The following is a 54,765-nucleotide window of genomic DNA, read 5'->3' as shown; positions in this document are numbered from 1 at the left end:
CTTCCTGGCCGCGGCCGGGCAGTTCGCGGCGTTCTACTTCGCGTCCCTGTACATGCAGCAGGTCCTGGGCATGGGTGCCGCGGCGACGGGCGCCGCGTTCCTGCCGTTCTCCGTGAGCCTGGTCGTGGGCACCGTCGTCGCGACCCGCGTCACCGCGACACGCACGCCCCGAGCCGCCCTGGCTCCCGGCGCCCTGCTGGCCGCCGCGGGCTTGGCCTGGTTCGCCTTCATCAGTCCGCGAGGCGGCTTCCTCACCGACGTGCTCGGTCCCTGCGTCATCACCGGCATCGGCGTCGGGCTGGTTCTGGCCCCGGTCGTCGCCGCCGCCACCACCGGTGTCGCGTCCCACGAGGCCGGCATGGCCTCCGGCCTCTTCAACAGCTCCCGGCAACTCGGCGGCTGCGTCGGCCTGGCCGCCCTGGCCACCATCGCCGCACTCCGCACCGGTTCCGCCACCGGCCCCGTCGCCCTCAACGACGGCTACGCCCTGGGCCTTGGCGTCACCGCCGGGCTCTTCGTACTGGCGGCGGTCGTGGCGATCGGGGTGTTGCCCCACCGCCGGGCCGCCTCGCCCGACCCGCGACCTGCCGCCCCCGCGAACCACCGACTGGAAGGAACGCCATCATGACGACCACCCCCATCGACCTGTTCGCCTCCGCGCTGCGGTTCCGTCCCAACGGCGACGTCCGAGCCGCCGAACGGCAGATGGCGAGCGGCGACTCCGACGCCTGGCAGATCGCCACCTTCCACGTGGAGACCGACGCCGATGTCCACGCCGACCACTGGGAGATGCACCCGGAGGCCGACGAGGCGGTGTGTTGCCTGACCGGGGGCGCCCGCCTCTATTTCCGAGCCACCACGACCGGCGGCGCCGAGGACATGGTGCGGCTACAGCCGGGCACCGCGGTGATCGTCCCTCGCGGCCGCTGGCACCGCCTGGAGCTGAACGCCCCCAGCGACCTGATGTCGATCACCCTCCGCCACGGGACGCGCCTCGAAAGGCGAACCGACGCCCGCTGACGGAGAGGTGGCCCGACAGCGTCGCTGCCGGGCCACCACCACAAGCCTCCGCCCGTCTGTCAGAGGTCAGCGATATACAGGCGGCCTGATCAACTGCCCCGATCCCGAACGCAATTGCGGCGTTGGCCCTACCGGGATCGGTGGCTCCTGACAACATCGGCACGACCGTACAAGGGGGAGGTCCCATGCGTTTCCGATTCCGCATACCGACCATTGCCACCACCGCTGCCATCGCGGTATTGCTCGCCGGGTGCGGTTCGACCCCGGCGGAAGAATTGTCCGACTGGTGGTCTTCGGGAGGCCAGGGCCGCATCAAGGGGCTCGCCGATACCTCGGCCCGCGTGAACGAGGTGTCCGGGCGCCCGATGGACGTCTGGGGTCCCGCCTGCCAGGAGCTGCTGACCGAGGTGGCGAAGGCGAAGAAGCTCGACACCCTTCCGAGCGAAAACGCCCGCGGGTTCTGGACGGAAGCCCTGACCGCCTTCGAACACGGAGGCAACGAGTGCGTTGCCGGGGCGGCCCAGAAGAACGAGCCCCGGGCCGGCGAGGGCATTCGCGAGGTACAGACGGGCATCAGCCGACTGGCATCCACCACGTCCGTGATCAGGAGTGATCTGCAAGCGAAGTGACCTGCGGCCCGGCGGCGAGCGGCGCTTGAGGGACCGGCCGGGGCCGTCGGCGTCCCTCGTGTTCTCCGTCCTGTGCTCGTGCGATCCGCAGGGTGGCGGGCCGGGCCGAGTCGCGTAGCCCATGTCCTTGCCGGAACGGGCGAATTCGTCGACGATGCTCCAAGGTCCCGGCCGGCCGGATTCCACCGGGGCCGGTCAGGGCGTCGGAGAACTGGGGAGACAGTGACAAAGAACAGCAATCCAAGGAAGCGCTCCGTGGCGTCGGCGGCATTCATACCGCTGCTCGTGCTGGCCGGGCTGCTGCTGGGCCCTGCGGCGACCGCGACGGCGTCCGTCCCGGCTGCGTGGCAGGCTCCCGCCGCGGTGGCGCTCCCGCACAGCGGCCTCCCTGCCGGCGCCGGCGTGACAACAAGTCTCCACGCGCCGCTGTCGTCCCAAGCCAAGGCCGTCACAGGGAACAAGAAGAGCAAGAAGAAGAGCAAGAAGAAGAGCGGCGGCCTGTTCAAGAAGCTCCTGATCGTCCTGGTCGTCGTCATCGTGCTGCTCGTGGTTCTGTACGGGGTCCGCCGCGCTCTGCGCCGCAGGTCTGCCTAGCGCACCGGAGCGGGGCCGGCGGGCCGGACGCCTTCCTCGGCTGGCCCCGTGCTTTCCGAGGGCTTCGCCGCGCTCGGGCCGTACGTGGGCCGGCCCGCACCGGTCACCCCCAGCGCGTGCCTTCCCAAGGGCTCCTCGCCACTTCAAGGAACGGGACGATGGCGTCGAGGAAGTGCTCGTTGCGATCGCCTACCACCATGTGTCCCGCGCCGGCCACATCGACGCGCCGCGCACGAGGGACCCTGGCGCAGAACTGGGCGGCGACGTCTTCGCTCACCACGTCGCTGACCCCGCCGCGGACGAGCAGGATCGGTACGTCGGCGTGACGTGCGGCGTCGAGGAGCCGCTCCGCCATGCCCGGCGGGTCCATCCGCCCTTCGAAGCTGTCGAGCAGACGGGGGTCCCAGTGCCAGACCCAACGGCCCCCGTGGCGCCGCAGATTGTTCCGCATCCCCTCGGGACCGGACGGATGCGGGCGGTGCGACAGGTGGGCGGACACCGCCGCGGCCGCCTCGCCCACGTCGGCGAAACCGTCCGGATGGCCGCGCATGAACGCGACGATCCGGTCGGACCCGCGGGGATCCGGCCGATGCGCCACGTCGACGAGCAGCAGGGCGCGGACGGCCGCCTCGGGTGCCTCTCCGGCCGCCAGCAGCGAACTCAGGCCCCCGAGCGAGGCACCGACGAGCACCGGGTGCTCGCCCAGTTCCGCGACGATCGCCCGGACGTCCTCGGCGAACACACCGAGGTCGTAGTCGCCATCGGCCGACCACCCGCTCGCGCCGTGCCCCCGCAGGTCCGGGGCGATCACCCGCCACCCGAGCGCGGCCAGCCGGGGGCCGGTCCGGTCCCAGGCGTGCCGGGTCTGGCCGCCGCCGTGCAGCAGGACGAGCGGGGGAGAGGACGCCTCGCCCCACACGTCCGCCGCGAGCCGGATCCCGCCGTGGCCCGCGAAGTTCCGGAACCGGTGCGGGGCGCCGCCGCCACTCACAGCGTGTTCCGGGTCCGCAGCGGCGCCGACAGTTGCTCGCGGTAGGGATCGGCGGCCGCCGCGGCGAGGGCGACGTCCAGCGCGAACAGGGCCCGCGCGAGGAACCGGTCGTCGTCGACCAGGGCGGCGACCCATTGGTGCAGCGCACCCACGCACGCGGCGCTGACCACGGCTGCCAACGCCTCGGTGTCCACATCGGCACGCAGGACACCCTGCGCTCGGGCGTCCGCCATCGCGCGGCGGAGCCGGCCGAGCGGACTGCGGTCGAGTACGAGGCCGCTCTCCTCCCAGCCGCGCACCATGCGACGCGACACCACCGGGTCCCCCACGAACAGCCGGACGGTCGAGCGGACCACCTCCCGTGGGTCACCGGTGCTCAGGTCGGCCAAGCGGCACTCCAGTTCGTCCATGAACCCGTCGGCGAGCGCCTCCCAGATCTTCTCGCGGGGTCCGATCAGGTTGTACACGGTGGCCGGCGAGACCTCCGCCCGCGCGGCGATCCGCTCGGTACTGAGAACCGTCTCCGGGCACTCCCGCAGGAGTTCGCGCGTCGCGTCGAGGATCCGCGACCGTCTCCGCGCCTTGTGGTGCTCACGCAGTCCCCCTCCGGCTGTCCGCATCCGGCCACGCCCCTTTCCCGAAACTTGGAGAGCTTTCTAAAAATAGAGGTCCCTCCAGAAGGGTTCGGGTAAACCTCCGCGGAGCAAGGCCGGCTGTCTACGTACGCTCACCGCGGAGTTCAGTCGAGCTTCCACAAAATGTTGACGCACCTCTATCGGAAGGCTGCTTCAAGGCGGACCATCCAGGTATCCGCCGGGCCGCCTGACACACCGTCGGCCGGCGGCAAGTGACCTGCCTGTCCTGCGCTCGTCGGGAGGTATCACGACATGGACCCGCTCAGCGACTGTCCCGCCACCCCAGCAGCCCAGCCTCCGAATCCGGCTCAGCCCCCGACCCCGCCCCCACCCGGGACCCCGGCCCCGAGCCGCCGCGGAGTTCTGGCCGGCCTGGGGATGGCCGCGGCCACTCCCTTCGCCCTCGGCGCCGGGTGGGCTCCCCCGAGAGGCCGGACGCCCGTCGGGGAGGGCGCGCCCCTGACCCGGCCGACCCCGACCCTGCTCCGCAACGCCGCCCTGGCGCTCACCATGGACGGCACGCTCGGCGAGGGGCCGTTGGGGACCGTCGAGCACGCGGACGTCCTCATGCGCGACGGTGTCATCGCGGCCGTCGGCACCCGGCTCACCACACCGCCGGGCACCCAGGTGATCGACGCCTCCGGCAAGCTGCTCATGCCGGGGTTCGTGGACATCCACACCCACCTGTGGCAGGCCTCGATGCGCGGCGGCTGTGCGGACCGCGACCTGTTCGGATGGCTGGCCGACTGCAACCGGGCGACGTTCCCTCGGATTTCGGCGACCGACATGTACCGGTTCGTTCGCCTGGCCGCCCTCGACACCGTGCAGTCCGGCGTGACGACCGTCGTGGACTGGGTGGACGCCATCCCGTACGACACCACCGTCCAGTACGTACGGGCCCTGACCGACACCGGCGTGCGCTTCGTCTACGCCATGTTCCAAGCCGAGCCGCAGGCGGCCCTCCTGACCCGGGTGAAGAAGGAACTCATCGACCCGGTGCCCCTCGCCTCGGCGCAGATCGCCACCCACGCCGCGCGGGCCCTCGAAGGACTCAACCGGCTGCACTGGGACATCGCCCAGGACTTGGACGTCATGCTCAACAGCCACGTGCTCGAACGAGTCGAACAGCGGGCGGACGACCCGATCGGCGTCCTGGCCGACATCGGCGCGCTGGGCCCGCGACTGTTGATGAATCACGCGATCCATCTCAGCGATGACGAGATCGCCACCGTCGCCTCCCACGACGTACGCGCCGCGCACTGCCCCTTGAGCAACATGCGCCTCGCCTCGGGCGTCATGCGGCTGCCGGACCTCGGCCGGTCCGGCATGAAGGTCGGGCTCGGCCAGGACGGCGGCACCAACGACACTTCGGACTTCTTCGCCCTGATGAAGACCGCCATCGGCCTCCAACGGGCACGTGCCCTGAACGCCGACGTCTTCCCGCAGGTCCACGACGCGCTGCGGTCCGCCACCCTCGGCGGCGCCGAGGCGATCGGCATGGCCGACAGGATCGGCTCGCTGACCCCGGGCAAGCGGGCCGACGTCATCCTCATCGACCCCGCCGCACTCAACTTCGCACCGCGCTTCGACTGGGTCGGCCAAGTCGTCTTCAACGGACGCCCCGAGAACGTACACGCCGTCTTCGTCGACGGCCGCCCACTCAAGCTCGACGGCCGCCTGGTCGGCGTGGACACCGGGTACGTCGTACGAGAGGCCGAAACAGCCGCCGCCCATCTCCGGGACACCGCGTGACCCGCGACAACCGGTAGGTGTCCGCACCGCTCGCGGGGCCGGCCACCCGGCCGGCCCCGCGAGCGGCACTCCCGTACGCGGCCCGGTCAGTCCCCTGCGGCCCGGTCAGTCCCGGCGGTCGGGCAGGATCTCCTTGACCTTGGCCACGGCGAAGCCCCAGCCCTGCGCTACCGTCGGTTTGCCCGGCACGGCCACTTCCTCGGGGTTGGTGAGGACGTCCAGCAGGACGGGGCCCGGGGTCTCGAAGGCCCGGCGTACCGCGTCGTTCAGCTCGGCCGGGTCGGTGACCCGGATCCCCGTCAGGCCGAGGGCCGTGGCGACCGCCGCGAAGTCGGGGTTGTCGAGTTCCGTACCGAACTCCGGGAGGCCCATCTGCTCCTGTTCGAGCTTGACCATGCCCAGCCGGCGGTTGTCGAAGACGACGAGCTTCACCGGCAGCCGGTACGTCTTGATCGTCATCAGGTCGCCCAGCAGCATGCTCAGGCCACCGTCCCCGCAGAAGGCGACGACCTGCCGGTCGGGTGCCCAGAGCTGGGCTCCCAACGCCTGGGGCATGGCGTTGGCCATCGAACCGAGGTTGTACGAACCGATCAGACGCCGGTTGCCGCGCATCGTGACGAAGCGGGAGAGCCAGACGGTCGCCATACCGGTGTCGGAGGTGAAGACGGCGTCGTCGTCCGCGTACGCGTCCACCGCCGCGGCCAGCGCCTCGGGGCGAATCTCGTGGTCACGGTTGTCCAGTGCGGCCCGCAGCTTCCCGGTCAAGCGCCGCTCGTGCGTGGGGTCGGCCAGTCGCCGCTGGCCTTCCTGCCACGTGACGAACCGCTTGCGGGCGCGGTCCAGATGGGCCCGGTCGGGGACGGTCTCCAGCAGTGGCAGCAGAGCCCGGAGCGTGGCGCCCACATCGCCGGCCAGGCCCACGTCGACGGGGGTCCGGCGCCCCAGGTGGTCCTCACGAGCGTCGACCTGGACCACCTTGACACCCTCCGGATACCACTCCCGGTACGGGAAGTCGGTCCCCAGCATGAGGAGCGCGTCCCCGCTGTCGAGCGCGTGGGCGGCGGCCGGGTTGCCGATGAGGCCGGTCTGGCCCACCTGGAAGGGATTGTCGTCCTCGAACCCCTCCTTCGCCTTCAAGGTGAGCACCATGGGGGCGGCGAGCGACTCGGCCAGCTCCATGACCTCGGCGCGGGCCTCGCGGGCACCCTGCCCGACGAGCAGGGTCACCCGGGACGCCTCGTTCAGCACCGCGGCGGCCCGCACGAGCGCCGGGTCGTCGGGGCGGGTGACGGCGCGGTCGAGGGCGAACCGCGTGGGCCGCTCCTCGGCCGGTTCCTGGTCGCCGAGGTCGGCCGGAATCGTCAGCACCGCCACGCCGCCCCGTGTCACCGCGGCCCGTACCGCGGACTCGAGCAGGCGGGGCATCTGGTCCGGGGAGGTGACGGTGGCCCGGAAGACGGCCACGTCACGGAAGAGGAGGTCGTTGTCCACTTCCTGGAAGTAGTCGCTGCCCATCTCGGAGAGGGGGACCTGACCACAGATCGCGAGGACCGGAGCATGGCTCTTGGCGGCGTCGTAGAGACCGTTCAGCAGGTGGACGGAGCCGGGCCCCACCGTACCCATGCACACCCCGAGGGTCCCGGAGAGCTGGGACTGGGCGGCGGCGGCGAAGGCCGCGGCCTCTTCGTGCCGGCAGCCGACCCACTCCAGGCCGTCGGTGGTGCGGATGGCGTCGGTCAGCGGGTTCAAAGCGTCTCCGACGACACCGAAGACGTGCCGGACGCCCAGCTCCTCGAGTGCGTCGACGATCACATGGGCGACGGTACGTGCCACAGAAGTGCCCTTCGGTCCGGTTACGGCTCCTCGTTGCGGGTGCCGGGATCAGCAGGTGAAGCGGTCGGGATCAGCTGGTGAAGCGGTCGGGATCGGCCGCCGCCCAGTCCCCTGCCCAGCCTTCGGGCACAGATGCGAGCAGTTCCCCGGGGGCGAGCCAGGCATGGAGTTCGGCGTACGAGCGGACGGTGTGCGGGTCCACCCGGTGCAGCAGCATGTGGGGCCGTAGCCCGCGAGGGTCCTCGACGCCCATCGACGCCATGATCTGGAGGGCGCTCTTGACGGTCGCCTCCTGGTAGCGCCGTACGCGCTGCGACTTGTCACCGACATCCACGGCGCGGGCGCGCCTCTCGTCCTGGGTCGCGACGCCGACGGGGCAGGTGTTGGTGTGGCAGCGCTGCGCCTGGATGCAGCCGATCGCGAACATCATGGCGCGGGCGGCGTTGGTGTAGTCGGCCCCCTGGAGGAGGCGCTTGACGAGGTCGCCGCCGGTGGCGACCTTGCCCGAGGCGCCGATACGGATGCGGTCGCGCAGCCCGGTGCCCACGAGCGCGTTGTGCACGGTCATCAGCCCTTCGCCGAGCGGCAGCCCGACGTTGTCGGCGAACTCCAGGGGCGCGGCGCCCGTTCCGCCCTCCGCCCCGTCGACGACGATGAAGTCGGGCGCGGTGTCCTCCTCCAGCATCGCCTTGCACACGGCGAGGAACTGGCGTCGCGAACCCACGCAGAGCTTGAAGCCGACGGGCTTGCCGCCGGCGAGTTCCCGCATGCGGGCCAGGAAACGCACCAGCTCGCGCGGGGTGGAGTACACGCGGTGGTACGGCGGCGAGATCACGGTCCGGCCTTGCGGCACCCCGCGCACCTTCGCGATCTCCGCGTTCACCTTGGCTCCCGGGAGGACGCCGCCGATGCCGGGCTTGGCACCCTGGCTGATCTTCAACGACACGCATTTGACCTGCGGGTGCGCCGCCTTCTCGGCGAACTTCCGCTCGTCGAAGCCTCCCTCGTCCGTCCGACAGCCGAAGTATCCGGTCCCGATCTCCCACACGAGGTCCCCGCCCGGGCGCAGGTGATATTCGGACAGGCCGCCCTCACCGGTGTCGTGGGCGAAACCGCCGAACCGAGCCCCGGTGTTGAGCGCCAGGATCGCGTTGCCCGACAGGGAGCCGAAGCTCATCGCGGAGACGTTGAGCAGGGCCATGTCGTACGGCTGGGTGCAGTCGGGACCGCCGATCCGGACCCTGGGCGGGTCGGTTCGTACCGGGAGCGGGGCCATGGAGGGGGTGAGGTACTCGCTGCCCGGCCGGTAGAGGTCGAGCTCGGTGCCGAACGGCTCCTCGGCGTCGGTGCCCTTGGCGCGCTCGTAGACGATGCTGCGGGTGTCGCGGTCGAAGGGACGACCGTCGAAGTTGCGCTCGATGAAGTACTGCTGGAGCTCCGGCCGCAGTGCCTCCAGAGCGAACCGCAGATGCCCGAGGAGGGGGTAATTCCGTAGGACGGAGTGTCGCCGTTGCAGGAGGTCGTGCAGGGCGATCAGGACGAGCGACAGCAGGGGCACGGCCGCGGCCCACCACCAGGGCGAGGCGAGGACGGCGGCGGCCGAGGCGAGCGCCGCCGTCGAGCCGAGCAGGACGACCAGAAGTATCTTCAGCACGGTCCGCTTGTGTCCGAATGGCCCCGCGTCAACCCCGACAGCCGAACGCGGAGGTGTCTCGTCGGTCACCACCGGCGGCACCGGCCGCCGGCCCGCCCGGCGCGGTCTGGAGTCCGCCGTCAGGCTTTCGGGCCGGGTGGGCCCGATGACCGCCGGGCGACCTGAGGGCTCACCCGCTGTTTCGCTCCTGGGCGGCGAGGACCTCATCGCCGTGCTCGAAGGCCCAAGCACCGAAGGCGTCTATCGGGCCGAGCAAGGTCCGTCCCAGGGCGGTGAGGTCGTACTCGACACGCGGTGGCGCCTCGGCATAGGCGTGTCGTTCCACCAGGCCGTTGAACTCCAGCCGCCGCAGGGTCTCGGTCAAGACCTTGGGACTGATGCCGCCGATGCGCTCGCGGAGTTCGCCCGGTCTCATGGGACCGTCCCGCAGGACCCACAGCACTACGGCGTTCCAGGTGTTGGAGAGCAGGTCGAAGGCGAGGCGGGCGCGGCAGTCGGCGAGATAGGCGTCGGTCGTCACGTACCAAATGGTGCCTGACGGGTTTCCTAGTGTCGTCCCGCAAGCAGTCGGAACAAGGGCGCAGGGAGACGGATCGATGAAGATCGGTGTGCTGGGGACGGGGAACATGGCGGATGCGCTGGCCACGCACTGGGCGCGGGCCGGACATGAGGTGTTCGTCGGAGGCCGGGACGAGCGGAAGGCCCGACGGCTCGCGACAGCCATCGGGGGCGGTGCGCGGCACGGGAGTCTGTACGCGGCGGCGGATTTCGGCGAGGTGGTGCTGGCAGCGCTGCCTTACGGAGTGGGCGCGGTCGTCGTCACGGAGGTCCGGGCGGCGCTGAGCGGGAAGGTCCTGCTCGACTGTGCCAATCCGGTCGGTCCCGGCTTCCGGCTGCTGACGGAAGCCGGCCCCTCGGCGGCGCTCCGACTTGCCGCGGCGGCACCGGATGCGCGGGTCGTCAAGGCGTTCAACCTCTGTCACGAGGGCGTGTGGCGGTTGACCCCGCCGGTCTTCGACGGTCGACCCCTCGCCGTTCCGGTCTGCGGGGACGACGAGGCAGCCCTTGCCCGGGTGTACGAACTCGTGCGCGACGCGGGATGCGAGCCGGTGGCCGGAGGCGGCCTGGAGCGCGCCGGGCTGCTGGAGGCGACCGCCGCGCTGTTCATCGGACTGTGGGTGGCGGAGCAGGTGGACGTGCGGGCGATCGCGCCGCCGTTGGCGTATGCGACCGGCCCGACTGCCGAGAGCGTGTGAGGCGTGGAGCCGGGCGAGAATGTACCGAACGGAAGGTTCACTTGACTGGTCACGTGGTGACGCGGGGACGCGGACCGCTCACGCCGCTCCCACGCTGAACAGGGCGCCGCGGGCGGCTTCGACGTCGGCCCCGGGCCAGCCCGTCACGGTGATCCGGGTCTCCTCACCGGGGAGCAGGGTGATCAGCCCACGGTCCGCGACGGCTCCGGGCGCGAGCCGGTCGGCCTGCAGCAGGAGGTCCCGGACCAGGGTGCGGGCGGTGACGACCACCTCGATCGGGCCGTCCCCGGCGCCGGCCTCGATCCGCACGTCGTACTCGGGGATCGCGTAGCCGAACTCCTTGTCCACCACGGGGAAGTGGACCGCGCGCAGGCCGTCGGCGTCGGCGACGAGGAACTCATCGGTGGCACCCTCCGCGGGGAGTAGCCGCTCCGGGACCACCCGCCTCACCACCGTGCGCGGCTCGGCCTCCAGGGCGAACCCGGCCGCTCGCAGCACCGTGCCGTCGGCGTCGAGGCGGCGCAGGGTGACCGTGGTGCCCCAGGGTGAGCCGGATTGGTTGTCCATGACCAGCACGGGCCCGTCGTCCGTGGGGAGGAGGGCGAGCACGCGGTCGGCGTACAGCCGGCGCAGCTCGTGGTAGAGCGGCTTGCGGCGCCCGTCGCCGTCGATCGCGGCCCAAGAGGAGCCCGGCCAGCAGTCGTTGAGCTGCCACACCACCGTGCCCGCGCACTCGGGCCAGTTGGCCCGCCAGTGCTCGACGCCCGCGGCCACGGCCCGCGCCTGGACCACCTGGGCAAGATAGTGCCAACGGTCGAAGTCTCCCTCGGGGAGGGCGAAGTGGCGCTCGATGCCCCGGTTCAGTTTGCCGTTGCCGTCCTCGGCCTTCTGGTGGTGCAGCATGCCGGGCGAGTCGGGGGCGAGTTCCTCGCCCGGCAACGCCCGGCGCAGCGTCGCCAGGGCGGCCGGCGCCTGCCAGCCGAACTCGGCGCAGAAACGCGGGACGTTCGCCCGGTAGTCGGCGTAATCCCGGCGGTTCCACACCTCCCAGGAGTGGTGGGTTCCGTGGCGGGGGTCGTTCGGGTGGTGGTCCCAGGACCCGGACCAGGGGCTGCCGGCCGTGTACGGGCGGGTGGGGTCCAGCTCGGCCACCACCCTGGGCAGGAGACCGAGGTAGTAGCCCTCCCCCCAGGAATCACCCGCGAGCGGTTCCTCCCAGTCCCAGTCGCGGAAGCCCCACAGGGTCTCGTTGTTGCCGTTCCACAGGACCAGGGCCGGGTGCGACATGAGCCGGACGACGTTGTCGCGCGCTTCCGCCTCGATCTCCCGGCGCAGCGGTTGCTCTTCGGGGTACGCGGCGCAGGCGAAGAGGAAGTCCTGCCAGACCATGAGGCCGAGCTCGTCGCACACGTCGTAGAAGGCGTCGTCCTCGTAGATGCCGCCGCCCCACACGCGGATCAGGTCGGCATTGGCCTCGGCGGCCTGGGTGAGCCGGGTCCGGTAGCGGTCGGGGGTCACGCGCGAGGGGAGGACGTCGTCCGGGATCCAGTTGACGCCCCGGGCGAAGATCCGTATTCCGTTGACGACGAAGGTGAAGGGCGTGCCGTGCTCGTCGGGGGAGCGGTCGACGGTGACGGTGCGGAAGCCGATGCGGCGCTCCCAGGTGTCGAGCGGCCGGCCGTCCTCGTCCAGCAGGGTCACGGTCAGGCCGTACAGCGGTCGGTCGCCGTACCCGCGCGGCCACCACAGTCCGGGTTCCGCGACGGTCAGGCGGAGGACGGCCTCGTCGCCCTCGAAGGTGGTCCGCGCCACGGTTCCGGCGACGGCGGCGCTCAGGGTGAGGGGTCGGCCCGCGCCGCTCGGGGTGCGTTCGGTGCGGACCCTCAGCTCGACCCGCCCGGTGGTGCCGTCCACGGTGACGAGGGGGCGGACTTCGGCGAGGCGACCGGTCGACCAGTGCTCCAGTCGCACCGGACGCCACATGCCGGCGGTCACGACGGTCGGACCCCAGTCCCAGCCGAAGCCGCACGCCATCTTGCGGATGTACTGGAAGGGGCCCGGGTAGACGTTCGGGCGCTCGCCGGTCAGGGCGCGGACGCGGTCGGCCTCCTCGTACGCCGACGCGAACCGGACTTCGAGCGGGCCGGTTCGCCCGGTGACGTCGAAGCGGTGGGCGCGGTGCATGTTGCGGGTGCCGCCGAGGCTTTCGCCATCGAGGACGACCTCGGCGGCGGTGTCGAGTCCCTCGAAGACCAGGTGGGCGCGCTCGTGCCCGCTGTCGTGGCGCAACTCCGTGACGTAGCTCCACTCCTGGCGCCCTATCCAGGCGACCTCGGTCTCGTTGTGGCCGATGAAGGGGTCGGGTATGACCCCGGCGGCCAGCAGATCGGTGTGGACGCAGCCGGGGACGCGGGCGGGGAGGAGGGCGTCCCCGTGTCGCAGGATCCACCCCTGGTCGAGCTGGGTGACGTCCTTCATGGTGTGCGGCTCCAATCGCCTCGGGCATGAAGTGCGGGTGCCGACTGAACAACTTAGCCGTGCCGTCGACGCGCTGTTCAGCTCCTTCAAGGGACTGGACTTCGTCCTCTTCCTCGGCGCGATCCGGTCCTGGCGAGCGCGCTGCTGACCGACGGGCATGGGTCGACCTCGCCAAGACGGGCCGACCGTACTGGCCCGCCAACGACACCGGCGCCCGTTACGGGATGTCGTACGCCCATGACAACACCGCGGACACCAGATCGTGGAGGACCCGAGCAAGAGCGAGCAGGAGTGGTGGAACGGGCACCTTCCCGTGAACTAACTGTTAAGTGACGCACCTTGCCCGGACCTGCCCGGCCGCCCCAGGGCAACCGGCCGGCGCGCGTCCGCCCTCGGGCACGTCATCCGCCGGCGGCGTGGGAGAACACGGTTCCGCGTCGCACCATCGTCACCAGCCGCCATACGCACACCACAGCGACCTGGACCGCCACCATGCCCAGGATCGTGATCGCGCGCAGCGGGGTCAGCGGGAGCGAGCCGTCCTAAGGGTCGGTGGCCAGCGCCCACACCATCAACGCCTGTACGAACCCGGTGCCGCCCAGCTCCACCACGAGCACGGCGCGCAGCGCGAGTCTCGACAGGTGAGGCAAGCGGCTGGGGCCGAGGGCGGGCGGCAGTGGGCCTGAAGCGGCGTTCCGGCCGCCGATTCGACGTCCAATCGATTCCCATTCGAGGGGTTCTCGCTTGTGCGCTGTCATCGTCGTGGTGCCAGGTTCCACCGGGGACGAAAGGACAAAGGGAATGACCAAGTCAGGGCGCAGGTTCGGCATCGCTGCTGTGGTGGCCGCGTTGGTGGCTGTGATGATCGCCGTCGTGGGACCGCAGGGAGCCAGCGCGCAGGACCAGGCGCGCCGCGGCTGGGACCACTTCGGGTTCGGGGTGCCGTGGGAGGAGTCCTACGGGTACTCGCAGGCAATCAGAGCCGGGGACACGATCTACATCTCGGGTCAGCTGTCGCATGACGCGGCCGGGAACCTGGTCGGTGTCGGCGACTTCGAGACGCAGGTGCGCACGTCGTTCGCCAACCTGGACAAGGTGCTCGCGCACTACCGGATCCCGCGCAGCCAGATCGTCAGCATGAAGATCTACACCAAGGACCTGCGCAAGAACTTCGACACGGCCGCGAAGCTGCACAAGGAGTACGTCGGCAACCACCGCACGACCGACACCATCATCGGTGTCACCGACCTGGCGTTCCCCGATCAGCTGGTGGAGATCGAGGCCACCGCTCTGGTGTCGCCGCGCTCCTGACCGAGTGGCCGCGTGGCGAGCGCCGCGCGGCCACTCGGCCCGTTCTCTTGCCCGCGTGCCGGGATAAGAAACACATAAAAATCGCATGCATGCGCGGGGTTCCGAGGGGCAGAAGGCGCTTCGGAGGTTGATAACTATGGTTCCCCTGCTTCTCGTTCTTCTGCTCGCTCTGATTCTCTTCGGTGCCGGTTTCGCGGTGAAGATCCTCTGGTGGGTCGCCATCGCCGTGCTGGTGCTGTGGCTGATCGGTTTCGTCGCCCGTCCGAGGGGTGGTAGTGGCCGCTGGTATCGCTGGTAGCCGTATGGCGGCGGTGCGGTGGTGACATAGAGGGCGGTGGCCCGTCATCCCTTTCCGGGGTGGTGCGCCACCGCCCTTAACATATTCTCTGCGCTCCCGGCGGGCTGGAATCTGTGACCGCGAGGTGAGGGTTGAAGGTGCGGCGCGGGGAGGGTTTCGACGGTATTGAGCGGGTGGGGTATTCAACACAGGCGGGGCCGTAGCCGCGTGCTACTGTCGAGCTCAGTTGCAGTCGTGGTTCCCATGACTTCAAGCGCTCCGGCCGGTCTCGGTACCATTCGGGAGTGCTGTACATTCCGGTGATTTCCGGTCGGGGCATCATCGCGGCGACACGGCGTCCGTGCGGCAGTGCGGATGCCGCTGTACCGCCCCCAAGGAGATCTGACATGGCATCTGGCATCGTCAAGTGGTTCAACCCGGCCAAGGGTTTCGGCTTCATCGAGCAGGACGGTGGCGGCCCTGACGTGTTCGCCCACTTCTCGAACGTCGCGGCCCAAGGCTTCCGCGAGCTGCTCGAAGGCCAAAAGGTCACCTTCGACATCGCGCAGAGTCAAAAGGGGCCGATGGCCGAGAACATCGTCCCTGCCTGACGCTGACGCGCTTTGTGCGGCTGGGGCTCACATCCCTCGGGGTGCGGGCCCCAGCCGCGCGCATTTCACGCCCCTGTTCTTGTGAAACGGCCGCCCTCTTCGGCGACCTTCGAGAATATGAGTCGCTTCCGCTCCGCGGCGCGCTGATTTCCTGATTCGAAGTTCGCGTGACGTCAATTCATGCAACGCCTGCGCCAGGATATGTTTCCTGCGGTCAGGTTTTCGCTTTCGCATTTCTTCCGGCCCGAACGGCACGATCCACGCCTCGATAACCGGCGCCGGCGACGCAAGCACGGCCGACAACAGCTCGTCCTTCGACGTCCCGGGCGTCCAGAAAGCCGGCCAGCGCCGTTCGATCCGCTCGTGCTCCACGGTGCGGGGCGCGGGGAACCGCGGCCGGCCCTTTCACGTGTGCGGGCTTTCGATGGGTAGGAGAGCCGACATGCGTATCTCCGAGAATGCCGCTGATCACCCGAGCGTGCTCCTGCCGGTCCTGCGCGTTTCCGCCGACAACCTGCTACGCACGGCCAAGAACCTGACCGCTGAGCAGTTGCGTGGTCCTTCGCTGCTGCCCGAGTGGACCCGTGCGCACGTCCTGGTTCACCTCGCTCGGAGCGCCGATTCGCGTCTGCGCCTGCTGACGACTGCTCGGGGCCGTGCGGATCTGCCCCAATACCCCGACGAGGCGACGCGGGCACGGGAGATCCGACAGGGCGTGCGCCGGGACGCCGCAACCATCCGAGTCGACCTTGAGACCTCACTGGGCGGTCTCCTGCATGCCATCGCCGAACACCCCGCAGAGGCATGGGACGTCCCCGTGCGATGGCTCGGGGGAGGGCTGCGCCCCGTGCGCGGGGTTCTGTGGAGCCTGCTGCGAGAGCTGGAGGTGCACCACGTCGATCTGGCCTCCTCCTACACGCCGTCCGACTGGCCGGTCGCCCTCGTCATGCGGGAACTGCGGGAGACCGTGCGCCGTCTGAATGACGATCCGGGTATGCCGCCCGTACGGATCAACGTCGACGAAGTCGCGCCGCACCTCGGCATCGGCGACGGTCCCGGCCCACTCGTGCGGGGGCCTGCGGCCGACGTCTTGGCCTGGCTGATCGGCCGATCCGACGGCACCGCCCTGTCCGTCCACCCGCCCGGCGCGCTTCCCGGTGTCCCGGCCTGGAGGCAGTAGGCGAAGCGCCGCCGAACCGACCTCGCGTCTCGCGGTTGCGGGAAGGCATGCTGCCGGACTCGGGTCCCGCGGCAACATCCCGCGAACCGCAGGCGGGTGGTCTCGGCGGGGCCGGCCCCGGGTGCCGTACGGCGCGGCCCCGGGGCTGGTGGCGGGTTGCCCGGAGAAGGGGATGCCTTGGCCGGGTGGGCTGAGGTGGTTCTGCCATCCGGGGGAGAGGGGCTGGTCGGCGCCGAAGGCGGTGCCACATCCGAGGTGGGTGGCGAGGGTGTCGGGGGTGTTCAGCGAGTAGCGGCCTTGGCTTGGGCGGCAGCGACGTAGCGGACGGTGAAGAGCATGGGGACGACGAACCCCGCGGCCTGGACGAGCGTTGCGGTTGTCGAGTGACCGTGACCCGCGTGGGCGAGGGCCCCGAGCGCGCCGGCCGTGACGGTGAAGGCGACGGTCCACACACCGGTGATGACGACATTGATCCGGACGAAGCGCTCCTGGCCCCAGACCTCGCGGGGAGTGGTGCGCTTGGCGATGCCCAGGGTGAAGGGCTTGCGCACGAGAAGTGAGGCCCCGGCGATGAGGGCGAGGATGGCAGAGGACAGGGCCGCCGAGTAGGGGTGCACGGCCGAGTGCGGGTCGGCGAAGGCGATGACCGCCAGGGCGGCGAAGAAGGCCGCCGAGCCGATCTCCATGATCAGCGCGTCGAGGTGGACCGCGGTCCGGCGCTGCTGGACGGTCACCACGACAGCGACCAACAGCCCGGCGAGCGCGCCCCATTGCCATTGGGCGGACGGAAACACCGCGAAGACGATCCACGGAAGAAAAGTACGGACGTACGACATCAAGGCCCCCGGCGGTCATATTCCTGTTGTGACATGTCCAAGCTAGAATGTCACTCTCGACATGTCAAGAGTGGAAGGTAGGCTGACGGGCATGAGCCTTCGACACGCCCTCCTCGGACTCCTGTCAGAGCGTCCGGCCAGCGGATACGACCTGCTGAAGCGCTTCGAGACCGCGCTGGCCAATGTCTGGCCCGCCACGCAGAGCCAGATGTACACAGAGCTGACCAAGCTCGCCGACGCCGGGCTGATCAGCGTCTCGGCGCAGGGACCGCGCGGGCGCAAGGAGTACACCCTCACCGACGAGGGGCTGACGGAACTGCGCCACTGGCTGACGGAGATCAGACCGCAGCGCAACACCCGCAGCGACACCCTGCTGCGGGTCTTCTTCCTCAACGTGATCACCCCCGACCAGGCACGGGACTACCTCACCGGGCTCATGGAACTGTCGCGACAGGAGCACGAGGACCTGCGCCGGCTGGCCGACTCCATCGACTGGGGCGACGACCCGCTGTCGGTGAACGGGAAGATCGCCTTGGAATACGGCCTCCGCTTCAACGCGATGCGCCGCGAGTGGGCCGCCTGGGCGGCCGACCAGATCCGCTGAACCAGCCGGAGCCGGCAGGCGTTGCCGCCCGCTCGGGCGGTCGGCGGCGCGACCGTCCGTATCCGAACATGTGCGATCTCGTACGGGTGAAGGGATGAGCGTTTTCGGCGTGGCCCCTTGCGCCGCAGTCGACACTTCCGGCGTGGGGCTGCCGCCTGGTGGCGGAACCGCGGGCCGGACGCGCGGTGGGCGCGGACGGTCGAAGGACCCGGGCAGCGGGGGGAACGAGTTATGCGAGGAGACATCTCGTGGCACACGATGAGGGTCGTAAGGCGGACCTGGCCGAGGATGTCGTGGCTTTGGCGGCCGGCCTCGCCGACCTGGCATTGAGCGCACTGGGCGGCGCCGTGGGAGCCCTCGGCGGCCTGCTGCGCCGCGCCGATCTCGGGGAACTCCTCGCTGACGGCCAAGAGGAGACCAAGGCGCGCGGCCGTCTGTTCCTCGACCGGCATGCGGCGGCGCCGGCGCACTTGGAACTCTTGGCCCGCTCCGTCACCGCACGCCAAGCGGAGGGCGGCGGTGGGTGAACCTCAAGAACACGCCCTGCTGAAGAAGCGGATCGACGAGGTCCTCAGCGCGTTCGTCACCGCGGAAGCGGAGGCACTGACCGACATCGACAGCTGTCTGGCGCCGGTGGCAGAGCAACTCCATGCCGCGACCCGCCAGGGCAAGCGGCTGAGGGCGGCGTTCTGTTACTGGGGCTGGCGCGGGACCGGGCAGCCCGACAGCGAGGCGGTGGTACGAGCCGCCGGCGCGATCGAGCTGGTCCACGCCGCCGCCGTCGTGCACGACGACCTGATCGACCGCAGCCGCACCCGGCACAACCTCCCCACCGCGCACATGGCCCTCCGACAAGCCCTCACCGGCCACGCACGACCGAAGTCCGGCGCCCGGGCCCTGGCCATGCTGGTGGGGGATCTGTTGATGTCGATGGCAGGCCAGTTGTTCACCACATCCGGCCTGCCCGGTGCCTTCCTCGCCCGGGCCCGGCCGATGTGGGCAGTCCTCGCCCGCGAACTGGTGGCCGGTGAGTGCCTGGAGGTCATGCGCACCGGCTGTGAGCCCGACCCGGACGCCTCGGTGAAGGTGATCCGCTACAAGACCGCCAAATACACCGTCGAACACCCCCTGAGGATCGGCGGCCTCCTCGCGGGCGCCCCACCACGGCTGCTCCAGGAGTACAGCGACTACGGCCTGCCGCTGGGCGAGGCGTTCCAACTCCGCGACGACCTCCTGGGCCTGCTCGGCGACCCCCGGCAGACCGGCAAGTCCGCGACCGATGACCTGGCCGGCAACCGCCCGACCGTCCTGATGGCACACGTCCTCGCCCGCGCCACCGAGGCTGAACGGGACGAGCTGCACCTGCTGCTCGGTCGGGCGGACCTCACCGGGCAACAGGTGGATCGGATCCGTGACATCGCCCATCACACCGGGGCCGTCACCCGCGTCGAAGACATGATCGCCGCCCGGCTGCGCGAAGCGCACGACGTACTGACGGGCGCCGAACTGACCGGCGAAGCCCGCCGCGCACTGTCGGCCCTGGCGACGTCGGCGGCCACCCGCACGCACTGACCTCCCCCTCCACCGGAGCACTTCGATGACCTACAACCAGGCGTCCATGGACGCGCTGCGCGCCCGCGGGGACGAACTCGCCGACGCGACCGTGGCGACACTGTTCGAGCGCGGAGAAGTCGGCAAGTTCAACACGCTCATGCGCTATGTCTCCACCGTCGGCCAGGACCTTCCGGAGGGGCTGCCCGACGTCGCCCGCGAGTACCTGCACCAAACCGGCACACCGCCCGACTGGGTGGACTGGTCCGAGATGGAGAAAGCACGGCTGTTCTTCATCGACAACAACGTCCACGTCTCCACCGCCCTGTCGTTCGCCTCGATGCCCGCGTGCTACGTCGTCCCCCACGTCGCCAAGCTGCTCTCCGCCACCCACTCGCTGAACTACCCCGCCAAACGAATGGCGGAGACCGGCCAGTTCACCGTCTACCTCATGCGCCCCGACGCCTTCGAAGCCGGCAGCCGCTTCATCCCCGCCGTCCAAAAGGTGCGTCTGCTGCACGCCTCCATCCGCCACCACCTCAAGCGTGAGGGCCGTTGGGACACCGCCACCCTCGGCACACCGATCTGTCAAGAAGACCTGATCGGCGGACAGATGATGTTCTCGATCCAGGTCCTCGACGCCTTGCACCGCCTCGGCGTCCACATGAGCAACGAAGGCGCCGACGCGTACTACTACGCCTGGCGGGTGGTCGGCGCCATGCTCGGCGTCGACCAGGACCACGTCCCCGAGGACCTCCACCAAGCCCGCGCCTTCTCCGACTTGTACATGACCCGCCACATGGGCCCCAGTGAAGAGGGCGTCCGGCTCACCCGCCGGCTCATCGACCTCTACGAGGAAGTGGTGCCCGGCACCCTTTTCGACCCGGTCGTCTCCGGCCTGATCCGCTACCTCATCGGAGACACCTGCGCCGACTGGCTGGGAGTGCCCCGCAGCAACTGGGACACCGTCGTCAAAGCCGCCCCCGCCCTCCTTGGCGTCCTGGAAACCATCGAGGACGGATCACCGCTGGCAGCCTGGGCCCTGGACCGTGTCGGACACCTGACCAGCATGCTGGAACTGTCCTCCCTCACCCGCGGTCGGGTCATGCACTACGCCATCCCCGAACAGCTGAAGAAGGACTTCGGAGTCGGCACCGCCATCCCGCCCAAAAGCCGCTGGACCCCACCCCCGGCGACCATCGGGCTCGGGCAGTAGCCACCGCAGCCAACCGCCGCTGTCCCGCCGTCTTGTGTCAGGGCAGCGGCTCGCCGCGCGCGGCGAGCCAGAGGGCGTACCATTCCTCGTGGTCCAACTCCGGTGACCGCCCGACCGCTTGGCGGCAGGCCCGGATCCGTGCGGGATCGGAGGTTCCGATCACCGGTGCGATGCGGGCCGGGTGTCGCTGGAGCCACCACAGCAACACCGTCTCGGGGGTGACCTGCTTGCGTTCGGCCAGTGCGGCGAGCAATGCGGCGGCAGCCCGCTCCTGAGGGGTCTCCTGCCGCCCGGTGAACCGGCCCTGGGCCAACGCGCCCCATGCCTGCAGCCGGATGCCGTGGTCACGGCAGTGTTCGAGGGTGCCGAAGGGGAAACCGTTGGTTGCCGCGGCGGGTGTGTTGAGCAGGATCCCGGCCTCGACCCAGTCCCGTTTGTGCAGGCTCATCTCCAACTGGTTGACGACGATCGGCAGTCCGAGCCGGGCCTGGAGCGCCGTGATCTGCGCCGCGCCCATGTTGGACACACCGAACCGGCGCACCAAGCCCTGGGCGTGCAGGGAGGTCAGGGCCTCGGCGACATCGTCCGGATCCGCGAGCGGGTCCGGACGATGGAGCAACAGGACGTCGATCACATCGGTGCGCAGCCGGGTCAGGCTCTCCTCGACCCGGCGCAGGATGCTCTTGCCGCGAAGGTCGTAGATACCCGGGCGTTCACCGTCCTCCAGCCGGATCCCGCACTTCGTTTGGAGTGTGATCCGCTCGCGCAACGCGCGGTCGCGGGCGAGGAGTTCACCGAACACGGCTTCGGACTTCCCGTGGCGGTAGATGTCGGCGTGGTCGAAGGTGGTGATCCCGATCTCCAGGGCGGCGGTGACCGCCGCCTCCGCCGCCTCGATCTCCGTGGCACCGTACGGCTCGGGCCCCCAGGTCCCGCCCAGGCCCATGCACCCGTACAGTGGCCGGCTCGCACTCGCGTTCGTCGTCACACGCCGACCTTACCGGCCGCGTCCGACCCCACGCCGACGGTCGAACGGGACGCCCCGCGAACCGCAGTGATGGGGACCGCCGGCGCCACCTGCTGCCGCGAGAACCGGCAAGGGTCGGCAATGCCGCGGTGCTAACGGCGGGCGCACGTCCAGGCGTCCATGCCCTGCATCCGGGCCAGTCTCTTGGCAACGGCGATCTGCTGTGACTTCGTCGCCAGGTCTGCCCTCGCCGCGTACCTGAGGCCGCCGGCGGCCTTCCAGCTCGACCGGGTGAACTGCAGACCTCCGTAATGCCCGTTGCCGGTGTTGGCCCGCCAGTTGCCACCGGACTCGCACCGGGCGATCGCGTCCCAGTCGGCGTGAGGTTTCACCAAGACCGCGGCATCGGCGCCGAACAGTATCGCCTGACACAGGAGCGCTGCACTCAGAAGAGTCATGAGGGTGGCTCCGGTTCGCCGGCTGTCCTGGGAACGAGACATACGTCCTCCGTGTCCTGCGCGTCGTCCGTAAGGCCGGCCCGGAAATCCGTGCAGGTCTTACGGCGGCCTCCGTGGCCTTGTACGCAGCACAGCACGCCGCCCCGTCACTCCCGGTCCTTCTCGCCGAGGCGAACGGGGGACGCCACCCGTACAGCGGCTGCCTCGCCGCCCGCCCGGCCGTCCGTACGCGGCGCGAGGGCGGTCCACTCGGGTCGAAGATCTTGGCAGAGGCCCCGAGACGCTTTCGTGGCCCGCCGCCCGACCGGGCGAAGTGCGTTCCGGCGAGGCGATGAGTTTGCGGGAACCCGCGGGTCTATCTCTTGACGAGGACAATCGACTCATCGGGAGCAAGCCATGGGCCTCATCGACATCGAGATGTTCGCGACCCTCGACCTCGTCGGGCAGGCGCCCGGCGGCCCCGACGAGGACCCGGTGGGGTTCCCGTTCGGCGGCTGGCAGGCGCCGCTGCTGGACGAGGTCGCCGGGGCGCAGGTCGATGCGGCGTACGAGGGCACGGACGCCCTCCTGCTCGGCCGGCGGACGTACGACATCTTCGCCGCCTACTGGCCTCAGCAGCAGGGTGGCAAGGACAACCAGTTCGCCACGCTCTTCAACCGCGTCCCGAAGTACGTGGCCTCTCGCGGCACGCCCGACCTCTCGTGGGCCGGGTCCACCCAGCTCGGCCCGGACCTCGCCGCCGCGGTGGGTGAGATCCGTGAGCGGCACGAGCACGTGAAGGTCGTCGGGAGTCTCAACCTCGTGCAGACCCTCCTGCGCGAGAAGCTCTTCGACCGTCTCGATCTCTGGCTGCACCCGATCGTGCTCGGCGTCGGGAAGAAGGTGTTCGACGAGGGCGCGGTGCCCACCAACGTCACGCTCCTCGCACCCCCGGCAACCAGTCCGAAGGGCACCGTGTACCTGCGCTACGGGCTCGCCGGGGGCATTCCCGCGACGGGCGACATGAGCGCACCCGATCGCGGGCTCGGCAGCGATCACTGAGGGGCGGACCACGGCGGGGAGGAGCGGCGGGGACGGGCGCCGACCTGGTCCGTCGGAGTGCTGTGCCCCCGTTGCGCGGATATTCTGGGAAGTGTGATCGAGTCTGGACGGCTGCGGCTCCGTAGGCGCCCCGGCCCGGGAAGACTTGTGCGGCTGTCGCCGGTCATCCTGACCGTCGTGATCGCCAGCCTGGCATATGCCACTCCGCCGGAATTGGCCTTCAGCCGCCTCCTGCCCGCGGCGCCGGCACTCGCTGCCGCCATGTGGCCGGTGCTCCCCACCGTCCTGCTCGGGACGGTCTGTCTCTTTCTCATGATCGGCCTCAGCCTCGTCTTCCCCGATCTCGGGACGTGGTGGACGGCCGGGGGGATCATCGCGGTCACCGTGGCCGCCGCGTACGGCAGCCATGCCCGGCTCCAGCGGGAGCGCACGCTCTTCCAGGTACGGCTCGTCGCCGACGCGGCGCAGCAGGTGGTGCTGAGCCCGCTGCCGCACCGCATCGGCGGCATCGAGATCGAGTCGCTGTATCTCGCGGCCGCGGCGGAGGCCCGCATCGGCGGGGATTTCTACGAGGTGGTCGACACCCCCTACGGGGTCAGGCTGCTCATCGGTGACGTGCGGGGCAAGGGGCTGCCGGCCGTGGGGGCGGCCGCGGCGATCGTCAATGCCTTCCGGGAGGCGGCCTACGGCGAGCCCGACATGGTCGACGTCGCCCGCAGGCTGGACGCCAGCAGCACCCGCTACAACGCCGCCTTCCCGCCGGAGGGGCCGATGGAGCGCTTCGCCACCGCCCTGCTCGTCGAGATCCCGCACGCGGGCACCCGTATCGACATCCTCAACTGCGGACACCCACCGCCGCTGCTCCTGAGCCGGGGGAAACTCCGTGTCCTCGAGTCCGCCACCCCCTCACCCCTGCTCAGCCTCGCGGCGCTGATCGGCGATGACTACACCGTCGACAGCTTCGACTTCGCCCCCAACGACCTGCTGCTCCTCTATACCGACGGGATCGCCGAGGCCCGCGCCCGCGACGGCGAGTTCTTCCCGCTGGCGACTTGGATGCGTCGACAGCCCCCGACACCGCCCCGCGAACTGCTCACGGCTCTCCACCGCGACCTCCTCCACTACAGCAGAGGACGCCTCGACGACGACATCGCCGCCCTCGCCGTACGCCTGCGTGAGCTGTGAGGCACGGAGCCCGGCGAGCGGCCGAGGCCGCCACTCGACACCTGCTCCTGCCGGGGCGGCCCGCTGTGGGGCGGCCGCTCGGCGGGCGGCCGGGCTCGCTTCACTGGGGAACGCGGTCACCGTCGGCCGCGCCCAGGCCCGCGAGCAGGCGCAGCCCGTCCTCGGCGGCGCTGCCGGAGGCCGCGGAAAGTACCAGCAGCTCCATGCCGGAATCGTCGGGTAGCGCGAAATTCTCCTGGTGCAGTTCCAACAGCCCGACCAGCGGGTGCCGGTACACCTTGCGCCCGTGCGTGCGGGCACGCACGTCCGCGCGGGCCCAGAGGCGACGGAAGCGCTCGCTGCCCATCGCCAGCTCGCCGATGAGCGAGGCGAGGCGGGGGTCCTCGATGTACGTGCCGGCGGCCAGGCGCAGGTGCCCGACGACATCGCGGGTGCAATTCTGCCAGTCCGCGTACAGACCGCGCTCGGCCTCCTCGAGGAAGAGGTGCCGGGCGATGTTGAGGCCCGGCAGCGGGCGGCCGAAGAGGAGCCCGGCGAGGCGGTTCCCGGCGACCACGTCCAAGCGGTGATCCATGATCAGCGCGGGTGCGTCGGCGACCAGAGCGAGTACGCGCAGCAACTCCGGCCGGACCCGCCCGCCCGGCGCCTTCGCGCGGCGCCGGCGCTGCCGGGCGAGCCGGTCGAGGTGGCCGCGTTCGGTCTGGTCGAGGCCGAGGACGCGGGCGAGCGCGTCGAGGACCTGCTCGGAGGGCTGGGTCGCGCGGCCCTGCTCCAGACGTACGTAGTAGTCGACGCTGACTCCGGACAGGTGCGCGACCTCTTCGCGACGCAGTCCTTCGACCCGCCGACGGCTGTCCGTGGGGATGCCGACGGCTGCCGGGTCGACCCGGGAACGTCGAGTTCGCAGGAAGCCGGCGAGATCGTCCATGCCCCCAGTATGACGTCGGTGAAGCGCGCGAGGGTGGCCCTGTCGATACCAGGAAGTCCCGTCCTACGGACGAGGCGCCCCTGAATACCGGCCGTTGAGACACCCAGGATCGAAGGCGTCCGATCCGAATCCGATCGGAATCCGATCTCAATCCGATCCGAAGGAGTTCCCATGAAGACGCTGATCGTCTACGCCCACCCGGAGCCGAAGTCGCTCAACGGCTCGTTGAAGGACCTCGCCGTGTCCACACTGGAGAACGCCGGGCACGAGGTGCAGGTGAGCGATCTGTACGCGATGCGGTGGAAGACGGTCGTGGATGCCGCGGACTACGGCCCGGACGCGTCGAGTCCGCTGAAGGTCGCCCTGGACTCGGGACGGGCCTTCGACGCCGGGACGCTCACCTCGGATGTCCTCGCGGAGCAGGAGAAGCTGCTGTGGGCGGACACGATCGTCTTCCAGTTCCCGCTGTGGTGGTACACGATGCCCGCGATCCTCAAGGGCTGGGTGGACCGGGTGTTCACGTACCGCTTCGCCTACGGCGTCGGTGAACACAGCGACACCAAGTACGGCGAGCGCTTCGGCGAAGGAACCCTCGCGGGCAGAAAAGCGTTGCTGTCGGTGACCGCCGGCGGCCCGGAGTCCCATTACGCCGCTCGCGGGATCAACGGCCCCATTGACGACCTCCTGTTCCCGATCCACCACGGCATCCTCTACTACCCGGGCATCGAGGTGCTGCCGCCGTTCGTGCTGTACGGCACCGATCGGATGACCGGCGAGGACTACTCGGAGGTCGCCAAGGCATGGGAGCAGCGCCTGCTCACCCTGGAGACGACCGAGCCGATCGCGTTCCGGCGGCAGAACTTCGGGGACTACGAGATCCCCTCCCTGCACCTGAAGGAGGGGCTGGAGCCCGCGGGCCGCACGGGTTTCGGGCTGCACGTGCGCCGCTGACCGCCGGCGTCTCGCGGGCCGGTGGGACGGGCACCGGCCCGCAGACCGAGCGATGCGGTGTCCACGTGTGGAACTCCACCGGGACCGACGGCGGAGTCCGGGCGGGCACCGAGTCACCCCACGCCCTGGATCGGGGATTCTGCCGGGCGTGCGCGAACGGGCTTGTTACTGTGCCTGCGTGACGGCTTGCGCGGAATGCGGTTTCGAATACGACCTTGCGCCGGTTCCCTCGATGTCAGCGCTCGTCAGGACAGCCGCGGACGCATACGTGGACGTGCTGCGAGCCGAACCGCGGGTACTGCTGCGGCGCTCGGCCCCGGACGTGTGGACACCTCTCGAGTACGCCTGCCATATGCGCGATGTGCTGCTCGTCCAACGGGAACGAGTCATGGCCGCCCGACGGTGTGACACGCCGGTCGCCGAGCCCATGGGCCGCGACGAGCGGGTCGAGTACGACGGATACGCCGAGCAAGAGCCCGCCGATGTCGCCCGCCAACTGCGCGACGCGGCGCTGCTGTTCGGGAACGTTCTGGACCGGCTCTCGCCCCCCGATTGGGAACGAGCACTGATCTACACCTATCCCGAGCGGAAGGAGCGGTCTCTGCGCTGGCTCGCCTCACACACCCTGCACGAGCTGCGCCACCATCTGCTCGACATCCGTCGCCAGCTGGAACAGGGCTCCGCTTCGCGACCGCCCCTGTGACGGCCGTCCCGTCCCGCCCCGCCCGCCGTGGCGAACGCCCGCCGCCGCTGCGCAACCCTACGATCGGCACCATGAGCGACCCGGAGCAGAACAAGGCCACGGCCAAGGCGTTCTACGACCTGATGTTCAACCAGTGCCGTCCCGCCGAGGCCATCGAGCTCTACGCGGGCGACACCTACATCCAGCACAACCCGCATGTCGGCGACGGCAAACAGGCGTTCGTCGACTATTTCGACCGGATGGCCGCCGAGTACCCCGGCAAACGGGTGGAGGTCAAGCGCGCCTTCGCCGAAGGCGATCACGTGGTCCTGCACTGCCACCAGACCTGGCCCGAAGAGGAATACGCCGGAATCGACATCTTCCGTTTCGACGCGAACGGCAAGATCGTCGAGCACTGGGACGTCCTCCAGGTCATCCCGCCCACATCCGAGAACGACAACGCGATGTTCTGATCGGAGCCCTCGACCACCCGCCGACCCACCCGCGATCGTCCGGTCCGGGCACGCCCGGACCGGACGGGCGGGCCGCCGCGCGGTCAGGGCCGGGAGGGCCTGCCGCACGGGAGCACTCGACACCGCGAAGTCCTTCGAGCGCTCCCGTCCGGACGGATCAGGCGATTCAGACGAGCGATGCCATGGCCACGGCGGGCCCCCGGGCCGGGGCGTACCCGGCGTCGCACGGCGCGGACGGCGCGGACGTCACGGACGTCACCACGGCCGGTTCGGTGTCCGTCAGCAGCGCGACGAGGGCGGTGCGGGCGCGGGCCACGCGCGAGCGCACCGTGCCGATGGGACAGCCGACGGCGGCAGCCGCCTCGGCGTAAGGCAGGCCGAGGAGTTGGGTGAGGACGAAGGCCTCCCGGCGTTCGGCGGGAATCGCGGCCAGCAGTTCGGCGAGGGCTATGCCGTCCTCGAAGCCGGGTAGATCGTACGGCTGGTTCTGTTCGGCGGCGGTCTGCCAGTCGTACCGGTCCGACAGTCGGGGGCGCGCGGCGGCGTGCCGGATGCTGTCCACGACGGTGCGGCGGGCGATGGACAGCAGCCAGGTGCGGGCCGAGGAGCGGCCTTCGAAACGCGGCAGCGCGGCGAGGGCCCGGAGGAAGACGTCCTGGGTGAGGTCTTCGGCGGCCTGGGGATCGGCGCTGAGGAACGCGACGTACCGCCAGACGTCACGGTGCAGGGCGCGGACGAACCGGTCCGCTTTCGCGGGGTCGCCGTCACGGGCGGCGAGGGCCAGTCGGGTCACCACCGCGTCGGAGTCCGGGGTGTGCCGGGCGGGCCTTTCGCCGGCGGGACGGTGCTGGGTGGGCAGGGCAGGAGTCATCGCCACAGGTCCTTCGGGCAAGGTGTCCGGCGCCGCACGGGGCGGGGCCGGTGAACGGGGGTACGGCCGGCCGGAGGGCACGGCCGATGCCCGAGGCGCGCGGCGGCAGGGAATGCCGGGTCAGCGCGTGCTCGGGTAACCGGCTGTCACAGGACAGCGGTTCCCGTCGGGGGACCCCGCGAGGTGATGGCATGGACGAGGAAGAGCTGCGGAAGCGCCCGGCTTCGCCGCGCGCGGCGCACCCGGATCCGCGGCGCGAACGGTACCGGGGCCAGACCGAAGAGCAAACGCAGCGGAGTCCGGAGCCGGCCGGCGACGGCGCGCAGCACGCGGAAGGTGCCCTGTTCGCCGTAGGCCAGCCACAGGCCGCAGAACACCGCGGCCAAGAGGTGGGCGGCGAGCATGCCGACCGGCGACATCGGCGTCGGAGACATGCCGGTCGGTGACATGCCGGCCATGGCCATGCCGGCCATGTCGTGATCGCCCGCCGGCATGAGCGCGCCGCCCGCCTGCGACGCGGCCATCGCCATTCCGTGCATGGCGTGCATGGCGTGCATGGCGTGCATGGCGTCCATGGCGTGGTGGACGGACACCGGCGACGCGGCGCCCTCCGCGCACATCAGGTACGCGGCCCATTGGCGCGCGAACGACGTGCCGGACGGCAGGGAAGGGTGCAGGACCGACTGGGCCAGGGAGAAACCGGAGTGGAGCGCGGCCTGGACGGCCACCGTCGCCGCGATGACGGTGAGCGGACCGCGTTCCCGCCCCGCCAGGCACCAGGCCGCCGCGGCCGTACCCGCGAACGCGGCGGACATGGCCCACCAGGGCATGCTCATGCCCGACATGAGCACGTGGCCGATGGTCGCGAGCAGCACGCAGACGACCGCGAACATCGCGGCCCGTACGGCTCGTAAACAGTGACCTGGCGTCATGGCGGGTTCATCCTCGCACCAGCCCACCGCGATGCGCAGGGGGGTGCGCCGTTCCCGACAACTTCCTCGACCGAGGCTGTGGTGCTCCTCCGCATGTCTCGTCTCGTGTGGCGCACGGCACAGAGGGGCGGGGGAACCACGGTGCCGGGGCGTCCGACTGCCTTTCCGATCGGTCGAGTTGCACTCGACGTGTCCGGGGAGGGGACTTCTGTGGCGGCTGAGCGGACCGCGGCGGCGACGGTGTCGGCACCGGGTGGGCGGGAGGGGGAGCCACGGCACCTGTCCGCGCTGCTCACGTGCTCCATGGCGTTCTCGATGCTGCAGTTGTTCCTGATCGGCGCGTTGGGGCCGCGCCTGCTGGAGGAACTGGACGTGTCGCCGGCGGTGTTGGGGTTGACGACCACCGTCGGATTCGGGACGGCCGCCGTGTTGTCCCCGAGTAGCGGCCGGATGGTGGACCGCGTCGGGCCCCGGCGTTCGCTGGTGCTGTTGCTCGCCGTCTCCGCCGTGGCGCTCGCCCTGATCGGGGCCGCTCCCGGCCCCGGGCTGTTGCTCGGTGCGGTGGCGCTGGGCGGCATACCCCAGGCCCTCGCCAATCCCGCCACGAACAAGGCGATCCTGGCCGCCGTTGCTCCCGTCCGGCGGGGTGCGGTGACCGGCCTCAAGCAGTCGGGCGTCCAGTTGGGCGCGTTCGCCGCCGGACTGCCGCTCACCGCCCTCGCGGGCGGTCTCGGCTGGCGGGGCGCGGTATGGACGGCCTCCGGAGCGGCCCTCCTCGCCGGGGTGTGGGCGCTGCGCGCACTGCCGGCGGACCCGCCGGCGACCACGGCCGCGCCCGCTGTTGCCCGCACGTCGTTCGTCCCCCGGGGGATGGTCGCCTGGCTATCGGCCTTTTCGCTGTTCCTGGGTGCGGGTATCGCCTCCGTCAACACCTATCTCGCCCTGTACGGGGTGCGTGCCCTGGGGCTGAGCCCCACCGCCGCCGGTGGTTTGGTCGCCGCTCTCGGGGTCGCGGGCGTGCTCGGCCGGGTCGGGTGGTCGAAGGCGGCCCGCCCGGGCCGGGCGGAGTGGCTGCCGGGCCTGCTGGCCTGCGGCGCCGTGGGCGCGACGGCCCTCTTGGCCGGCGGGCTCGTCGCAGGCCCGCTGGTATGGGCCGGCGCCGTCGCCGTAGGGCTCTTCGCCGTATCCGGCAACGCGGTCTCCATGGTCCTGGTCATGCAGCGGGCCGCCGGCGGCCGGGCCGGCCAGGATTCGGCACTCGTCGCGGCCGGGTTCTTCGCCGGATTCGCGGTGGGGCCGCCCCTGTTCGGGCTGTTCGCGCAGAGCGGGCGGTACGGGCCGGGCTGGCTGTGCGTGGCGGTGGAGTTCGCGATGGCGGGAGCGATCGCGTTCCTCTGGGCCGTGCGGGACCGGCGCGCGGCAACAGGGAAGCCGGCATGACCGCCGGCGACTGGGCTGATCGGGCTCTGGCAGCCGTCCTCGACCGGGTGACGGTGACCGAGGCCGAGGTGGGCGCCCGCTTCCCGCTGTACGCCGAGCCCGCCGACGGGCGGTGGACGACGACCGGCCGCGGCTCGTGGACCGGTGGCTTCTGGGCGGGGCTGCTGTGGCTGCGCGCCCGCCACACCCGGAAGGAGGCGCACCGACTGGCCGCCGCGGCATGCACCGCCCGGCTGGCCCCTTGGGTGGACGCGGACACCGCCACCCGCGGACTGATCTTCTGGTACGGGACGGCCGCGTCCTTCGACACGCCGGAAACCGCCGTGCTTCGGGCGAAGGCGAGCCGGGCCTGCCTGGCTTCTTACGACGCGCGGACGGGCATCGTGCCGTGGGGTTCCGCGCTCGGCGGACCCCGGCTGCTGGCCCGCGCGGACGCCGTACCCGGACTGGTGCCCCTCCTGGCCGGAGCCGGACCGGAGGCGGCCACCGTGGCGGCGGCCCATCTGCACCACCATCTCGATCTCTGTCTCGGCCCGGAGGGAGCACGGCACCACGGGCGCCCGCGGCCCGCCTGGCGGTTCGACGCGGCGACGGGATGGCAGCCCTGCGACGACCCGGCACCGGGCTGGAGCCGAGGCGAGGCATGGCTGCTCCTCGCCGTGGCCGACGCCCTGCTGCGTCCGGAGGTGGCCTGCCACCGGCCGGAGCGGCTCGCCTTCGCCGCCGGGCAGTTGCTGGAGCTCGCACAGACCGGGCGGCTCGTCCCGCCCAACGAGGCGGCACGCCCGCACGGCCCCGTCGACACCTCGGCCGCGGCGATCACGGCCGTCGCGATGCTGAAGCTGGCACGGGTGCGGGCGCCCCAGGCGCAGGCGTATACGTCCCACGCGGTGGCGATCCTGAGCCGCCTCGTCGAGGACCACCTCACCGGACCGGGCGGGGGCCGCCCGGCAGGCATGTTGTCGGACGGCTGCTACGACGCCGCGAAAGGCCTGGCGGTGCGCCACGAAGTGATCTGGGGCGACTTCTTCCTGGCCCTCGGATTGGCCGCACTCGGCGACCTCCTCGACATCATCCGCGTGTAGCCGCGGAGCCCCGGCCGTACTCGCGCAGCACCCGCCGGGCCACCGAGGTGATGTGCAGCTCGTCCGGGCCGTCCAGGATCCGAGCCGCACGCCCGCCGCGGAACAGCGACGGCAGCGCGGTGTCGGGGCCGAGCCCGGCGGCGCCGTAGACCTGGATGGCGGAGTCGGTGACCTGCTGGAGCATGCGCGCGGCGGCCACCTTGGCGAGCCCCACCTCGGTGCGGGCGTCCCGTCCGGCCACGATCGACGCGACGGCCTCGTGGACCAGGGGGCGGGTGGTGCGCAGGGCGAGCAGGGCGTCGAAGACGTGCTGTTGCACCAGTTGGTGCTCGGCGAGCGGTCGGCCTGATCCGCCGCGGGTGGCGGCGCGTTCACACATGAGGTCGAAGGCGCGCCGCGCCTGGCCGAGCCAGCGCAGACAGCGCAGGGTGCGGCCGAGCGCGAGCCGTTCGCCCGCGATGGCAAGGGCGTCAGCGCCCGCGCCGAGGAGGTGGTCCGCGGGTACGTGGACCCGGTCGAGTTCGATCTCGTACTGGCCTCCCGCCCCCAGTACGGGAAGTTCGCGCACCACGCGGAACCCGGGCGAGCCGGTCGGCACCAGCAGCAGGGACAGCCCTTCCCGGTCGCCGGCGGTCCCCGCCGTACGTGCCATGACGGTGACGAGATCGGCGCCGGCCGCGCCGGAGGTGAACCACTTGCGGCCGCTGACGCACCAACCGCCGTCCGGCCGGCGTTCGGCGCGGGTTCCCGTCAGGAGCGGGTCGGTGCCCGGTACGTCCGGTTCCGTCATGGCGTAGCAGGTCCGTAGCTCGCCTGCGACCAGCTGCTTCAGGTACTCCTCGCGTACCAGGGCGCTGCCGTGACGGTCGAGCATGGTGACGTCCAGCAGCGCAGCGGAGCCCAGTGCCGCCGGTCCGTGGTCGCTGGCGCCCTCGGCCTCCGCGAGCTCCGCGTACGCGCCGAAGGGCAGACCGCCGCCGCCCAACGCCGCCGGTAGCGGAAGGGCCCACAGCCCGGCTTCACACGCCTCGGCCCGCAGGCGCGTCAGCGCGGCGGTCGCGGCTTCTCCGCCCGCGTCCAGCACCGTCTCGGACGGGATCACCCGGGTGCGGACGAAATCATCGATCTTCTCCTTCAACTCCTGTGTGTGCCAAGGGCGTTGATTCGCTCCATCGTGTGCGGTGCCTGAATCCGTCACTGCATTCCTCCTCGTTCGCCGGGAACCCGTGGGAACTGCCGTCCGACCCCCTGTCCGAGGAACTGGTCGGGTGCGCACCCTCCCCGGTTCCCGCGTTCCGTTCGACCTGGGCGTCGGTGACCGCCGCGCCGGGAGAGGAGAGGCATGGCGTTTCCCGCAACCACGCAGACGGTCCGGCCGCTCGACACACTGCGCTTCGACACATCGGGGCCCCCACAGATCACGGGCGTCGTCGCCGAACACCTGCGGCTGCTCGGCGCGCGCTCCGAGACCCGTGCCCACGAGGGGGCGTCCGGCACGGCCGGCCGCGTCCGCCTCACGGGCGGCGACTTCGGGACCGCCCACGCGACCGTCGCCTGGGGAACCCCCGGGAGCGGACTGGTCGACGAGGCGACCGTGCAGGCCGCGACGGGCATGATGGCGGTCCACGGCCGGCGCGACGGCGGCCCGCGCGGTCTCGCCGCCGACTACGCGGCGACGGCCACCGCCGTCCTCACCGTGCAAGGACTGCTCGCCGGCCTGGTCGGGCAGGCCCGCGGAGCCGAGCCCTGCCACGTCACCGCCGGTGCCGACCGCGCCGGACTCCTCGCCGTCTCCCAGTACCTCGCGGCGGCCGGGGCGGACGAAGAGGAAGCCGCCGAACTCGCGCCCGGGGGACCGCCCTTCGCCTCGGCCGAGGGCGTGCTGTTCGAGCTGGAAACCCTCGACCCCGGAGCCTGGGCCGCGTTCTGGCGCGCCTTGGAGGCCCCCGCCGACGCGATACGTTCCGGATGGCGGCCGTTCCAGTTCCGCTACGCCACCGCCTGCGCCCCCTTCCCCCCGGTCCTGCACACCCTGACCCGCGCCCACTCCCTCGCCCGCATCCGCCGGGCCGCGGTGGTCTCCGGCGCCGAGGTGTGCGTCCTGCGCACCCTGGCCGAGCGTGCGGAAGAGGCCGACGGCGCCGCGCCCTGGTCGCTGCGCCCCCTGATCGGGTGCGCGCCCTCACCGGGTACCCGTACCGAGGTGGCCCCGTCCATCGCCCGGCCGCTGGCCGGGCTGACCGTGCTGGAGGCCGGCCGCCGCATCCAGGCGCCCCTCGCCGCACACCTGCTCGGACTCCTGGGGGCGGAGGTCATCCGGATCGAGCCGCCGGGCGGTGACCCCCTGCGCGGCATGCCGCCCGCCTGCTCGGGGACCTCCGCCCGCTGGCTGGCCCTCAACCGGGGCAAGCAGGCCGTCGAGGTGGACATCAAGGCCGACGCGGGCCGCCGCCGACTGCGCGAGATGGCCGCGGCGGCCGACGTCTTCCTGCACAACTGGGCCCCGGGCAAGGCCGCCGAGCTGGGCCTGGACGCCGACGACCTCGCCCCCGTCAACCCCGCTCTGGTCTACGCCTACACGAGCGGCTGGGCCGAGCGGCTGCCGGGCGCCCCCATGGGCACGGACTTCATGGTGCAGGCCCGCACCGGCGTGGGCGAGGTCGTACGACCCGAAGGAGAAGCCCCGGCCCCCTCGCTCATGACCCTGCTCGACGTGCTCGGGGGCCTGCACGGCGCCGAGGCGATCCTCGCCGGCCTGCTCCTGCGCGAGCGCACGGGGCACGGCGTACGAGTGGACTCCTCGCTCCTCGGAGCCGCGGACACCCTGACCGCACCCGCCCTACGGCGGATGGCACGCGGCACGGCCCCCAGGCGGCCCGCCGGATTCCGGCACCCGCTGCCGACGGCCGACGGCTGGATCGCCCCAGCCGACGACAGCGCCCGGGCAGTCGCCGCCTACGACCTGCGCGACCTTCCGACCACCGACGCCCTGGCCCAGCTCGGTGCACACGGCCTCACCGCCACCGCCGTCACCACCGACCTGCGCGACCTGCACCACGACCCGCGCTTCGCCGGCTCGATCAGCCGCGACGCGCACGGTGCCCCCGCCGTTCCCGACCCCTGGAGCTTCGCGTGACCCTGAACCGGCCCTTGCTGCACGACCTGCTGCCCGCCGAACTCCGCCGCTCCTGGGTGGTCGACGGTACCTGCCCCGACCTCGACCTCTACAGTCTCTTCCGGGCCCGCCAGATCGCCGACCTGCACCGCGCGGCAGTCATCGACGCCAAGGGCACACTCTGCTACACCGCCCTGGACCGCAAGGTGCGATGTCTGGCCACCGGCCTCAGAACCCTCGGCATACGCGAGGGCGACGTGGTCGGCGTACAACTGCCCAACAACCGGAACGCCGTCATCGCCGACCTGGCCCTGGCCGCCCTCGGCGCCGTCGCCCTGCCCTTCCCCGTCGGCCGCGGCACGCTCGAAGCCGAGTGCCTGTTGCGGCGGGCCGAGGCGGTCGCCGTCATCGCCGCCACCCGGCACCGCGACTTCCGGCACGCGGCCGACCTGCACACGCTCTCGGGCGCGCTGCCCGCCCTGCGCCACGTCATCGCGGCGGGCCCCGGCACCCCACCCGAGGGGACGACCGCCTGGTCGGACCTCATGCGCTCGGATCCCAGCGGGTTCGTGCCCGCCCGTCCAGACCCCGACAGCGCGGCCCGGATCCTCGTCTCCTCGGGCTCGGAGGCCGAGCCGAAGATGATCGCCTACTCGCACAACGCCCTCGCGGGGGGCCGCGGCAACTTCCTCGCGTCCCTCATGCCCGACGGGACCCCGCCGCGCTGCCTGTTCCTCGTACCGTTGGCCTCGGCCTTCGGCTCCAACGGAACCGCGGTCACCCTCGCCCGGCACGGCGGCACCCTGGTCCTGCTCGACCACTTCTCGCCCGAAAGCGCCGTCGAGGCCGTCCGCGCGCACAAGCCCACCCACGTCCTCGGCGTGCCCACCATGGTCCGCATGATCCTCGAACGACTGGACGCCACGAGCGAGCGGCTGCCGGCCCCCACCGCGCTGGTGCTGGGCGGCGCGCCACTCGACGGGACCACCGCCGCCGACGCGGCGCGGGCGTTCGGCTGCGCCGTGGTCAACCTCTACGGGTCGGCGGACGGAGTCAACTGCCACACGGGACTGGGCAACACCGTTCCTCCGACCGACGCGTCGGGTGTCGTGGCGGGCCACCCGGACCCGCGGGTCGCCGAGATCCGCATCGCCGACCCCGAGACCCACCAGCCGCTCCCCGACGGCGACATAGGGGAGATCATCTCCAGGGGGCCCATGACGCCCCTGTGCTACGTGGGCGCCCCCGATCTGGACGCGCGCTACCGCACCCCCGACGGCTGGGTCCGCACCGGCGACCTCGGCTACCTGGACGCCGACAGCGTCCTGCACGTCGTCGGACGCCTGAAGGACATCGTGATCCGCGGCGGCGCCAACATCAGCCCGGCCGAGGTCGAACGCGAACTCCGCACGCACCCGCGGGTAAGGGACGTGGTGTGTGTCGGCGTCCCCGATCGGTTGATGGGGGAGCGGCTGGCTGCCTGCGTGGTGACGCGGGGCCCGCAGGCCCTCGGGCCGACCTCCCTCGGCGATCACCTCACCGCGCGGGGACTGGAGCGGTTCAAGCACCCCGAACGGCTCCTCGTGGTGGAGGAGATCCCGCTGACGGCGGCGGGCAAGCCGGACCGGGCGGCCCTGCGGGCCCGCCTGACGGAAAGTCCGGAACCGGGCCGGCGGACCATCCCCGAGACCGCGCCCCTGGCCCGGGTCGGATGACGGACCGAGCCCGGCAGCCGAGGGCTGCCGGGCTCGTCGGTGGGGAAGACCACCCGTCTTGGTCGCGCGCTCAGGAGGTGGCCAGTGCCTTCTTCAATTCGGCCGCCGCGGCGCGGTAGACGGGGAGCAGGTCGAGATCGTCCCCCGGATAGTTCACGATCTCGACCTGCTTGGCGCCCGCGTCGGGCAGCACCGTCCCGGTCGACATGTGGGCGTTGTCCAGTACCAGGGACGGCTTCTTGGCGGAGAGCCCGGCCAGTTGCGCCGGGGTCACCGCCTCCGGGCCGTACGTGCCCACCACGGTGGCGCCCGCGAGCTTCGCGGCCCAGCCGGTGAACACCTGGGTCACGACGGAGGGGCTCCGGCCGCCGGGCCACACCGCCTGGACCTCCTTGTTCAGCTTCGCGTACTCGGTGTCCAAGCCGGTCTTCCACCGCGCGGCGGCGTCCTGCGTGCCGAAGAGCGCGCCCAGCTTGTCGACCTCGGCCTTGACCTTGTCGGGATCGTTGTCGAGGTTGACTTCCACCAGCTTCGCCTTGGAGCCGGCGGCCTCCTTGATCTTCGCGGCGTACGGTTCGAACGGTGCGTACAGCACGAAGTCGGCCTTGGCGACGGCGGCGAGATCGGAGGGCTTGGGGTCGTAGTCCGGGGCGTGGTGCACGGACTGGGGCACGATGACCTTGACCTCCCCGGCCCCGGCGGCCTTGGCGAACGCGCCCTCCCAGCTGGTGGTCACGACCACCACGGGCTTGTCCTTCCCGGCAGCGGGGGCGCCGGCCGTCGCGGGAGCATCACCGGCGGGCTTGGGATCGGTGCTGTTGCCGCAGCCGGTGACGAGGGCCAGGGCGGCGCTCAGTGCGAGGAGGGAAGTGATGCGGCAGCGGGTGCGCGCCATGAGCTGATTCTCCGTTCGGGTATGAAGTGCACGGCGAGGACGACCGTCCCCGCCGTCAGGACGAGTACAGGACCCGGCGGCCAGTCCAGCCACAGGGCCAGCAGGAACCCCGTCGCGTTGACGCTCACGCCGATGCCGACCGCCCAGAGGGTGATCGACTTCAGCGAGCTGCCCAGGCGGCGCGCGGCGAGGGCGGGCAGCAGGGTCAGGGCGTCGACGAGGAGGGCGCCGGTGAGCTTGATCGCCCCGGCGACGGCGATCGCGACGAGTACGAGGAGGGCGGCGGTCAGAACGCGCACGGGCACGCCGGAGCACTGGGCGAGCTCGCGGTCGTAGAGGAGCAGGCCGACATCGCGCCGGCGCCACCAGAACAGGCCCGGCACGACGGCGGCCAGCACCCCGAGCACGGTGAGATCGGGCGTGCCGACCGAGAGGATCGACCCCCACAGCAGGGCGAACGCCCCGGACGCGTTGACCCCCGACACGGCGAGCAGCAGCAGGGCGGCGGCGATGGCGAGGCTCATCAGCAGGCCCATGGCGCCGGACAGCCCGTCGGGCGTACGGGCGAGCGGGGCGACCCCGGCTCCGGCCAGGGCGCAGGCGACCAGTGCGCACAGCATCGGGTCCAGGCCGGTCAGCAGCCCGATCGCGATGCCGAGCAGGGCCACGTGCATCATGGCGAAGCGGACCGGCATGATGTCGAGGCCGACGATGACCACGCCGATGACGGGCAGGCCGATCGCCGCGAGCAGCAGCGCGAGCCCGGCCCGCTGGACCGGAAGCAACCGGACCAGCGCACCGAGATCGGCGGTGGCGAGGTGCACCGAGGTCACCGGACCTCCCGCAGCCGGCCCGCGGCCATCTCCAGCACCCGGTCGCAGCGGTCTGCCAGGGCACGATCGTGCGTGACGACCAGCAGGGTGACCGGGAGGGCGGTGAGGACGTCCGCGGCCTCCGCCTGCCCGTCGAAGTCGAGGGCGGCGGTGGGCTCGTCGGCCAACAACACCTGGGCCCCGGCGGCGACACAGCCGATCGCCCGGGCCAGGTACATGCGCTGCAACTGGCCGCCGGAGAGGGTGTGCAGAGGGCGTTCGACCAGCGGCCCGACCCCCAGCCGGGCCGCGGCTTCGCCGGCGTCCTTCGGCGCCGAGCTGCCGGCGAGCAACTCGGCGCCCAGCAGGGGGAACCGGCCGACGGCCGGCTTCTGCGGAATCCAGGCGCAGGCTCGGCGCCGCCAGGCCCACTCGGCGGGAGAACCGGTGTCCCGGCCGCCGACCGAGATCGAACCCGTCACCTGGCGGTGCAGGCCCAAGACGGCACGCAACAGGGTGGACTTACCGGAGCCGTTGGTCCCGGTCAGTGCCACGCGCTCACCGACACCGATCTCCAGGTTCACCCCGGAAACGGCTTCCACCCGCCCGTGCCGGCAGGAGACCCCCCGCATGCGCACGTCCAGCCCGCCCATCCCACACCCCTCGTCGTTCCGAGCCGCGTGGAACGACGGGTGTCCGCCGCCCACGTGCCAGTAGTCGGACGGCGCACGAGGGGAGTTCCCGTGGGCGGAGGTTTTTGACGTGCGAGGTGTGGTGTGGTGCGCCCGATGGGTTCAGGCGGCCTGCCCGCCGCCAACGGCTACCACCGGGCTACAGCCACCGCTCTACGCCGAAGGGTGGTCGGGGGTTTGCTCGGGAAGGACGGCACCCCCTTTGCCGCGGCCCCTGTTGCCCTTGTCCGTTCCGTGCGGGCGTCCCTTCTGTGCCTGCGCTTCGCCGGCCTTCAGTTCCCTGCTTTCCTGCGGGGTGGCCGCTCCCCGGCCGCTGCGTCGGGCCTCCGGCTGCTGCGGATTGGACATGAGGAATCCTCCAGTCGTGGGATGTGGGGTCGGCGCGATGGCCGGCAGCCCGGCAGCCCCCTTCCTGCGGGCGCTGTCGCAGGAAGGGGGCGGGCACGGTCAAGAGCCGCTGCCGAAGACCGCCTTCTGTACGTCGTCGGGGCCGTCGTACCGCTTGGAGCCGGAGCCTTGGAGCTTCTCGACAACGGTGTTGTCGGCTCCGTTGCTCTTGGCCAGCGAGGCGAGGTCGTCAGCGCTGGCAGGGTAATGGGCACCCTTGAGGGCCTTCTGCACGTCGATGGGGCTGACCTCGGCCATGGTGGTCTCCTTCTTTGCTCGGTGCGGCGTTCATACCTTTTATTGCCGTTTCCGCTCTTTGTCGCTTCCCGGAATCAGACGTGCGATTCAGGGGCAGGGGTCATTTCTCAGACCGGGCCACCGAAGAGCGGCGGCCCACAGGAGGGGCCATGTCCGACACGGGATCGACGACCCGCGCAGCCGCCGACCGGCTCCGGCGCACGGCCTCCGACGTGTTCGGCTGGGACGTCCTGCGGCCGGGGCAACTGGCGGCGATGGAAGCGGTGGTGGAGGGACGGGACACCCTCGTGGTGATGCCGACGGGTGCGGGCAAGTCCGCCGTCTACCAGGTGGCCGCCCTCTGTCTTCCCGGCCCGACCGCCGTGGTGTCGCCCCTGCTGGCCCTCCAGCGCGACCAGATCGCCGGGCTCCTGCGGCACGACGGGCCCGAGGGCGTCGCCGTGAACTCCGACCAGGGCGCACGACAGACGGCCGCCGCGTGGGAAGCGGTGAGCGGCGGCGACATCGAGTACCTGTTCCTGTCGCCGGAGCAGCTGGCGAAGGACGACGTGGTCGAGCGGCTGGCCGAAGCGGCCCCCTCGCTCTTCGTGGTCGACGAAGCGCAGTGCGTGTCCACCTGGGGTCATGATTTCCGGCCCGCCTACCTGCGCCTGGCCCAGGTGGTCGAGCGGGTGGGACGCCCCACGGTCCTCGCCCTGACCGCGACCGCCGCGCCGCCGGTGCGGGACGAGATCGTGGAACGTCTCGGCATGCGCGACCCGGCCCTGGTCGTCGCCGGCTTCGACCGGCCCAACATCCGGCTGGAGGTGCACCGCTTCCTGGAGGACGGGGACAAGCGCCGCGCGGTGGTGGAGAGGGCGGCGGCCGAGCCCAAACCGGGCATCCTGTACGCCGGCACCCGCAAGGACACCGAAGGCTACGCGGCCGAGCTCGCCGACCTGGGCCTCCGGGCGGCCGCCTACCATGCCGGTCTCCGCGTGGCGGAGCGCTCGCAGGTGCACGACGCCTTCCTCGCCGGCGACCTCGACGTGGTCGCCGCCACCTCGGCGTTCGGCATGGGCATCGACAAGGAGGACGTGCGCTTCGTCCTGCACGCGGCCGTCCCCGGTTCCCTCGACGCCTACTACCAGGAGGTCGGTCGGGCGGGGCGGGAGGGGGAACCGGCCGTCGCCGTGCTGCACTACCGGCCGCAGGACACCGGCCTGCAGAACTTCTTCGCCGCCCGGGGCCCCGCCGAGGACACGGTGGCCGAGGTGACGGCCCGCCTGCACGAGCACGACGAGCCGGTCGGGCTGGAAGACCTCCGGGAGGAGACCGGCCTCTCCCGCAACCGCGTCACCGCGGCCGCCAACCTGCTGGAGGAGACGGGGGCGGCCATCACGGACGAGGAGGGCGCGGTCGCCGCCGTCGAGGGAATGACGGCCGAGGACGCCGTGGAACGAGCCGCCGAGGCCGCCCGGGCCCGGCGCATGCTGGAACGCTCGCGGGTGGAGATGGTCCGGGCGTACGCGGAGACCACCGGCTGTCGGCGGCGTCTCCTCCTCGGGTACTTCGGCGAGACCTACGAGGGCCCGTGCGGAAACTGCGACACGTGCGACCCGGCGGCGCCCTCGGACTCGCTCGGCGCGGACTCTCCGCAAGGACTGCCCCGAGGCGGCGGCGCCCCCGCCGCGCATCCGACGGCCGCCGCGTTCCCGCCCGGGACGCGCGTACGGCACACGACATGGGGCGACGGCTTGGTCCTCAGCGAGGACGGCGACCGCATCACCGTCCTCTTCGACACCGTGGGATACCGCACGCTCTCGCTTCCGGCCGTCACCGAACAGGACCTGCTCACCGCCGTCACCACCGCATCACCCGCGGACACCGATTGACGCGCACGCCGCGCCGGACAAGCCGGCGCCCGCCCCAGGCCGGTCTAGGCGCGGTTTTCCGCCGGTCAGAGCACTAAGCGGGGTTCGCGTCGCGCCGGCTGCGGTCCAGGGGGCCCCACCCTCCGTGCTGCCGGCTGATCTCCTCCGTGGATTCTTCGATCACCGCAGGGTCGATCCACCCGATCGGTCGGACGTCGGTGACGAGCGGCTCGTTGTCGGGGCCCCGCCCGTTCACCTTGCCGTGGAGCAACCAGGGACGCACGCGGGGGTCCTTCACCCGTGGCAGGTGGGCGTAGTCGTAGAGACGGCGGGCGGCCCACACCCGCAGCGGTCGCTCACCCCACCACGGCTCGACATCGAGGGGGTTCGCGGACAACCCGGGCAGCGGGATCCCCGTCAGCTCGTCCCGGCTGCCGGGGGCGCGGAGATCGATTTCCGGCCCCATCGACCAGCGAACGTACAACCCGGGGCGCCGGGCGATGAGATCGGCCAGCTCGTCCAACGATCCGATCGCCGGCATGTGCGTGGGATGGCGTTCGCGATGCACGTTCGGCGGCTACCCGGACATGGGGCCGGCATGCGGCCGACATTCCCGGGTGGGGGGTCGCCGCGGCGGGGCCGGGGCTGCCTCACACCTGCCGTCCGGTGGACGCCTCATCCGTTCGGGTGTCCGCGGACGCGACCTCGCATAGGGGCCCTGCCCGGGGGCACCGGCGGGCCGTGTCCGACCTGTCGCAGGTTCCTCCACACCACGGGCAGGACCGCGAAACACCCCTGACCTGCCCGGGCGGATTCCCCCGGCGGCGGCCCGGGAGGGGCCTTCCGGCCACGGGGCGGGCCGGTGATGCCGAAGGAGGGCGGGAGTGCGGGAACGAACCGGGTGCGACGAGGCCGAGGCTGCCGCGCGATTGCGGGTGTCGAGGGCGGCGTTGCGGTGGGCCGTTCACATCGGTGCCGTGCCGGAACCGGAAGGGCGACCCCCGGCGTCGTCGTGGTCGTCCACGGCAGTGGAGGCGATGGACGCCGATGCGATCCGTGCCCGCCTTCCGTACGCGGTGTCGGGGGCGGAGACGGCCGACCGGTTGGCCCGGGACCTGGGCACACCGAATCCGCCGGACGGGCCGGCGAGGGTGAGTGTGGCGACCGTGCGGGAGATGGCGACAGCCGGGCTCCTGGCAGCTCTGTCCGACGACCCGAACCGGCCGATGTTCCACCCCGACCAGGTGACGGACCTGGCCGGGCGCCCGGACCTGGACCGGCTGATCGCCGACGCCACCCCGCTCGGCCCGGACCGGTGTGCGGCCCGACTCCGAGTGCGCCGAACGGACTTCGACCACCTGGTACGGCTGGGCTGGATCACCCGCGCCCAAGAGGTGCGGGCGAACTTCGGTGCGGCTCGCGGCGGCACCGTACGGATTCCCCTCCACCGGAGCGCGGACGTCGACCGGATTCCGGCCGATCACCCGGAGGTGGACTGGGTCGCCCTCCGCGCCCTCGGCAAGGGCAAGCGTTCCCCCCTGGCAAGACTGGCCCCGGGCAGGTCGGCGCAGTGACCGCTCCGCAGCGTCCGACCGGCCCCCACCGCGCCCGGGGCGCGCGTTCCCCCGGGTACGGCAGCCGGCGCCGGCGGCCCTGCCGTCGACGTCAGTCCGAGGCAGCGGTGTCGGCCCTGGGAGCGAAGCCCGACGACACCGGCGGCGTGCCCACATGTCCCTGCTGGCTTCGGCTGCTACACAGTCCCCACCCCGCAGTGCCCTCCGCCCGCCGGGGTCTTTTCGCAGGGAGGCGTGCGGTGACCAGTCAGGATTCCGTCCGGCCGCAGCCGACGCCGGCGGCGCGACCCGCGGTCGCGCGCACCGTCGAGGCGCCGGCGGTGGGGCGTGCTCTCGGCGTCCTGATGGCGTCGGTTCCGTGTGACAGTCGTACGGCCCGCCGCATCCTGACCGACGCGGCCACGACGGCGGGCAGCACCGTGGAGGAGGCGGCCGGCGGTGCGACGGCGGCGTTGCACGGCGACGGGCCGCGTCCGCCCGCCGCGATCGAGTCGGCGGTCCGGGCCGCGATCGACCGCTCCCTGAGCGTGGATCGCCCGACGTCCTCGTCGCTGCTGCCGAACCCGCACGTACTTCGCCGCCACCTCGCGCGATTCAGGGACCTGCGGCGGCGTACCTTCACCGCGCCGGACGATCCGGCCTTGCGGGCCGGCTATGACGACGCCGCGTACACGCTGTGCGTCCTGCTCGGCCGGCGTCACGTCCACCACGCGTTGACGGCCGCCGAGCAGCTGATCGCAGCCCACCGACTCGCCGGTCCGGAGCCGGCGGACCTCCCGCATTCCTGAGGCACCGCCGCACCGGTGCATGACGGGCGGCGAAGCAGGGCAGGTGCCGGTGGTCCGCGCCGCCCCGGCGGACCCGCTTGGGGGCCCGTGAGAGCGGTCGGTCGAAGGACGACGACGCATGAGGCGAACAGCGAGAACCCGGGACCGTCGATCGACCGAGTCGGCATACACCGTCCGTGCCGCCGCGACGACGCGGCCTGTCCGCCCGCTGCCGGTGCTGCGGGCGTGCTGGACGCACCAGGCGTTCGTGCATTGGCCTTACCCACCCGGCGAGGTCCAGTCGTTGCTGCCCTCGGGTCTCCTCGTCGACACCTTCCAGGGTCGGGCATGGGTGAGTCTCACACCGTTCGTGATGGAGTCGGTGAGTGTCCTGGGCGTTCCCCTTCCGCACCGCACGTTCCCCGAGACCAACCTGCGGACCTACGTCCGGTTGGCCGACCGGGACGGTCCGCGCGGAGTGTGGTTCTTCACGCTTGAAGTGACCAACCCCCTGATGCTGACCGGCCGGAGCTTCGGCGTTCCGTACCAGTGGGCCGACCTCCGCGTGCGGAGCGCCGGCCCGGAGCACCACTACACCGGGCGGCGTCGCCGCGCGGGCGGCCCGTCGTACCGGCTGACCGTCCGTACGGGCCCCGCGGTCGCGGCCACAGATCTCGACGCCTGGCTCACCGACCGTTCCCGCGCCTACTCCCACCGGGCCGGGATCTTGTGGAAGACGCCCGTACAGCACGAACCATGGCCCCTGCGACGCGCGACTCTCACGGACATCGAGGAGGACCTCACCCGCTCCGCGGGTTTGACGCCTCCCAACGCCGAACCCCTCACGCACACCTCGCCGGGAGTATGCCCGGTCCTGTTCGGTCCGCCCCGCCCCGCCGCGACCCTGCGCCCTCGGACATCGCGTGGTCGTGCTTAAGACCGCCGAGGTGGGAAAGGCGCAGAGCGCACCGTAAGGGAGAAAGCAGCCGAACAGGCCGACTCGACAGGGAAGTGTCATGAGTGACGATCAGATGGCGGATGACGTGTACCAGCCCACCGGGACGAACGAGGAACAGGAGGACGCCGCCCCGCTGGATCTCCAGAACGCCATGGACGAGCGTTCGTACGACGACATGCTCGACGAGGGCTACTCACCTCCCGAAAAGCCGCTCGGCGTGACGAAGTACGGTACGACCGCCGCGGAACAGCACGAAGGCGAGTCCCTGGACGACCGGCTTGCGCAAGAGGTCCCCGAGATCGGCCCGGAGGTCGGCCAGGATCCGGGCGACCCGTCCGGGGACCGGGCGGAACTGCCTGACCCCGAGACGGGTACCGCCCGCGCGGGCCGTCTGACGGCCCCGGACGAGGGCGCGCACCCTGATACGACGAAGGAGCTCATCGCCCGCGACCACGGGATCGACTCGGGTGCCGCGAGCGCCGAGGAAGCCGCCGTCCACGTCGTCGAGGACGACCCGGACGAGGCCCCCTAGGCACGGGCGGAGCGAAGCGACACCCCTCCGAGACGGGCGGTGACGGGCCGGTCTGCCGTTGTCGGTGACGACCCGCGGACGGGATTGAATCCGGCGCCGGCCCGTCAGCCGATCTTCGTGAGCTGGGTGTCGACGAGGTCGCCCGGGTACGTGGCCTCGACGCCGAAGGTGTAGAAGGTGGCCAGGGTGTTGCCCTTGCGTACGGCCACCAGGTGGCCGGGGGACTTCTCGCCGTCCCCGAGGTCCATGATCACGGTGTAGTGCACCGCCTCGTCGCGGGCGCTGATGGGCCCCGGGGTCACGCTGTCGAGCTTGGTCTTGTCACCCTCGGCGGTCAGCGTGTACCCGGCGGCGCACGCGGCGCCCGCGGCCTTGACGGAGGCGAAGGCTTCTTCCGCGCCCTTGCCGTCGTAAGAGCCGATGCTGATCAGGGTCTGGTCCGCGCCGAGCGCCAGCAGGCCGGCCTTGAGCTTGTCCTCGGGTGAGGCGTTCGCGGCCGACTCCTTGGGCTTGGCCTTGAGGGCGGTTCGGGCGACACCGACGGGCGCGCCGACCTTCTGGGCTGCCTGGATCCGGGCGAGCGGCTCACAGGCGGCCTTGTCGGTGGCGACCGGAGTCGCGGCGGCCTTGGTGGCGGCCTCGGGGGAAACCAAGTAGTCCTTCAGGTCCGCCTGGGTGACGACGACGGCCGCCAACTCGGCGTCGGTCTTGCCCTTGGCGGCCGAGGGCGCGGAGGGGGCGGGTACGGACGGTTTGCCCTCCGCCTTGCTGTCGGCCTTGTCGGAGCCGCAGGCGGTGCCGAGCAGGGCCAGGGACACCGCGGAAGCGGTCAAGACGGTACGACGGACCAGGGTGTTGCGCATGAAGGATTCCCCCAACGACGAAAGCAGTGGATACGGCGCGCCGCGCCGCCCGGCGCTTGCCGGGCGGCGCCAGGCAAGCGCCGGGCGAGCCAAACCTAACGCGGAAACGATCACTCATCGGCGCTTTTCCGGGCGCCGCGGCCGATCGTGACCGGCACGAGACCCCTCGGTGACCTGCCGCGATGCCGGTATGCGGACGGACACGGCGGGAGTGGCAGGGAGATCGGCCTCGGGGTGCGGAGTTCCGGCTGCCGCTGCCGATCGGGGTGTTCGGGTTCGCCGCGTTGTCAGCGGTGATCTTGAACAAGGCGATGAGCCTGGTCATGGCGATCACTGCCCTGCCCGCGCGTCTGGCAGCGGTGTCCTCCGGCGAGTTGGGGTCGCACTGGGCGATCGCGGTCAACCTGCTGGTCTCGGCGGTCAAGGTCGCCCGCCACGATTGACCCGACGCGCCGACTGGGCGCCTCTCACGACGGGATGACGGGCCGTCGGCGGGTCGTGCTCCCTTGCCAGATCCTCCGTTCGTGCCGGAGAGTCCCGGTAGGGCCGGCCCCGCCTTATCGGTCACGGCGGGGGCCGGCGCGGGGATCGACCAGTCGAGGGAGCAGCCATGCAGGGCGGTACGGTCGCGGTGGTCGGCGGAAGCATCGCCGGATGTGCGTTCGCCTCGGCGGCGGCACGCGCCGGGGCGGACGAGGTGGTGGTGCTGGAGCGCACTCGCGGGCGGCTCGCCGACCGGGGACTGGGGCTCTGCGTCCACGACGAGCGGGCCGCCGAACTCGCGGCGACCGGCGCGCTGCCCCCGGGTATCGCCGCCCACCGGCTGACCCGGCGCCGGTGGGTGGTCCGCGACGATGCCGCCGGGCCGGCCGGGCGGATGTTCTGGGAGCAGCCGTTCCCCTTCCACTCGTACCACTGGGGACTGCTGTGGAGCGGGTTACGGGAGGCGATGCCCGCGTCGGTGGATTACCGCCAGGGCGTGGCGGTGACCGGTGTGGCCGCGACCGGCGACCGGGCGGAGGTGCGGCTCGCGGGCGGGGCCGCCGAGGAGTACGACCTGGCCGTCGGGGCCGACGGATACCGGTCGGTGGTACGGGAGACGGTCTGTCGTACCTCGCGCCCCGAGTACGCCGGGTACGTCTGCCGGCGCGGGAACTTCGACGCCCGGCGGCTGGCGGAGACCGGAGAGGCGGACTGGCCCCGTGACGCCGTGACCACCGTGTGCTTCGAGGGCGGCAGCTGTGTCGTCTACCGCATCCCCGGCCCGGCCGGCCCGCGGGTGAACTGGGTCCTGTACGCGCGGCCCCCGCGGTCCGGGCGGCTGACGCTGGACGATCCCACCAGCTTCCCGCCCGGCAAGGTCACAGCCGAACTCGGCACCGAGCCGGCCGAGTTGCTGGAGCGCGGGTTTCCGCCGTACTGGGCCCGCGTCCTCTCGCTGACGGACGCGGAGCACACCTTCGTACAGCCCATCTACGACCTGGCGAGCGCGCACACCACCGCGGGCCGCTTCCTGCTGGCGGGCGACGCGGCGGTCGTGGCGCGGCCGCACACCACCAGTGGGGCGGCGAAGGCACTCCAGGACGCCGGCGCCTTCGAGACCGCCTGGCGCCGGTCGGCCTCCTGGGACGAGCTGCTGGACGCCTACCGGGCCGCGCGGGGGCCCGCGGGCCGGGACTTGGTCGCCTTGGCCCGCAGGCTCGGCCGGGCCCAGGTGGAGCGGACACCCGCCTGGGCCCGGATGGACGCCCGCGAGGCGCAGGCGTGGTGGCGGGACCAGCTCGCGGACGCGGCGGACATCGGCGGCCAGGCCATGACCACAGGCCGGTGACAAGGGTCCGGGGTCGTCAGGCGGACGCGTACCACTTGTAGCCGCTCGGGCCGAAATGGTCGGGGGCGGGGCCCAGCCACTCGTCGAGGTACCCGCCGGGTTCGCTCCGCATGCCGTCCGCCCGGCGCGGGACACCTGCCGTGATCTCCCGCGCCAGGCGCTCGGCCTGCGCCCGTGACCCTAGAACGGCCCGACGGGAACAGGCCCTATGCGAGCGGTGAGCAGGGCGATGTCGTCGTCGGCGGAGGCCGGGACCAAGCGGGTGATCAACGAGTCGCACAAGTGGTCCAGCGACTGCTGCGGCTCGGTGAGCAGTCGGGTGAGATCGTCGAGGCGTTGGTCCAGGTCGCTGCCGCGGGCCTCGACCAGGCCGTCGGTGTAGAGGACGAGCACGCTGCCGCGGGGCAGCGTGAGGTGCGTCGTGGTGAAGTCGATTCCGCCGACGCCCAGCGGCGCACCGGGCGGGGTGTCGACCAGGTAGGCGGTGCCGTCGGGTTCCACCACCGCCGGTGGCGGATGGCCCGCGCGGGTGACGTCGCAGCGGCCGGTCGCCGGGTCGCACAGGACGTAGAGGAAGGTGGCCAGCATGGGCTCGGCCAGATCGGCCAGTGTCGCTTCGAGCTGTTGCAGCATCGCGATGGGGGGCATGTCGAGGCGGCCGAGGGTTCGGACACTGGCGGACAACCGCCCCATGACGGCGGCGGCGCCGATCCCGTGACCCATGACGTCCCCGATGAGCAGCGCCGCCTTGCCGCCGGGGAGGGAGAGCACGTCGTACCAGTCCCCGCCGACCTCGTTCACGTCACTGGCCGGCAGATACCGGTGCGCCACCTCGATTCCCGCCGGAGGGGTGATGTGCTGCGGCAGCATGCTGCGCTGCAGGACGACGGCAGTCTCGTGTTCGTGCTGGTAGAGACGGGCGTTGTCGATGCCGACGGCGGCCCGGGTGGCGAGTTCGACGGCGAGGGCGGCGTCCTCCGATGTGAACGGGTCCCCGGGTCGGGTACGGCAGAGCGTGGCGATCCCGAGCACCAGGTCCCGGGCGGTGAGGGGGACCATGAGGAACGAGTGCACACCGGCCCCGAGCAGTTGGGCGGGCACGGAGGAGTAGCGGGCCGCGCCGGCGACGGACGACTCGTCGAGGTGGGCGATCACGAACGGCCGGCGTGTTGCGAGGACCTGGGTGTAGGGGGCGGCGGCCGGGAAACCGAGGGTTCTGCCGAGGGGTGCCAGGATGCGGGTCACGGCCGACCCGGTCAGCGGCGCTTTGCCCAGGCGCCGCAGTTCGACGCCCCCCGACAGGCCCGCGCCCGGTTCGTCACCCCGGGCGAGAGTCTCCAGTATGTCGACGGTGACGGCGTCGGCCAGGTACGGGACCGCGAGGTCGGCGAGAGCCTGCGCGGTGCGCTCCAAGTCGAGGCTCGCCCCGATGCGGGCGCTCGCCTCGTTGAGCAGGCCCAGTCGGCGCCGGCCCGCTTCGGCTTCGAGGTGGTCCCGTCGCTGGACGGTGATGTCGACGAGCGTGGCGATCACGCCGATCGGCCGGCCGCCGGGGTCCTGCACGTGGGTGTAGGAGCACGACCACATCCGGTCGTGTCCCGGATCGGCGGGCGTCCGGCCGATCCGGTACCGGTCCAGCGCCGGCTCGCCGGTGCGCAGGACCTCCCGCATGGCCGTCTCCATCTCCTCGGCGTTCACCTCGGGAAGCACCTCGGCCAGGTGCCGTCCCAGGTGGGAGGACTCCGGCAGCCCGTTCATCGCTTCGAGTGCCGCGTTGACCTGGAGGAACCGTAGCTGCGTGTCGAAGACGGCGATGCCGACGGGGGAGCGGGAGAACAGCCCGTCCCACACCGCCGACGATCCCCGTATACGGCGGGCCACGTGGGCGTCCGCGGCGAAGACGAGCACCGCGGAGGCTCCCTGGCGGCGATCGGGAACGGGGCAAGCCCAGATTTCGAGTTCGAGGGGATGCCCGTCACGGTGCCAGGCCGTGACCGTACCCATCACCCCGTGGCCGGCGGCAGCGGTCTCCCACAGGGCACGGCCCAAAACGCGGTCCGCGCCGGGGTGCAGCAGGTCGGCGATGTGGCGTCCCACCACCTCCGGCGGTGTGTAACCGAGCAGCTCCTGCGCGGAGTGACTCCACCGCACGACGGCGCCGTCCCAGCCGGTTGCCAGCTGCGCCACTGCCAGCGCGCCCACCCAGCCCCCGGCGTCCTGGGCAGCGCCGCTGAGCAGTTCCTCGATCGGCGTCTGCTCACCCATCCGACGACACCTCTTCCACGTGCCCATCGTCTCCCGCCTCGCTCCGTACCGCGTCCTGACCGGCAGGGGGCCCGTTCGGCCTTTTAGACGGCGCTGGGAAGCCTGTCAAGTCCCGACTTTCCGGAACGTGACCGGGGTGTGCCGGCCGGGGCTTACTTGTGTTGCGGGCCTCACCAAGAAGGAACCGAGGCAAGACGAAGAAAAGCGAAATACCTCGCAGAGGAATTTATCCCTCGCCGATGTCACCGCGTTCGTCCCGGAATTCCGAGACGGTCAATCACCCCTCACGACATGTAGGAGAACGTCATGAACCGCAAGATTCGCACCAACAATGTCGCCCGTCCCACCCGCCGAGGTTTCCGCCTCGCGACACTGATCGCCTCGGCTGCCGTGGTCACAGGGGGGATCGCACTTCCGGCCTCCGCGGCGGTGGCCGCTCCGGTACCCAGCCACGTGGTGACGGCCTTCCACACCGGTGGGGGCGCCGGCGGTGCCGGCGGTGACGGCGGGGGCGGCCTCATCGGCGGCGGTGGCGGCTCCGGCGGCTCCGGGGGCGGCAGCGTCCTGGGCACCGGCGGCACCGGCGGCAACGGTGGCAAGGGCGGGGACGGCATCCTCTCCGGCGGTGGCGGCGGTGGCGGCGGTGGTGGCGGCGACGGCGTGATCGGTGGCGGCGGCGGCAAGGGCGGGGACGGCGGCGGTGGCCTGTTCGGCGGCAACGCCGGTGGCGGCGGTGGCGGCGGCGACGGCGTCCTGGTCGGCGGCAACGGCGGCAAGGGCGGCAAGGGCGGCGACGGCGTCTTCCAGGGCGGCAACGGCGGCAAGGGCGGCAAGGGCGGCGGCGGGATCTTCGGTGGCCTCGGTGGCGGCGGTGGCGCCGGAGGACGCAGCATCTTCTGAGCCGGCCCGTGTTCCCGGGGTGGAGGCTCACGAGCCTCCACCCCCCCGACCCCACCTCAACCCTTCCTCGTCCCCTTGATCGGTCCCGACCGCCAATCCGGCGACATCCGGGACGCAGCGCGCGCAAGCCGAAACCCGCGCGTACGGAAACGGAGAATCCGATGTTCAGAAGTACCTGGCAGCGTCCGCTCATCCTGGCGGCGGCCTCCCTGACTCTCTTCACCGGCACGGCCTGCGCCGCGCAAGCGTCCCAGCCCCACGTCCCGGCCGGCATCAGCTCCCCGGTAGTCGCCGACCACCCGAAGCCCTGCGCCGGCATCGGCAAGGGCGGGGAAGGCGGGGAAGGCGGCAAGGGTGGCAAGGGCGGGCAGCCCGGTCAGCCCGGTCAGCCCGGCAAGCCCGGCCGCTCCGGATGCCTCCACTTCGACGACCTGCCCGACAAGCCGAAGTCGCAGCTGACGGCGGTCGACAAGGTGTACATCGTCATGGTGCTCATCGCCGACGACTCGGACGCGACGAAGGAGAAGATCGCCAAGAAGTACGACGTCTCGCACGACCAGCTCGACACCTGGAAGAAGGACTACCTCGACGGCGACTGGTTCGCCCTGATGGGCGGGGATTTCGCTTCCTGAACCCGTACGAGGCGAGGGTATGAATCAGGGGCGGAAAGTATCGGGGACGAAACGAGGCCGGCGGATCCAACCGTCGGCCTCCGTTTACGAAAAGTCGCGGGCGGCGAACGAGCGGAACCGCGTAACGGAAAAGCGATCTCAACGACAAGGGTGAATGTCATGCGTGTACGTTCTTGGAAGTTCCGTCTCGGTCTCGTCATCTCCTCGACCCTGGTCGGCGCCGGTGCGATGGCCCCGGCGGCCATGGCGGCGCCGACGTACGAGCCGGCCGCGGCGTCCGTGGGCCACTCGCTCGGCTCGCCGTTCGGCAACGGTGACAGTCGCCCCGGCGCGGCCCGGTTCGGAGCCGGCGGCTCGGTGCTCGGCAACGTCAAACTGGGCAACGGCAGCGTCAAGGTGGGCAATGGCAGTGTCCGCGTCGGTGATCGGATATGCGCCGGCAACTGCACGGGATCGGTCAACGGCACCAAGGGCGGCAACGGCGGGATCTGCGCCGGGCTGTGCAACGGCAGCGCCAACGGCGGCAACGGCACCGACGGCGGGCCGAGCGGCAACGGCACGAACGGCGGCAAGGGCGGGATCTGCGCCGGGGTCTGCAATGGCAGCGCCAACGGTGGCAACGGCGGCAACGGCGGGGCCGCGCCCCCCGGTGGTGACGGTGGCGACGGCGGCCGCGGCGGCGACGGCGGCATCTGCGTCGGCACCGGCTGCGAGACCAGCGGTCAAGGCGGCCGCGGCGGCAACGGCGGCGCCGGCTGACGACCGCCGGGGACCCCGGGGGCCCGGGGGCCCCTCCGTGCCCGTGGAGGCGACGGCTCGACGCCCGCTGTCACCCGGCACACATGTGGATCACTGGATAGACTTCGGGTAGGCAGCGTCGTCCGCTGGGCGACGCTCGTGTCCGGCGCCGCGATACGGGTCGTGCGTGCGCAGGCCGGTCACGGACCAACGAGGACGGGGTCGGCATGATCGACACCTTCACCCACGGGAGCCGCGGCGGCACTGGGCCTCGTCGGTCCGGCGCCGGGCCTCGTCGGTCCGGCCGGGGGACGGGGGCGCCTGATGAGTTCGAAATCTGACCTGAGCCCGTACACGGATCGAGCCTCCGGGCTGATCGGCAAGCAGATAGCGGGCTACCGCGTCGACAGTATGATCGGCCGCGGGGGCATGGCCGTCGTCTACTGCGCGAAGGACCTGCGCCTGGACCGTACGGTCGCGCTCAAGCTGATCGCCCCGGAACGCGCCCGCGACGACACCTTCCGGCGCCGCTTCACCCACGAGTCGAGGGTGGCGGCGCAGATCGACCACCCGCACATCGTGCCGATCTACGAGGCCGGTGAAACCGACGGCGTCCTCTACATCGCCATGCGCTACGTGGCCGGTCCGGACCTGCGGGCCTTGCTGGACCGGGACGGTCCGCTGCCCGTCGCGACCGCCCTGCGCATCGGCACCCAGGTGGCATCGGCACTCGACGCGGCCCACCAGCACGACCTGGTGCACCGGGACGTCAAGCCCGGCAACATCCTGGTCACCACGGGCACCGACAGCGACCACCCCGAACACGTCTACCTCACGGACTTCGGACTGACGAAGAGGTCACTGGCGCTCACCGGCTTCACCACGGCGGGAGAGTTCGTCGGCACCGTCGACTACATGGCGCCGGAACAGATCTCCGGCCGACCGGTGGAAGGCAGGTGCGATCTCTACAGCCTCGCCTGTGTCGTCTACGAATCCCTCGTCGGCGGTCCGCCCTTCCAGCGTGACGACGACGTGGTGGCGCTGCTGTGGGCCCACCAGTACGACCCGCCCCCGCCCCTGACCGAAAGGCGGCCGGGCATCGCGCCCGCCGCCGATGAGGTCATGGCGAAGGCCCTGGCGAAGATCCCCGAGGACCGTTACGGCTCTTGTCTGGAATTCATGGCGGCGCTGCGTGCCGCGACGGGAGTCGGCGCCGGCAAGGGTGCCGAGGTGTCGCCTCCGGTGGCTTCCCCGCATCCCGCCACCGTGAAGAACACGCCGCCGCCGCAGCCGCCCCGCTGGGCGCGGCCGGTCTTCCGCAGCCTTCCCGGCATGGCGTAGTGCCGCGCGGAGCACGCACGAAGGCCCCCGCCCCACCCGACGGATGCGGGTGGGGCGGGGGCGTGCGGGTAAGTGGGTCGCGGTCGGCGATCGTCGCGCGTGAGGCCGGGGGTCGGCCGGGGGTCACAGCCCCAGGGAGATGGCCAGGCGGGTCATTTCCGCCGTGCTGTTGATGCCCAGCTTGGCTCGGATGCGGCGGAGGTAGGCGTCGACCGTGTGCTTGGAGAGTCCCATGTGCCGGGCCGTCTGCAGGTAGGTGCGTCCGGCGGCGATGTGCCGCAGCGCCTCCTGCTCCCGCGGGGCCAGCGCGGGTGTAGCGGTATGGGTGTGCGGCGTGGCGAGTGTGAGGCTCATGGGATTTCCTCCGACGGATCGGGTCGGTCATCGCTGCTCGCGCCCTCGGAAGCAGGGGACATATGCGTGAATGTCGCTTTTTGTCCCTGTTGAAAAGCTTGCTCCCGCCACGTCATGACGGTGTCCGCCGACTGTCACAGGCGTGTCACACGGACACCGGGTGCGGTGGTCCTCACAACCCGACGAGGGACTGCTCGGCCCAAATGGTCTTGCCGACGGGGGCGTGCCGGGTGCCCCAGCGCTGGGCGAGCTGGGCGACCAGCAGCAGGCCCCGCCCTCCCTCGTCGAAGATCCGGGCCCGCCTCATATGGGGTGCCGTGCTGCTCGCATCGGAGACTTCGCAGATCAGAGTGCTGTTCTCGTTCTCGTGGATCAGCCGCAGCTGGATGGGCGGCTCGCCGTAGCGGATGGCATTGGTGACCAGCTCGCTGACCACGAGCTCGGCGACGAAGCCGGCCTCCTCCAACCCCCAGGCCGCCAATTGATCGGTGGTGTAACGACGGGCCTGCGCGACGACGGAAGGGTCCGAGGCCAAGTCCCAGACGACGACCTGGTCGGCATGGAGGGCCCGGGTGCGGGCGATCAGCAGGGCGACGTCGTCCTCGGGAGGGTGGGTGAGCATGGCCGTCAGGACCCGGTCGCAGACCGTCTCCAGCGTGGAAGCCGGTCGGATGAGGGCTTCGAACATGTTGTCCAGCGCTTCGTCGATGTCGTGGTCGCGGGCCCGCAGCAGACCATCGGTGTAGAGCGTGAGGACGCTGCCTTCGGGAAGCTCGATCTCGGCGGCTTCGAAGGGCAGCCCCCCTAGGCCCAGCGGTGGGCCGGCGGGCACGTCGAGGAGG

At 71.5% G+C, this 54,765-nt stretch carries 55 protein-coding genes and 1 pseudogene (2 of these 56 running past the window's edge); 33 read left to right on the top strand and 23 right to left on the bottom strand.

Going from position 1 to position 54,765, the window contains the following annotated elements:
- The 4 genes from ACFVXJ_RS01320 to ACFVXJ_RS01305 form a co-directional block, all read left to right on the top strand.
- A protein-coding gene (locus tag ACFVXJ_RS01320) for an MFS transporter (protein ID WP_389656711.1) crosses the window boundary here: on the top strand, window positions 1-628 show its end. The gene continues 821 nt to the left of window position 1, outside the view; 628 of the gene's 1,449 nt are visible here — the last part of the coding sequence; the start codon falls outside the window, past its left edge; its stop codon occupies window positions 626-628.
- A complete protein-coding gene (locus ACFVXJ_RS01315; RefSeq protein WP_389656709.1) occupies window positions 625-1,020 on the top strand; it encodes a cupin in 396 nt (131 codons plus the stop codon). Before ACFVXJ_RS01320 ends, ACFVXJ_RS01315 begins: the two co-directional genes overlap by 4 nt.
- Window positions 1,021-1,205: 185 nt before the next feature.
- On the top strand, window positions 1,206-1,649 hold the full coding sequence (locus ACFVXJ_RS01310) for a hypothetical protein (protein ID WP_389656706.1): 444 nt from the start codon (window positions 1,206-1,208) through the stop codon (window positions 1,647-1,649).
- A gap of 255 nt (window positions 1,650-1,904) precedes the next feature.
- The gene (locus ACFVXJ_RS01305) at window positions 1,905-2,243 is read left to right on the top strand and encodes a hypothetical protein (protein ID WP_389656704.1); all 339 of its coding nucleotides are present in this window, start codon (window positions 1,905-1,907) and stop codon (window positions 2,241-2,243) included.
- A gap of 103 nt (window positions 2,244-2,346) precedes the next feature.
- Here ACFVXJ_RS01305 and ACFVXJ_RS01300 read toward each other — a convergent pair whose 3' ends face one another.
- Window positions 2,347-3,234: an alpha/beta fold hydrolase gene (locus ACFVXJ_RS01300; protein WP_389656701.1), complete on the bottom strand. Its 888-nt coding sequence runs from the start codon at window positions 3,232-3,234 to the stop codon at window positions 2,347-2,349.
- The gene (locus tag ACFVXJ_RS01295) at window positions 3,231-3,854 is read right to left on the bottom strand and encodes a TetR/AcrR family transcriptional regulator (protein WP_389656698.1); all 624 of its coding nucleotides are present in this window, start codon (window positions 3,852-3,854) and stop codon (window positions 3,231-3,233) included. Before ACFVXJ_RS01295 ends, ACFVXJ_RS01300 begins: the two co-directional genes overlap by 4 nt.
- Before the next feature lie 393 nt (window positions 3,855-4,247).
- Between ACFVXJ_RS01295 and ACFVXJ_RS01290 the strand changes: the two genes are divergently transcribed.
- A complete protein-coding gene (locus ACFVXJ_RS01290; protein WP_389656695.1) occupies window positions 4,248-5,621 on the top strand; it encodes an amidohydrolase family protein in 1,374 nt (457 codons plus the stop codon).
- A 105-nt stretch (window positions 5,622-5,726) separates the two neighbouring features.
- Here ACFVXJ_RS01290 and ACFVXJ_RS01285 read toward each other — a convergent pair whose 3' ends face one another.
- From ACFVXJ_RS01285 to ACFVXJ_RS01275, 3 genes are all read right to left on the bottom strand, one after another.
- A complete protein-coding gene (locus ACFVXJ_RS01285; RefSeq protein ID WP_389656692.1) occupies window positions 5,727-7,454 on the bottom strand; it encodes a thiamine pyrophosphate-dependent enzyme in 1,728 nt (575 codons plus the stop codon).
- A 70-nt stretch (window positions 7,455-7,524) separates the two neighbouring features.
- Complete coding sequence (locus tag ACFVXJ_RS01280; RefSeq protein WP_389656690.1) at window positions 7,525-9,108, bottom strand: FMN-binding glutamate synthase family protein; 1,584 nt, start codon at window positions 9,106-9,108, stop codon at window positions 7,525-7,527.
- A 169-nt stretch (window positions 9,109-9,277) separates the two neighbouring features.
- Window positions 9,278-9,628 carry a winged helix-turn-helix transcriptional regulator gene (locus ACFVXJ_RS01275; protein ID WP_389656687.1) on the bottom strand — a complete coding sequence of 117 codons (351 nt, stop codon included), beginning with the start codon at window positions 9,626-9,628 and terminating at the stop codon, window positions 9,278-9,280.
- A gap of 76 nt (window positions 9,629-9,704) precedes the next feature.
- Between ACFVXJ_RS01275 and ACFVXJ_RS01270 the strand changes: the two genes are divergently transcribed.
- Complete coding sequence (locus ACFVXJ_RS01270; protein WP_389656684.1) at window positions 9,705-10,364, top strand: NADPH-dependent F420 reductase; 660 nt, start codon at window positions 9,705-9,707, stop codon at window positions 10,362-10,364.
- 78 nt (window positions 10,365-10,442) lie between these two features.
- Here the strand turns inward: ACFVXJ_RS01270 and ACFVXJ_RS01265 are convergent, their stop codons facing one another.
- Window positions 10,443-12,842 carry a glycoside hydrolase family 2 protein gene (locus ACFVXJ_RS01265; RefSeq protein WP_389656681.1) on the bottom strand — a complete coding sequence of 800 codons (2,400 nt, stop codon included), beginning with the start codon at window positions 12,840-12,842 and terminating at the stop codon, window positions 10,443-10,445.
- A 410-nt stretch (window positions 12,843-13,252) separates the two neighbouring features.
- Window positions 13,253-13,492: pseudogene (locus ACFVXJ_RS01260) on the bottom strand (DUF2975 domain-containing protein); the annotation flags it as partial.
- A 151-nt stretch (window positions 13,493-13,643) separates the two neighbouring features.
- Between ACFVXJ_RS01260 and ACFVXJ_RS01255 the strand changes: the two are divergent.
- From ACFVXJ_RS01255 to ACFVXJ_RS01240, 4 genes are all read left to right on the top strand, one after another.
- Window positions 13,644-14,153: a RidA family protein gene (locus ACFVXJ_RS01255; protein ID WP_361316641.1), complete on the top strand. Its 510-nt coding sequence runs from the start codon at window positions 13,644-13,646 to the stop codon at window positions 14,151-14,153.
- 136 nt (window positions 14,154-14,289) lie between these two features.
- Window positions 14,290-14,451: a hydrophobic protein gene (locus ACFVXJ_RS01250; RefSeq protein ID WP_136216060.1), complete on the top strand. Its 162-nt coding sequence runs from the start codon at window positions 14,290-14,292 to the stop codon at window positions 14,449-14,451.
- A gap of 386 nt (window positions 14,452-14,837) precedes the next feature.
- Complete coding sequence (locus tag ACFVXJ_RS01245; RefSeq protein WP_389656676.1) at window positions 14,838-15,041, top strand: cold-shock protein; 204 nt, start codon at window positions 14,838-14,840, stop codon at window positions 15,039-15,041.
- 442 nt (window positions 15,042-15,483) lie between these two features.
- Window positions 15,484-16,221: a maleylpyruvate isomerase family mycothiol-dependent enzyme gene (locus ACFVXJ_RS01240; protein ID WP_389656673.1), complete on the top strand. Its 738-nt coding sequence runs from the start codon at window positions 15,484-15,486 to the stop codon at window positions 16,219-16,221.
- 281 nt (window positions 16,222-16,502) lie between these two features.
- Here ACFVXJ_RS01240 and ACFVXJ_RS01235 read toward each other — a convergent pair whose 3' ends face one another.
- Window positions 16,503-17,057, bottom strand: coding sequence for a hypothetical protein (locus tag ACFVXJ_RS01235; RefSeq protein ID WP_389656670.1), 555 nt, complete (start codon window positions 17,055-17,057; stop codon window positions 16,503-16,505).
- 91 nt (window positions 17,058-17,148) lie between these two features.
- On the opposite strand from ACFVXJ_RS01235, the gene ACFVXJ_RS01230 reads away from it, so the two are divergent.
- From ACFVXJ_RS01230 to ACFVXJ_RS01215, 4 genes are all read left to right on the top strand, one after another.
- Window positions 17,149-17,661 carry a PadR family transcriptional regulator gene (locus ACFVXJ_RS01230; RefSeq protein WP_389656667.1) on the top strand — a complete coding sequence of 171 codons (513 nt, stop codon included), beginning with the start codon at window positions 17,149-17,151 and terminating at the stop codon, window positions 17,659-17,661.
- Between the two features lie 248 nt (window positions 17,662-17,909).
- On the top strand, window positions 17,910-18,188 hold the full coding sequence (locus ACFVXJ_RS01225) for a polyprenyl synthetase (protein WP_389656664.1): 279 nt from the start codon (window positions 17,910-17,912) through the stop codon (window positions 18,186-18,188).
- The gene (locus tag ACFVXJ_RS01220; RefSeq protein WP_389656661.1) at window positions 18,181-19,233 is read left to right on the top strand and encodes a polyprenyl synthetase family protein; all 1,053 of its coding nucleotides are present in this window, start codon (window positions 18,181-18,183) and stop codon (window positions 19,231-19,233) included. The genes ACFVXJ_RS01225 and ACFVXJ_RS01220 overlap by 8 nt, the downstream gene beginning before the upstream one ends.
- Window positions 19,234-19,258: 25 nt before the next feature.
- Window positions 19,259-20,428: an oxygenase MpaB family protein gene (locus ACFVXJ_RS01215; protein ID WP_389656658.1), complete on the top strand. Its 1,170-nt coding sequence runs from the start codon at window positions 19,259-19,261 to the stop codon at window positions 20,426-20,428.
- Window positions 20,429-20,465: 37 nt separating this feature from the next.
- Here the strand turns inward: ACFVXJ_RS01215 and ACFVXJ_RS01210 are convergent, their stop codons facing one another.
- Window positions 20,466-21,416 (bottom strand): aldo/keto reductase family oxidoreductase, encoded by a 951-nt coding sequence (locus tag ACFVXJ_RS01210; protein WP_389656655.1) that lies wholly within the window; start codon window positions 21,414-21,416, stop codon window positions 20,466-20,468.
- Window positions 21,417-21,547: 131 nt separating this feature from the next.
- On the bottom strand, window positions 21,548-21,895 hold the full coding sequence (locus tag ACFVXJ_RS01205) for a transglycosylase family protein (RefSeq protein ID WP_389656653.1): 348 nt from the start codon (window positions 21,893-21,895) through the stop codon (window positions 21,548-21,550).
- A 354-nt stretch (window positions 21,896-22,249) separates the two neighbouring features.
- Between ACFVXJ_RS01205 and ACFVXJ_RS01200 the strand changes: the two genes are divergently transcribed.
- Entirely contained in the window at window positions 22,250-22,894 is a 645-nt protein-coding gene (locus ACFVXJ_RS01200; protein WP_389656650.1) for a dihydrofolate reductase family protein, read from the top strand.
- A gap of 93 nt (window positions 22,895-22,987) precedes the next feature.
- Window positions 22,988-24,079, top strand: coding sequence for a PP2C family protein-serine/threonine phosphatase (locus tag ACFVXJ_RS01195; protein ID WP_389656647.1), 1,092 nt, complete (start codon window positions 22,988-22,990; stop codon window positions 24,077-24,079).
- Between the two features lie 100 nt (window positions 24,080-24,179).
- On the opposite strand, the gene ACFVXJ_RS01190 is transcribed toward ACFVXJ_RS01195, so the two are convergent.
- Complete coding sequence (locus tag ACFVXJ_RS01190; RefSeq protein ID WP_389656644.1) at window positions 24,180-25,007, bottom strand: helix-turn-helix transcriptional regulator; 828 nt, start codon at window positions 25,005-25,007, stop codon at window positions 24,180-24,182.
- A 171-nt stretch (window positions 25,008-25,178) separates the two neighbouring features.
- Between ACFVXJ_RS01190 and ACFVXJ_RS01185 the strand changes: the two genes are divergently transcribed.
- The 3 genes from ACFVXJ_RS01185 (at window position 25,179) to ACFVXJ_RS01175 (ending at window position 27,113) form a co-directional block, all read left to right on the top strand.
- On the top strand, window positions 25,179-25,958 hold the full coding sequence (locus tag ACFVXJ_RS01185) for an NAD(P)H-dependent oxidoreductase (RefSeq protein WP_389656641.1): 780 nt from the start codon (window positions 25,179-25,181) through the stop codon (window positions 25,956-25,958).
- Between the two features lie 268 nt (window positions 25,959-26,226).
- Window positions 26,227-26,661: a DinB family protein gene (locus ACFVXJ_RS01180; RefSeq protein ID WP_389656638.1), complete on the top strand. Its 435-nt coding sequence runs from the start codon at window positions 26,227-26,229 to the stop codon at window positions 26,659-26,661.
- Window positions 26,662-26,732: 71 nt separating this feature from the next.
- Complete coding sequence (locus ACFVXJ_RS01175) at window positions 26,733-27,113, top strand: nuclear transport factor 2 family protein (protein WP_389656635.1); 381 nt, start codon at window positions 26,733-26,735, stop codon at window positions 27,111-27,113.
- Between the two features lie 166 nt (window positions 27,114-27,279).
- On the opposite strand, the gene ACFVXJ_RS01170 is transcribed toward ACFVXJ_RS01175, so the two are convergent.
- Both ACFVXJ_RS01170 and ACFVXJ_RS01165 read right to left on the bottom strand, forming a co-directional pair.
- A complete protein-coding gene (locus tag ACFVXJ_RS01170; RefSeq protein WP_389656632.1) occupies window positions 27,280-27,984 on the bottom strand; it encodes a sigma-70 family RNA polymerase sigma factor in 705 nt (234 codons plus the stop codon).
- A gap of 146 nt (window positions 27,985-28,130) precedes the next feature.
- Window positions 28,131-28,916, bottom strand: coding sequence for a hypothetical protein (locus ACFVXJ_RS01165; protein WP_389656629.1), 786 nt, complete (start codon window positions 28,914-28,916; stop codon window positions 28,131-28,133).
- Between the two features lie 210 nt (window positions 28,917-29,126).
- On the opposite strand from ACFVXJ_RS01165, the gene ACFVXJ_RS01160 reads away from it, so the two are divergent.
- Window positions 29,127-30,356, top strand: coding sequence for an MFS transporter (locus ACFVXJ_RS01160; RefSeq protein ID WP_389656626.1), 1,230 nt, complete (start codon window positions 29,127-29,129; stop codon window positions 30,354-30,356).
- Window positions 30,353-31,441 carry a sugar ABC transporter permease gene (locus tag ACFVXJ_RS01155; RefSeq protein WP_389656623.1) on the top strand — a complete coding sequence of 363 codons (1,089 nt, stop codon included), beginning with the start codon at window positions 30,353-30,355 and terminating at the stop codon, window positions 31,439-31,441. The genes ACFVXJ_RS01160 and ACFVXJ_RS01155 overlap by 4 nt, the downstream gene beginning before the upstream one ends.
- On the opposite strand, the gene ACFVXJ_RS01150 is transcribed toward ACFVXJ_RS01155, so the two are convergent.
- Window positions 31,428-32,579 carry an acyl-CoA dehydrogenase family protein gene (locus ACFVXJ_RS01150; RefSeq protein ID WP_389656620.1) on the bottom strand — a complete coding sequence of 384 codons (1,152 nt, stop codon included), beginning with the start codon at window positions 32,577-32,579 and terminating at the stop codon, window positions 31,428-31,430. The two genes, ACFVXJ_RS01155 and ACFVXJ_RS01150, sit on opposite strands and share 14 nt — an antisense overlap.
- A 204-nt stretch (window positions 32,580-32,783) precedes the next feature.
- On the opposite strand from ACFVXJ_RS01150, the gene ACFVXJ_RS01145 reads away from it, so the two are divergent.
- Both ACFVXJ_RS01145 and ACFVXJ_RS01140 read left to right on the top strand, forming a co-directional pair.
- Window positions 32,784-34,577, top strand: coding sequence for a CoA transferase (locus tag ACFVXJ_RS01145; protein WP_389656617.1), 1,794 nt, complete (start codon window positions 32,784-32,786; stop codon window positions 34,575-34,577).
- A complete protein-coding gene (locus ACFVXJ_RS01140) occupies window positions 34,574-36,271 on the top strand; it encodes a class I adenylate-forming enzyme family protein (protein WP_389656614.1) in 1,698 nt (565 codons plus the stop codon). The genes ACFVXJ_RS01145 and ACFVXJ_RS01140 overlap by 4 nt, the downstream gene beginning before the upstream one ends.
- A gap of 70 nt (window positions 36,272-36,341) precedes the next feature.
- Here the strand turns inward: ACFVXJ_RS01140 and ACFVXJ_RS01135 are convergent, their stop codons facing one another.
- The 4 genes from ACFVXJ_RS01135 to ACFVXJ_RS01120 all read right to left on the bottom strand — a co-directional run bounded on the left by ACFVXJ_RS01135 (window position 36,342) and on the right by ACFVXJ_RS01120 (window position 39,315).
- Window positions 36,342-37,166, bottom strand: a complete 825-nt coding sequence (locus ACFVXJ_RS01135; protein WP_389656611.1) for a metal ABC transporter solute-binding protein, Zn/Mn family — start codon at window positions 37,164-37,166, stop codon at window positions 36,342-36,344.
- Window positions 37,124-37,999: a metal ABC transporter permease gene (locus ACFVXJ_RS01130; protein WP_389656608.1), complete on the bottom strand. Its 876-nt coding sequence runs from the start codon at window positions 37,997-37,999 to the stop codon at window positions 37,124-37,126. The genes ACFVXJ_RS01135 and ACFVXJ_RS01130 overlap by 43 nt, the downstream gene beginning before the upstream one ends.
- Window positions 37,996-38,631 (bottom strand): metal ABC transporter ATP-binding protein, encoded by a 636-nt coding sequence (locus ACFVXJ_RS01125; RefSeq protein ID WP_389656606.1) that lies wholly within the window; start codon window positions 38,629-38,631, stop codon window positions 37,996-37,998. The genes ACFVXJ_RS01130 and ACFVXJ_RS01125 overlap by 4 nt, the downstream gene beginning before the upstream one ends.
- A gap of 486 nt (window positions 38,632-39,117) precedes the next feature.
- A complete protein-coding gene (locus ACFVXJ_RS01120; RefSeq protein ID WP_361316680.1) occupies window positions 39,118-39,315 on the bottom strand; it encodes a DUF2795 domain-containing protein in 198 nt (65 codons plus the stop codon).
- A 149-nt stretch (window positions 39,316-39,464) separates the two neighbouring features.
- On the opposite strand from ACFVXJ_RS01120, the gene ACFVXJ_RS01115 reads away from it, so the two are divergent.
- The gene (locus tag ACFVXJ_RS01115; protein ID WP_389656603.1) at window positions 39,465-41,189 is read left to right on the top strand and encodes a RecQ family ATP-dependent DNA helicase; all 1,725 of its coding nucleotides are present in this window, start codon (window positions 39,465-39,467) and stop codon (window positions 41,187-41,189) included.
- A gap of 73 nt (window positions 41,190-41,262) precedes the next feature.
- Here ACFVXJ_RS01115 and ACFVXJ_RS01110 read toward each other — a convergent pair whose 3' ends face one another.
- Window positions 41,263-41,709: a DUF6098 family protein gene (locus ACFVXJ_RS01110; RefSeq protein WP_389656600.1), complete on the bottom strand. Its 447-nt coding sequence runs from the start codon at window positions 41,707-41,709 to the stop codon at window positions 41,263-41,265.
- 496 nt (window positions 41,710-42,205) lie between these two features.
- On the opposite strand from ACFVXJ_RS01110, the gene ACFVXJ_RS01105 reads away from it, so the two are divergent.
- The 4 genes from ACFVXJ_RS01105 (at window position 42,206) to ACFVXJ_RS01090 (ending at window position 44,999) form a co-directional block, all read left to right on the top strand.
- Complete coding sequence (locus tag ACFVXJ_RS01105) at window positions 42,206-42,742, top strand: hypothetical protein (RefSeq protein WP_389656598.1); 537 nt, start codon at window positions 42,206-42,208, stop codon at window positions 42,740-42,742.
- Between the two features lie 239 nt (window positions 42,743-42,981).
- The gene (locus ACFVXJ_RS01100) at window positions 42,982-43,530 is read left to right on the top strand and encodes a DUF5133 domain-containing protein (protein ID WP_389656595.1); all 549 of its coding nucleotides are present in this window, start codon (window positions 42,982-42,984) and stop codon (window positions 43,528-43,530) included.
- Between the two features lie 214 nt (window positions 43,531-43,744).
- Window positions 43,745-44,446, top strand: coding sequence for a YqjF family protein (locus ACFVXJ_RS01095; protein WP_389658544.1), 702 nt, complete (start codon window positions 43,745-43,747; stop codon window positions 44,444-44,446).
- A gap of 79 nt (window positions 44,447-44,525) precedes the next feature.
- Window positions 44,526-44,999, top strand: coding sequence for a DUF5709 domain-containing protein (locus tag ACFVXJ_RS01090; RefSeq protein WP_389656592.1), 474 nt, complete (start codon window positions 44,526-44,528; stop codon window positions 44,997-44,999).
- A 104-nt stretch (window positions 45,000-45,103) separates the two neighbouring features.
- Here the strand turns inward: ACFVXJ_RS01090 and ACFVXJ_RS01085 are convergent, their stop codons facing one another.
- Window positions 45,104-45,862 carry a hypothetical protein gene (locus tag ACFVXJ_RS01085; protein ID WP_389656589.1) on the bottom strand — a complete coding sequence of 253 codons (759 nt, stop codon included), beginning with the start codon at window positions 45,860-45,862 and terminating at the stop codon, window positions 45,104-45,106.
- 610 nt (window positions 45,863-46,472) lie between these two features.
- Here ACFVXJ_RS01085 and ACFVXJ_RS01080 point away from each other — a divergent pair.
- Window positions 46,473-47,693, top strand: coding sequence for a monooxygenase (locus tag ACFVXJ_RS01080; protein ID WP_389656586.1), 1,221 nt, complete (start codon window positions 46,473-46,475; stop codon window positions 47,691-47,693).
- Between the two features lie 180 nt (window positions 47,694-47,873).
- On the opposite strand, the gene ACFVXJ_RS01075 is transcribed toward ACFVXJ_RS01080, so the two are convergent.
- Entirely contained in the window at window positions 47,874-49,958 is a 2,085-nt protein-coding gene (locus ACFVXJ_RS01075; RefSeq protein ID WP_389656583.1) for a SpoIIE family protein phosphatase, read from the bottom strand.
- A 306-nt stretch (window positions 49,959-50,264) separates the two neighbouring features.
- Between ACFVXJ_RS01075 and ACFVXJ_RS01070 the strand changes: the two genes are divergently transcribed.
- The 4 genes from ACFVXJ_RS01070 to ACFVXJ_RS01055 all read left to right on the top strand — a co-directional run bounded on the left by ACFVXJ_RS01070 (window position 50,265) and on the right by ACFVXJ_RS01055 (window position 53,569).
- Window positions 50,265-50,858, top strand: a complete 594-nt coding sequence (locus tag ACFVXJ_RS01070; protein ID WP_389656580.1) for a hypothetical protein — start codon at window positions 50,265-50,267, stop codon at window positions 50,856-50,858.
- Between the two features lie 161 nt (window positions 50,859-51,019).
- On the top strand, window positions 51,020-51,490 hold the full coding sequence (locus ACFVXJ_RS01065) for a hypothetical protein (RefSeq protein WP_389656578.1): 471 nt from the start codon (window positions 51,020-51,022) through the stop codon (window positions 51,488-51,490).
- A 159-nt stretch (window positions 51,491-51,649) separates the two neighbouring features.
- Window positions 51,650-52,249, top strand: a complete 600-nt coding sequence (locus tag ACFVXJ_RS01060; RefSeq protein ID WP_389656575.1) for a hypothetical protein — start codon at window positions 51,650-51,652, stop codon at window positions 52,247-52,249.
- A 303-nt stretch (window positions 52,250-52,552) separates the two neighbouring features.
- On the top strand, window positions 52,553-53,569 hold the full coding sequence (locus tag ACFVXJ_RS01055) for a serine/threonine-protein kinase (protein WP_389656572.1): 1,017 nt from the start codon (window positions 52,553-52,555) through the stop codon (window positions 53,567-53,569).
- Between the two features lie 123 nt (window positions 53,570-53,692).
- Here the strand turns inward: ACFVXJ_RS01055 and ACFVXJ_RS01050 are convergent, their stop codons facing one another.
- On the bottom strand, window positions 53,693-53,923 hold the full coding sequence (locus ACFVXJ_RS01050) for a response regulator transcription factor (protein ID WP_389656569.1): 231 nt from the start codon (window positions 53,921-53,923) through the stop codon (window positions 53,693-53,695).
- A gap of 172 nt (window positions 53,924-54,095) precedes the next feature.
- Window positions 54,096-54,765, bottom strand: partial view of a SpoIIE family protein phosphatase gene (locus tag ACFVXJ_RS01045; protein ID WP_389656566.1) — the 3' portion only. Its footprint extends 1,778 nt past the window's final position; the window shows 670 of its 2,448 coding nt (coding positions 1,779-2,448); its start codon lies off the right edge, out of view; it ends in the stop codon at window positions 54,096-54,098.

This window comes from Streptomyces sp. NPDC058279 (assembly GCF_042881255.1).
GTDB lineage: Bacteria > Actinomycetota > Actinomycetes > Streptomycetales > Streptomycetaceae > Streptomyces.
This window is presented reverse-complemented; position numbering and strand designations above follow the sequence as displayed.

Excerpts from the sequence above, each read along its gene's own strand:
- ACFVXJ_RS01315 (WP_389656709.1), top strand. The coding sequence starts at position 625 with ATGACGACCACCCCCATCGACCTGTTCGCCTCCGCGCTGCGGTTCCGT.
- ACFVXJ_RS01310 (WP_389656706.1), top strand. The coding sequence starts at position 1,206 with ATGCGTTTCCGATTCCGCATACCGACCATTGCCACCACCGCTGCCATC.
- ACFVXJ_RS01295 (WP_389656698.1), bottom strand. The coding sequence starts at position 3,854 with ATGCGGACAGCCGGAGGGGGACTGCGTGAGCACCACAAGGCGCGGAGA.
- ACFVXJ_RS01290 (WP_389656695.1), top strand. The coding sequence starts at position 4,248 with ATGGCCGCGGCCACTCCCTTCGCCCTCGGCGCCGGGTGGGCTCCCCCG.
- ACFVXJ_RS01270 (WP_389656684.1), top strand. The coding sequence starts at position 9,705 with ATGAAGATCGGTGTGCTGGGGACGGGGAACATGGCGGATGCGCTGGCC.
- ACFVXJ_RS01265 (WP_389656681.1), bottom strand. The coding sequence starts at position 12,842 with ATGAAGGACGTCACCCAGCTCGACCAGGGGTGGATCCTGCGACACGGG.
- ACFVXJ_RS01255 (WP_361316641.1), top strand. The coding sequence starts at position 13,644 with ATGACCAAGTCAGGGCGCAGGTTCGGCATCGCTGCTGTGGTGGCCGCG.
- ACFVXJ_RS01250 (WP_136216060.1), top strand. The coding sequence starts at position 14,290 with ATGGTTCCCCTGCTTCTCGTTCTTCTGCTCGCTCTGATTCTCTTCGGT.
- ACFVXJ_RS01245 (WP_389656676.1), top strand. The coding sequence starts at position 14,838 with ATGGCATCTGGCATCGTCAAGTGGTTCAACCCGGCCAAGGGTTTCGGC.
- ACFVXJ_RS01240 (WP_389656673.1), top strand. The coding sequence starts at position 15,484 with ATGCGTATCTCCGAGAATGCCGCTGATCACCCGAGCGTGCTCCTGCCG.
- ACFVXJ_RS01235 (WP_389656670.1), bottom strand. The coding sequence starts at position 17,057 with ATGTCGTACGTCCGTACTTTTCTTCCGTGGATCGTCTTCGCGGTGTTT.
- ACFVXJ_RS01230 (WP_389656667.1), top strand. The coding sequence starts at position 17,149 with ATGAGCCTTCGACACGCCCTCCTCGGACTCCTGTCAGAGCGTCCGGCC.
- ACFVXJ_RS01215 (WP_389656658.1), top strand. The coding sequence starts at position 19,259 with ATGACCTACAACCAGGCGTCCATGGACGCGCTGCGCGCCCGCGGGGAC.
- ACFVXJ_RS01205 (WP_389656653.1), bottom strand. The coding sequence starts at position 21,895 with ATGTCTCGTTCCCAGGACAGCCGGCGAACCGGAGCCACCCTCATGACT.
- ACFVXJ_RS01200 (WP_389656650.1), top strand. The coding sequence starts at position 22,250 with ATGGGCCTCATCGACATCGAGATGTTCGCGACCCTCGACCTCGTCGGG.
- ACFVXJ_RS01190 (WP_389656644.1), bottom strand. The coding sequence starts at position 25,007 with ATGGACGATCTCGCCGGCTTCCTGCGAACTCGACGTTCCCGGGTCGAC.
- ACFVXJ_RS01185 (WP_389656641.1), top strand. The coding sequence starts at position 25,179 with ATGAAGACGCTGATCGTCTACGCCCACCCGGAGCCGAAGTCGCTCAAC.
- ACFVXJ_RS01175 (WP_389656635.1), top strand. The coding sequence starts at position 26,733 with ATGAGCGACCCGGAGCAGAACAAGGCCACGGCCAAGGCGTTCTACGAC.
- ACFVXJ_RS01170 (WP_389656632.1), bottom strand. The coding sequence starts at position 27,984 with ATGACTCCTGCCCTGCCCACCCAGCACCGTCCCGCCGGCGAAAGGCCC.
- ACFVXJ_RS01165 (WP_389656629.1), bottom strand. The coding sequence starts at position 28,916 with ATGACGCCAGGTCACTGTTTACGAGCCGTACGGGCCGCGATGTTCGCG.
- ACFVXJ_RS01155 (WP_389656623.1), top strand. The coding sequence starts at position 30,353 with ATGACCGCCGGCGACTGGGCTGATCGGGCTCTGGCAGCCGTCCTCGAC.
- ACFVXJ_RS01145 (WP_389656617.1), top strand. The coding sequence starts at position 32,784 with ATGGCGTTTCCCGCAACCACGCAGACGGTCCGGCCGCTCGACACACTG.
- ACFVXJ_RS01135 (WP_389656611.1), bottom strand. The coding sequence starts at position 37,166 with ATGGCGCGCACCCGCTGCCGCATCACTTCCCTCCTCGCACTGAGCGCC.
- ACFVXJ_RS01125 (WP_389656606.1), bottom strand. The coding sequence starts at position 38,631 with ATGGGCGGGCTGGACGTGCGCATGCGGGGGGTCTCCTGCCGGCACGGG.
- ACFVXJ_RS01120 (WP_361316680.1), bottom strand. The coding sequence starts at position 39,315 with ATGGCCGAGGTCAGCCCCATCGACGTGCAGAAGGCCCTCAAGGGTGCC.
- ACFVXJ_RS01115 (WP_389656603.1), top strand. The coding sequence starts at position 39,465 with ATGTCCGACACGGGATCGACGACCCGCGCAGCCGCCGACCGGCTCCGG.
- ACFVXJ_RS01110 (WP_389656600.1), bottom strand. The coding sequence starts at position 41,709 with ATGCCGGCGATCGGATCGTTGGACGAGCTGGCCGATCTCATCGCCCGG.
- ACFVXJ_RS01105 (WP_389656598.1), top strand. The coding sequence starts at position 42,206 with ATGGACGCCGATGCGATCCGTGCCCGCCTTCCGTACGCGGTGTCGGGG.
- ACFVXJ_RS01090 (WP_389656592.1), top strand. The coding sequence starts at position 44,526 with ATGAGTGACGATCAGATGGCGGATGACGTGTACCAGCCCACCGGGACG.
- ACFVXJ_RS01085 (WP_389656589.1), bottom strand. The coding sequence starts at position 45,862 with ATGCGCAACACCCTGGTCCGTCGTACCGTCTTGACCGCTTCCGCGGTG.
- ACFVXJ_RS01080 (WP_389656586.1), top strand. The coding sequence starts at position 46,473 with ATGCAGGGCGGTACGGTCGCGGTGGTCGGCGGAAGCATCGCCGGATGT.
- ACFVXJ_RS01075 (WP_389656583.1), bottom strand. The coding sequence starts at position 49,958 with ATGGGTGAGCAGACGCCGATCGAGGAACTGCTCAGCGGCGCTGCCCAG.
- ACFVXJ_RS01070 (WP_389656580.1), top strand. The coding sequence starts at position 50,265 with ATGAACCGCAAGATTCGCACCAACAATGTCGCCCGTCCCACCCGCCGA.
- ACFVXJ_RS01065 (WP_389656578.1), top strand. The coding sequence starts at position 51,020 with ATGTTCAGAAGTACCTGGCAGCGTCCGCTCATCCTGGCGGCGGCCTCC.
- ACFVXJ_RS01060 (WP_389656575.1), top strand. The coding sequence starts at position 51,650 with ATGCGTGTACGTTCTTGGAAGTTCCGTCTCGGTCTCGTCATCTCCTCG.
- ACFVXJ_RS01055 (WP_389656572.1), top strand. The coding sequence starts at position 52,553 with ATGAGTTCGAAATCTGACCTGAGCCCGTACACGGATCGAGCCTCCGGG.
- ACFVXJ_RS01050 (WP_389656569.1), bottom strand. The coding sequence starts at position 53,923 with ATGAGCCTCACACTCGCCACGCCGCACACCCATACCGCTACACCCGCG.